The organism is Kitasatospora cheerisanensis KCTC 2395 (assembly GCF_000696185.1).
Lineage (GTDB): Bacteria > Actinomycetota > Actinomycetes > Streptomycetales > Streptomycetaceae > Kitasatospora > Kitasatospora cheerisanensis.
On record NZ_KK853997.1, the window covers coordinates 7,964,264 to 8,015,280 of the forward strand.

44 protein-coding genes, 1 tRNA gene and 1 pseudogene are annotated in these 51,017 nt (G+C 72.5%); 31 read left to right on the forward strand and 15 right to left on the reverse strand.

The features are described from left to right. Together KCH_RS35740 and KCH_RS35745 are read right to left on the reverse strand one after the other, a co-directional pair. Positions 1-1,458 (reverse strand): M48 family metalloprotease (locus tag KCH_RS35740; protein ID WP_157032341.1); only part of this gene is annotated, 1,458 nt, incomplete at its 3' end. A gap of 92 nt (positions 1,459-1,550) precedes the next feature. After that, entirely contained in the window at positions 1,551-2,114 is a 564-nt protein-coding gene (locus tag KCH_RS35745) for a hypothetical protein (protein ID WP_035870259.1), read from the reverse strand. Between the two features lie 270 nt (positions 2,115-2,384). Between KCH_RS35745 and KCH_RS42005 the strand changes: the two genes are divergently transcribed. Beyond that, positions 2,385-2,461 (forward strand) — tRNA-Pro (locus KCH_RS42005). After that, positions 2,461-4,719, forward strand: coding sequence for a hypothetical protein (locus KCH_RS35750; RefSeq protein ID WP_035870261.1), 2,259 nt, complete (start codon positions 2,461-2,463; stop codon positions 4,717-4,719). Before KCH_RS42005 ends, KCH_RS35750 begins: the two co-directional genes overlap by 1 nt. A 186-nt stretch (positions 4,720-4,905) precedes the next feature. Here KCH_RS35750 and KCH_RS38385 read toward each other — a convergent pair whose 3' ends face one another. Continuing rightward, positions 4,906-5,622, reverse strand: coding sequence for a DUF6193 family natural product biosynthesis protein (locus KCH_RS38385; RefSeq protein WP_051653826.1), 717 nt, complete (start codon positions 5,620-5,622; stop codon positions 4,906-4,908). A 610-nt stretch (positions 5,623-6,232) separates the two neighbouring features. Here KCH_RS38385 and KCH_RS46335 point away from each other — a divergent pair. Both KCH_RS46335 and KCH_RS35760 read left to right on the forward strand, forming a co-directional pair. Beyond that, positions 6,233-6,367 carry a hypothetical protein gene (locus tag KCH_RS46335; protein ID WP_279635931.1) on the forward strand — a complete coding sequence of 45 codons (135 nt, stop codon included), beginning with the start codon at positions 6,233-6,235 and terminating at the stop codon, positions 6,365-6,367. Then, entirely contained in the window at positions 6,364-6,732 is a 369-nt protein-coding gene (locus tag KCH_RS35760; protein WP_157032342.1) for a hypothetical protein, read from the forward strand. Before KCH_RS46335 ends, KCH_RS35760 begins: the two co-directional genes overlap by 4 nt. A 573-nt stretch (positions 6,733-7,305) precedes the next feature. Here the strand turns inward: KCH_RS35760 and KCH_RS35765 are convergent. Next, positions 7,306-7,800 (reverse strand): nuclear transport factor 2 family protein, encoded by a 495-nt coding sequence (locus tag KCH_RS35765; protein WP_244305588.1) that lies wholly within the window; start codon positions 7,798-7,800, stop codon positions 7,306-7,308. 871 nt (positions 7,801-8,671) lie between these two features. On the opposite strand from KCH_RS35765, the gene KCH_RS35775 reads away from it, so the two are divergent. The 4 genes from KCH_RS35775 to KCH_RS35790 all read left to right on the forward strand — a co-directional run bounded on the left by KCH_RS35775 (position 8,672) and on the right by KCH_RS35790 (position 13,839). Continuing rightward, positions 8,672-8,914 (forward strand): hypothetical protein, encoded by a 243-nt coding sequence (locus tag KCH_RS35775; RefSeq protein ID WP_035870267.1) that lies wholly within the window; start codon positions 8,672-8,674, stop codon positions 8,912-8,914. A gap of 462 nt (positions 8,915-9,376) precedes the next feature. Next, the gene (locus KCH_RS35780; RefSeq protein ID WP_167574188.1) at positions 9,377-11,134 is read left to right on the forward strand and encodes a SpoIIE family protein phosphatase; all 1,758 of its coding nucleotides are present in this window, start codon (positions 9,377-9,379) and stop codon (positions 11,132-11,134) included. An 880-nt stretch (positions 11,135-12,014) separates the two neighbouring features. Beyond that, the gene (locus KCH_RS40600) at positions 12,015-13,121 is read left to right on the forward strand and encodes a molybdopterin-dependent oxidoreductase (RefSeq protein WP_425268876.1); all 1,107 of its coding nucleotides are present in this window, start codon (positions 12,015-12,017) and stop codon (positions 13,119-13,121) included. A 55-nt stretch (positions 13,122-13,176) separates the two neighbouring features. Continuing rightward, positions 13,177-13,839 (forward strand): fasciclin domain-containing protein, encoded by a 663-nt coding sequence (locus tag KCH_RS35790; protein WP_035870271.1) that lies wholly within the window; start codon positions 13,177-13,179, stop codon positions 13,837-13,839. Positions 13,840-15,044: 1,205 nt separating this feature from the next. Here KCH_RS35790 and KCH_RS35795 read toward each other — a convergent pair. Then, positions 15,045-15,662 carry a hypothetical protein gene (locus tag KCH_RS35795; RefSeq protein ID WP_051653828.1) on the reverse strand — a complete coding sequence of 206 codons (618 nt, stop codon included), beginning with the start codon at positions 15,660-15,662 and terminating at the stop codon, positions 15,045-15,047. Between the two features lie 130 nt (positions 15,663-15,792). Then, positions 15,793-16,854 carry a Gfo/Idh/MocA family oxidoreductase gene (locus KCH_RS38395; RefSeq protein WP_051653829.1) on the reverse strand — a complete coding sequence of 354 codons (1,062 nt, stop codon included), beginning with the start codon at positions 16,852-16,854 and terminating at the stop codon, positions 15,793-15,795. A 571-nt stretch (positions 16,855-17,425) separates the two neighbouring features. Here KCH_RS38395 and KCH_RS35805 point away from each other — a divergent pair. The 6 genes from KCH_RS35805 to KCH_RS35825 all read left to right on the forward strand — a co-directional run bounded on the left by KCH_RS35805 (position 17,426) and on the right by KCH_RS35825 (position 22,315). After that, complete coding sequence (locus KCH_RS35805; RefSeq protein WP_084224119.1) at positions 17,426-18,202, forward strand: transposase; 777 nt, start codon at positions 17,426-17,428, stop codon at positions 18,200-18,202. A 225-nt stretch (positions 18,203-18,427) separates the two neighbouring features. Beyond that, complete coding sequence (locus KCH_RS45660) at positions 18,428-18,928, forward strand: MmyB family transcriptional regulator (protein ID WP_244305589.1); 501 nt, start codon at positions 18,428-18,430, stop codon at positions 18,926-18,928. Positions 18,929-19,032: 104 nt separating this feature from the next. Continuing rightward, a complete protein-coding gene (locus KCH_RS46340) occupies positions 19,033-19,662 on the forward strand; it encodes a transglycosylase family protein (protein WP_035870274.1) in 630 nt (209 codons plus the stop codon). A gap of 747 nt (positions 19,663-20,409) precedes the next feature. After that, a complete protein-coding gene (locus KCH_RS35815; protein ID WP_035870276.1) occupies positions 20,410-20,997 on the forward strand; it encodes an RICIN domain-containing protein in 588 nt (195 codons plus the stop codon). A gap of 80 nt (positions 20,998-21,077) precedes the next feature. Continuing rightward, positions 21,078-21,587 (forward strand): signal peptidase II, encoded by a 510-nt coding sequence (locus tag KCH_RS35820; RefSeq protein WP_035870278.1) that lies wholly within the window; start codon positions 21,078-21,080, stop codon positions 21,585-21,587. 458 nt (positions 21,588-22,045) lie between these two features. After that, positions 22,046-22,315, forward strand: a complete 270-nt coding sequence (locus KCH_RS35825) for a hypothetical protein (protein WP_157032343.1) — start codon at positions 22,046-22,048, stop codon at positions 22,313-22,315. 75 nt (positions 22,316-22,390) lie between these two features. On the opposite strand, the gene KCH_RS35830 is transcribed toward KCH_RS35825, so the two are convergent. Beyond that, a complete protein-coding gene (locus KCH_RS35830; RefSeq protein WP_244305590.1) occupies positions 22,391-22,831 on the reverse strand; it encodes a class I SAM-dependent methyltransferase in 441 nt (146 codons plus the stop codon). A gap of 315 nt (positions 22,832-23,146) precedes the next feature. Beyond that, positions 23,147-23,380 carry a hypothetical protein gene (locus tag KCH_RS46930; RefSeq protein ID WP_341865464.1) on the reverse strand — a complete coding sequence of 78 codons (234 nt, stop codon included), beginning with the start codon at positions 23,378-23,380 and terminating at the stop codon, positions 23,147-23,149. Between the two features lie 307 nt (positions 23,381-23,687). Here KCH_RS46930 and KCH_RS47570 point away from each other — a divergent pair. The 6 genes and pseudogenes from KCH_RS47570 to KCH_RS35855 all read left to right on the forward strand — a co-directional run. Continuing rightward, positions 23,688-23,927: pseudogene (locus KCH_RS47570) on the forward strand (helix-turn-helix domain-containing protein); the annotation flags it as partial. 191 nt (positions 23,928-24,118) lie between these two features. Then, positions 24,119-24,286, forward strand: coding sequence for a hypothetical protein (locus KCH_RS45675; RefSeq protein ID WP_244305591.1), 168 nt, complete (start codon positions 24,119-24,121; stop codon positions 24,284-24,286). 130 nt (positions 24,287-24,416) lie between these two features. Beyond that, positions 24,417-24,926, forward strand: coding sequence for a hypothetical protein (locus KCH_RS38400; protein WP_051653831.1), 510 nt, complete (start codon positions 24,417-24,419; stop codon positions 24,924-24,926). Positions 24,927-25,071: 145 nt separating this feature from the next. Further along, complete coding sequence (locus KCH_RS35845) at positions 25,072-26,397, forward strand: cytochrome P450 (protein WP_279635956.1); 1,326 nt, start codon at positions 25,072-25,074, stop codon at positions 26,395-26,397. A gap of 52 nt (positions 26,398-26,449) precedes the next feature. After that, positions 26,450-27,427, forward strand: coding sequence for a terpene synthase family protein (locus KCH_RS35850; protein ID WP_157032344.1), 978 nt, complete (start codon positions 26,450-26,452; stop codon positions 27,425-27,427). 76 nt (positions 27,428-27,503) lie between these two features. Further along, positions 27,504-28,703: a cytochrome P450 gene (locus KCH_RS35855; protein ID WP_035870281.1), complete on the forward strand. Its 1,200-nt coding sequence runs from the start codon at positions 27,504-27,506 to the stop codon at positions 28,701-28,703. Between the two features lie 373 nt (positions 28,704-29,076). Here KCH_RS35855 and KCH_RS35860 read toward each other — a convergent pair whose 3' ends face one another. The 3 genes from KCH_RS35860 to pcaD form a co-directional block, all read right to left on the reverse strand. After that, positions 29,077-29,349 (reverse strand): hypothetical protein, encoded by a 273-nt coding sequence (locus tag KCH_RS35860; RefSeq protein WP_035870282.1) that lies wholly within the window; start codon positions 29,347-29,349, stop codon positions 29,077-29,079. Positions 29,350-30,165: 816 nt separating this feature from the next. Next, positions 30,166-31,251: a hypothetical protein gene (locus KCH_RS35870; protein ID WP_035870284.1), complete on the reverse strand. Its 1,086-nt coding sequence runs from the start codon at positions 31,249-31,251 to the stop codon at positions 30,166-30,168. Between the two features lie 588 nt (positions 31,252-31,839). Next, on the reverse strand, positions 31,840-32,646 hold the full coding sequence (gene pcaD, locus KCH_RS35875) for a 3-oxoadipate enol-lactonase (RefSeq protein WP_035870286.1): 807 nt from the start codon (positions 32,644-32,646) through the stop codon (positions 31,840-31,842). Positions 32,647-32,745: 99 nt separating this feature from the next. On the opposite strand from pcaD, the gene KCH_RS35880 reads away from it, so the two are divergent. Beyond that, entirely contained in the window at positions 32,746-33,696 is a 951-nt protein-coding gene (locus KCH_RS35880; protein WP_035870288.1) for a LysR family transcriptional regulator, read from the forward strand. A 124-nt stretch (positions 33,697-33,820) separates the two neighbouring features. After that, positions 33,821-34,312, forward strand: coding sequence for a hypothetical protein (locus tag KCH_RS35885; protein ID WP_035870290.1), 492 nt, complete (start codon positions 33,821-33,823; stop codon positions 34,310-34,312). A gap of 418 nt (positions 34,313-34,730) precedes the next feature. Here KCH_RS35885 and KCH_RS45680 read toward each other — a convergent pair whose 3' ends face one another. Beyond that, entirely contained in the window at positions 34,731-34,997 is a 267-nt protein-coding gene (locus KCH_RS45680) for a hypothetical protein (RefSeq protein WP_244305593.1), read from the reverse strand. 9 nt (positions 34,998-35,006) lie between these two features. Then, a complete protein-coding gene (locus tag KCH_RS35895; protein WP_035870292.1) occupies positions 35,007-35,960 on the reverse strand; it encodes an IS481 family transposase in 954 nt (317 codons plus the stop codon). A 514-nt stretch (positions 35,961-36,474) separates the two neighbouring features. On the opposite strand from KCH_RS35895, the gene KCH_RS43640 reads away from it, so the two are divergent. The 3 genes from KCH_RS43640 to KCH_RS35905 are packed head-to-tail and all read left to right on the forward strand — an operon-like array spanning position 36,475 to position 38,498. After that, positions 36,475-36,708 carry a tellurite resistance TerB family protein gene (locus KCH_RS43640; protein ID WP_051653834.1) on the forward strand — a complete coding sequence of 78 codons (234 nt, stop codon included), beginning with the start codon at positions 36,475-36,477 and terminating at the stop codon, positions 36,706-36,708. A gap of 27 nt (positions 36,709-36,735) precedes the next feature. Beyond that, the gene (locus KCH_RS43645; protein ID WP_208866026.1) at positions 36,736-37,149 is read left to right on the forward strand and encodes a tellurite resistance TerB family protein; all 414 of its coding nucleotides are present in this window, start codon (positions 36,736-36,738) and stop codon (positions 37,147-37,149) included. Further along, positions 37,146-38,498, forward strand: a complete 1,353-nt coding sequence (locus KCH_RS35905; RefSeq protein ID WP_035870294.1) for a histidine-type phosphatase — start codon at positions 37,146-37,148, stop codon at positions 38,496-38,498. The genes KCH_RS43645 and KCH_RS35905 overlap by 4 nt, the downstream gene beginning before the upstream one ends. A 256-nt stretch (positions 38,499-38,754) precedes the next feature. On the opposite strand, the gene KCH_RS46345 is transcribed toward KCH_RS35905, so the two are convergent. Together KCH_RS46345 and KCH_RS35915 are read right to left on the reverse strand one after the other, a co-directional pair. Next, the gene (locus KCH_RS46345) at positions 38,755-39,906 is read right to left on the reverse strand and encodes an FUSC family protein (RefSeq protein WP_051653836.1); all 1,152 of its coding nucleotides are present in this window, start codon (positions 39,904-39,906) and stop codon (positions 38,755-38,757) included. 427 nt (positions 39,907-40,333) lie between these two features. Then, positions 40,334-41,329, reverse strand: coding sequence for a hypothetical protein (locus tag KCH_RS35915; RefSeq protein WP_063750241.1), 996 nt, complete (start codon positions 41,327-41,329; stop codon positions 40,334-40,336). A 94-nt stretch (positions 41,330-41,423) separates the two neighbouring features. Here KCH_RS35915 and KCH_RS35920 point away from each other — a divergent pair, with 94 nt between their 5' ends. The 6 genes from KCH_RS35920 to KCH_RS43085 all read left to right on the forward strand — a co-directional run. Continuing rightward, positions 41,424-45,716: an AAA family ATPase gene (locus KCH_RS35920; protein WP_035870298.1), complete on the forward strand. Its 4,293-nt coding sequence runs from the start codon at positions 41,424-41,426 to the stop codon at positions 45,714-45,716. Between the two features lie 44 nt (positions 45,717-45,760). Beyond that, positions 45,761-47,155 (forward strand): lipase family alpha/beta hydrolase, encoded by a 1,395-nt coding sequence (locus KCH_RS38415; RefSeq protein WP_051653837.1) that lies wholly within the window; start codon positions 45,761-45,763, stop codon positions 47,153-47,155. Positions 47,156-47,887: 732 nt separating this feature from the next. Then, positions 47,888-48,076 (forward strand): hypothetical protein, encoded by a 189-nt coding sequence (locus KCH_RS45695; RefSeq protein WP_244305594.1) that lies wholly within the window; start codon positions 47,888-47,890, stop codon positions 48,074-48,076. A 38-nt stretch (positions 48,077-48,114) separates the two neighbouring features. Further along, on the forward strand, positions 48,115-48,489 hold the full coding sequence (locus KCH_RS45700) for a hypothetical protein (RefSeq protein ID WP_244305595.1): 375 nt from the start codon (positions 48,115-48,117) through the stop codon (positions 48,487-48,489). A 47-nt stretch (positions 48,490-48,536) separates the two neighbouring features. Next, positions 48,537-50,546, forward strand: coding sequence for a flotillin family protein (locus KCH_RS35935; protein WP_035870299.1), 2,010 nt, complete (start codon positions 48,537-48,539; stop codon positions 50,544-50,546). Positions 50,547-50,800: 254 nt separating this feature from the next. Continuing rightward, positions 50,801-51,017, forward strand: a 217-nt coding sequence (locus tag KCH_RS43085) for a DNA repair ATPase (RefSeq protein ID WP_035870301.1), incomplete at its 3' end; no start/stop codon positions are given.

Consider the following 51,017-nt stretch of genomic DNA (forward strand, 5'->3'; position numbering starts at 1 on the left):
AAGGACGCCGCGTACAGCGTCAGGCTCGGCAACCGCATCAGGAAGTCGAACGCGGGGGCCAGACCCGCGGCCGACACCGCCAGCACCACCGCCGCCACCAGCCGCGGCCGCCGGCCCGGCACAGCGGCCCACGAGCGTGCCACCGCAGCCAGCCACCCGGCCGTGGCCAGACCGCACAGGCCCACCAGCGCCGCGTACGGGACGAACAGGGTGATCCCCTTGCCGCCGAGCATCGCCGCACTGGCGGCCCCCGTCGGCGACAGCAGGTGCGCCGCGCCACCCCCAGCGCGAGGCCGAAGCCCGCCTGCCGGATCCGTACCCGGCCGGTTCCTCCGGCGGCCGCGCCGACTCCCGCCACAGCGCGGTGCCCGCCGCCCCGATCAGCAGCGCGGTCGCCAGCCCCGCCGCCAGTGCCTCGGTGCCCGCACCGGCCTGGCTGCCGCCGCCGATCGGCCCCAGTGCCACGAAGTCGTAGAGAAACGCCGCCGTGGCCCCCACCGCGCAGAAGTCCCAGAACCCGCCCCGGCCCAGCAGACGTTCGTCCACCAGCGCCCGCTCGCGCAGCGCCGCCGTCGGATGGACCCGCAGCAGCGCAGAGCGCCAACCGGAACGCGGCGCGGACGGCAGGCCGTAGGTGCGGAACAACCGCAGCAGCGAATCCGGCGACCCCTCCCAGCTCCGCACCCGCGCGTCCGCGTACAACTCCCGGCTGCGCAGCACCGAGTTCTTGAGGAAGGCGGCCAGCACCGCCAGCAGCCCCAGGCGCACGGCGTGGGTCAGGTTGGAGGCGGCGAGCTCCGGTCCGAGGAACAGGCTGCCCGGCACGGCGAGGGCGGCGGAGGCCAGCAGGAGCGGTCCGTTCATCCGCCACACGATGAGCGTCAGGAAGGCCACATCGAGGTCCCGGTTGCGGATGTGGGCGAGCTCGTGCAGCACCACCGTCCGGAACGCGTCCCGGTCCCGCGCGAACAGCGCCAGCAGTCCGCCGCTCAGCACCACCCGCCGCCGCCTCACGTGACCGAAGGCGAGGGCGTCGATCCCGGGTTGGAGGGGTTCGGCCAGGAACGTGACCCGCCGGTGCAGTCCGGCCGTCCTGGTCAACTCGTCCAGAGAGGCCGACAGTTCCGGCATGCCCGCCAGCTCCCGGTATCCGCGCCGGCGGCTCCGCCAGGCGGGCAGGCAGGCGTAGACGCAGCCGATGACCAGGAGCAGAAGGACGGTCGCTCCGGCGGTGACCGCCCACCCCGTGCCCGCCCGCGGGTCGTGGCAGTCGAAGACGAACGGCGGCACCTCGCCGCCCGGACGCGCGTTGCTCGCGCCGGCCGCGTCCTGTGTCGCACGGACCGCGCACTGGTAGTACGCCAGCATCTGCTGCGGCTCGACCGAGGTGAGGAGCATCGACGACACGCCATTGACCAGCGTTGCCGACGCCGTCGTCACCGCGGTGATCAGCAGCACGAAACGCGCGGTGGTGCCGGAGGGGAGGCCGAACGGACCGCGCCCGGGCCGCGCCGGGCCGCCGGCTAAGGCGCCGGCTGAGGCACCGGCGGTCACGGCGCGGAACCCTGCGGGCTGCCCGCTGCTCCGTCCGGGTCGGCGGGGTCGGCCGGGTGGGTCGGGTCGGCCGGGTAGGTTGGGTCGGCGGTGGCAACGGCCAGCTCCGCCACGATGGCGTCCGCGATCGCCCGGGCCTGCTCCTCCGGGACCCGCAGTTGCAGTGCCGTCTGCCTGGCGACCTGGCGCACCACGGCCAACTGCGCGGCGGACGGCGGCTCGACCGCGTCGACAGGTGGTGCCGCTGCGATCCGCCGCCGTCCGAACCTGAACCGGACCCATCGGCCCGCAGACTCCGCAGCCCGGTCGGAGGCCTGCTCGGCGAAGTGCTCCAGGACGCGGACCGCAGCCGCGAGCGCGGCGGTGCTGAGCAGCGTCGCCACCGTTTCCAGCCCGAGCCCCAGCGGTTCGTCACGGCCCTGCGGGACCGCCCACGGCGGCGGGGGAGAGCGGTGGAAGGCCTCCGCCGTCATCGCGAACTGCGGCAGCTCCTCCGGCGCGACGGCCTCCACCGCGCGCCGCGCCAGCCGCGTCGCCAGCGTCCGATCGTACGTGCGCATTCCGTCCGCCCCTCCCCCGACAGGTGGTCGACGACACTATCCCCCCTGCCGAGCCCCCGTACTCGGTTTCTGCACCATCGATCAGTGCGGCTGGCTCACCGCCACCATCGCCGACCTGGCGGGCCCGTGCGGGCTGACGGGCCCTCAGCGGACCGGCCGGGCGGGCGCCGCAGCGACGTTCAAGCCGTGGTGGACCCGGCGGGCGGGCACGGTGGGCGGCGGGAATTCCGGTTGCCCGACGTCCGTTGCGCCGCGTACTTTTCGGGCCAGCGGCACGTAGCTCGATCAGTGAGAGCACCAGGCTCGGGGCCTGGGGGGTGCGGGGGCAGGGCCCGCCGTGTCGGCCATGGACAGCAACGCTGAGCAGCAGCACTCGACGACGACCGCCTCCACCGACTACGCGCACGGGCAGCTGGCCCGGGCCTTCGCCACGGCGCTCTCCCATCCGGATCCGGCGACCCGTTCCCGCGCCGACGCGCGGGCGGGCCGCTGGCGCGCGGTGCTGGCGGGGATGCTGGACGGCAGCCTGCGGATCGGTTCCCGGACGCCGGTGGCGGGCCTGCCTGCCTGGGTGACGCCGGAGGTGGAGCGCGGCGGGTTCGCGACCGGACGGGCTTGCGCCGAGGGGCCGTTGAAGCCGTACGAGGTGGCGGCCTGCCGGGCGGCGGGGATCCCGGAGGGCCGGGCCGAGCTGTTCGCGTACTCGCTCACCGAGGCCGGGCTGGCCGGGCTGTGGGCGCTGCTGGACAGCGGGCGCTACCGGGTGACGGTGCCAGAGGAGGCGGCGCTGCTGACCGTGGCATGGCTGGTGCGGGCCGGCGAGCAGGCGGCGGCTCTCGAACTGGTCGAGGTGCTGGCGCCGTTCGCGGCGCGGCTGCGCTTCACGCCTCCGCCGGGCGACAGTGCCGGTGCTGCGCCGGACGCGGTCCACCGGCGGTCCGTCGGCGACGCCGTCGCCGCGCTGGCCTCCCGGAAGCCGAACCGGTCGGTGGAGACCCAGCGCGAGGCGCTGACGGTGTGGCTGCCGTTCTCCGACGAGCTGCTGGCGCACTGGCTGGAGGCAACGGAGGGCGGGCAGCCGCTCGACGCGGACCCGGGCCCCGAGTGGCGGCGGCGCGGCGCCGAACTGCTGCTGCGGTACCGGACGTTGGCCGTCGCGCACCCGCTGTCCGGCAAGCACCGCAGGCGCGGGACCAACCTCGCCGTGCTGCGGTCCGCGCTGGAGGCCGCGGTCGCCGGCGAGCCGCTCGACCCCCGGCTGCGTGGACTGCTCCTGCTCGCCGTGGACGGCATGGTGCGCAAGCGCGGACTGCCCGGGTCCGAGACCCACGCCGCGCTGCGGGCGACCCAGGCCGAGCAGGCCGCGCTGCCCTCCCACCACGCGATCGCGCAGGTGCTGGCGGGCCGTCTCGCGGTGCTCGGCCAGGACGACGGTCTGACCGATCCGGACGCCGTGCTGGCGCCGGTCACCGCCGCCGAGGCGGCCGCGTCCGGTGTCCCGGCCGGGGCGGCGGTGCCGGCAGCACTGTTCAAGCCGGTGCTGGCGGCGACCAGCGCGCCCGTCGAGACGCTGATCGAGCGCGGGCTGGTGCCGTCCGCCGAGGTGCTGGCGGAGCTGGCGCCACAACTGGCCGCGGCGGCGGAGGCCGCAGCACACGCCGATCCGGCGCTGCGCGGCCTGGTGTCGGCCGGTCACCGCGCGTTCGCCGGACGGCGGTCGTTGCTGCTGCTCGACTACGCGCACCAGATCCGGGCGGAGGAACTGCCCTGGGTCCGGGCGGTCCGCCCGTACCGGAACGGCGACCCGGCCGCCCGGCAGAGCGGGATGGCCGCGCTGCGCCGGCTCGGCGAGCTGGCCGTGGGCACCTTCCCCGGAACGATCCTGCCGAACCCGCTGGTCGGCGAGCTGGCCGGGTTGGCGCGGCGGGCCGAATCCGCGCTGCCGTTCACCGAGGAGCTGGCGGCGGACATCTTCATGGGCGGCTTCACTCCGAAGTTCGCAGCGGCCGCCGGGATCGCCGCGGGCCTGCTCGAGGGGACGCTGTACGAGCGGTACTTCGGCATCGACTACGCCGGGGTGTGGGTGCTCGCCCAGCGCGCCGAGAAGGACAGGGAGCGGTCGGTGGTGGCCCGGGAGTTCTCGGAGCTGTGCCGCCGCCGCGCCGGCAGCCCCGCACTCCGCGGGTCGGTGGCCGCCAACGGGACGGTGATCGAGCAGGCGCAGATCCTCACCACGCACAACCTGGCCGTCCTCGCCGGGCCGGTCGGCGTCGTGCCGGCGGGCGGCTGGCCGGCGGCGGCGCTCGGCGCGTTCACCACGGCGCGGCAACTGGTGGCGCTGGCCGAGCGGTTGCCGCGGCCGCTGCCGGTGGTGAAGAACGCCGCGTTCGCCTGGCGGCAGCTGGTCTTCCACCTGTCGCTCTGCTCGCCGCAGGAGCAGGCAGCCGTCCTCGCCGAGATCGAGCGCGACCATCCGCCGCGGCTCGCCCCGGCGGTGGCCGGTCTGCGGCTCGCGGCCGCCGGCGGCGAGGCCGAGCCGAACGGCGCCGACGGTCGGCGCCTCCTTGGCTGGACGGTGGGCCCGCACTGGCTGCTGCGACGATGACGCGTCAGCGGGGGCCTGGCCCGCGAGGCGCACGAGCCTCGGCGCTCAGCGGCTGAGCTCCCTTCCACAGAGGACGGGAGCGAGCTCAGCCGGTCGCGGAGGCCGCGTCCGATCCGCGTCCCGCCGAGTGGTGAACCGTTGACGGACAACGACCACAGTCGCTGTCCGCACCGCCCGGACGGTGCGTCAAGTCGCGGGCCCGATCCCTTCCGGCAGGCCGGCCACGACGAAGGTGACGGCTTCCTCCGGTGTCTCGAAGCGCGCGAGTACCTCGTGCCCGTCCAGTACCGCGTAGGACCTCTCGTAGTGCGGCCAGATCATGGGTCCGACCCCGTTGATCCGCCGGTTCGGCTTGATGCTGGTGGAGAACCAGAGGTTGAAGTGGCTTGTCACCGGCATCAGTTGGCGAAGCACCGGCTGGGCGTACGCCGCCGTCAACAGCGCGTGCACGCGCGGGAAACCGTTCATCGGCCACCTGTGGACGCGATCGAGCCTGCGGCACCACTCCAACTCGACCGCACCGAGCGGCTCCCGCTCGTGCGCGAGGGCCCAGGGGCGGTACCCGATGCACGGGGCCTGCTCCCTGACCTCCTCCAGCCCCGCTCCACCCAGCCATGCCGCCACCGCCCTGACCATCTCGGCCGGATCGGCGGTCAACCCGTCGGCCAGGAACAAGTGGCCGCTCCGCAGGTGCACCCAGTAGGTCCCACGCTCCGCATCGGCCGGAGTCACCGTCACCCGCCGGCCGAGCCCCGCGTCGACGTACTCGGCCTTGCTGCTCCACTTCTCCGGCTCCGGACAGGTGACGCCGAGGCGCTTCGCCGCGCTGCTCCACGTCTCCTGTTCGGGTAGGACGACCCCGAGGCCCTCCGCCGTACGAAGCAACGTCTCCCCGAACGTCATGCCGCCCCCGTCGTTCTCGCCCGACCCGCCCCGCAGTTCATCCTGCCAATATGCCGCAGAGCGCGTCGACCGTCTCGGTCGATCCGGGCACCGGCCGGGAGCGGGGCCTTCTGTGTAGGCGCGCCCGTCGCCGTCCCTGCCTTTCGCGGGCGCGGCCCGGCCGGCATCTACTGCCGGGCAGTCTCAGGCTGCTTCGCATGGGCTCGGTGTCGCGGCCCGCCTCGCTCGATCAGGGCCAGCACCAGATCGACCGCGCCGGCCGTCGCGAACACTGCCAGCATCAGCCGCTGCCACAGGGGCGCGTCTCCCAGCAACACCCAAGCCGCGGCTGCCACCACTACAACAGCACGCCACCGCAACGCGCGCCTCCACCAGCCGAACACCGCGCCTCCGAGCCCGCACGAATTCTGACGACCGCGCACTCTACGCCGCCCCGCGAGCCCTTCGACAGGCGTATGCACACGGCAACAGGTCGCTCCTGAACGACCGCAGCGCCCGGCCCTGATCTTGACTGCTGGCGGCGTGTGCGGTGCCGGGCTGGCGGGTGCGCCGGCCGCCGCTGGATCCAAGGGCGCCGTTCCGGGCTGGAGTGGTTGGCTACGCTCGCGCCATGGAGGAGGACGAGGCCCTGGAACTGCTGCGCCGGGTGCTGCTGGAGCGCGACCCGCGCGGTTGTCCGGGGGGACGGTCTGCGCGGCGGTGGAGGCCGCCCGAGCGGCGCTGGCCGGTGGGGTGGACACCGTGAGCCTGTGGGAGCTCGGTGTGCTGTCCGAGTCGGACGCTGCGGAAGCGCGACGGCTGCTGTTCCCGCTAAAACAGGAACTCTGGCCGGTGCTGCGGCTGCCGGCCACCGTCGAGGGCCGCGACCGGGCGCTGGCCCGGAACTGTCTGCGGGATCTCCTGGACGGTCGGCTCGACCCGTTGGCGGCGGCCGGGCGGATCGGCTTTGAGCTGTGCCCCGCCGACGACCCCGGCTCGCCGCTGTGGCCGGTCCGTGGATGGCTGTATCGCGCGGAGGACCAGCAGGAGCACTGCGGCGGGCTGACGAAGGAACTGGTGGCCGAACTGCACGACGTGGCCGCTCGGCTGCTGGCTGGTCCGCTGTCCTGACGGCCGGGGCACGACAGTGCTTCCCGCTCCGGCGCACCCGGAAGGTCTGATCCCGGTGGAGCTGGTCGGGAAGACCTGGCGGGCGCCAGCGGAACTGGAACGCAGTGAGCGATGGCATGGGGCCGCCCCGCCGACACGGCGGCCCGGGTCGGGCAGGTAGGCGAGGTGCCCCGGCCGGTGGGTTCAGCGGTCTCGGTGGCGAGGAGGAGCAGTCGTCCGGCTTCGGTTTCGGGTCGGAGGCGGACGACGTGGGTGAACGGGCCGATGATCAGCAGGGGGCGGTGGTTGCGGACGCGGCGGTGCCAGTGCCGGTCGGCGGCTGTCTCGCCGTCGAACGAACCAGGCGGTTCCGCCGGGTCGGTGCAGGGCCAGCCGGTAGGTGTCGAGGACCGCCGATTGGTCGGGGTGCGGGTCGGCGGTGTCGTGGTCGGCCAAGCCGTCCGCGGCGAGCACCGGACGGCCCGTCAGGCTCTGACTCGCGTCGCCGGCAAACGCTTCTGAGGGTGGGGATTTGAGGCAGCCCGAAGACAGGCCGGGATCGACCGGCCCGTCTCCGAGGGGAACGTCCGGTTACTACGGGCGCAGGGCTTCGGCGACCGCGATGGTGTCCCAGTAGAACGGGTGTATCTCGGTGATGAGCCCGTCTTTGACGGTGATCAGTTGCATGACCGAGGTGTCCAGGACCCGGCCGGTGGCGCGGGCCCGGAGCCGGCCCCGGTTCATCACCACGACGACATCTCCGTCAAGCACGAACCTCTGCTCCAGGAAGTCCAATGACTGCCATGCCTCGCTCATCGCGGCCATGAACTCTTCGATGCCGCGCGGCCCGCGCCAGGTGCCGCCGTAGGGGAGCCCAGGTGCCTGGTACATCACCACCTCCGGGGCGAGGCAAGCGGCGAGTCCGTCGAAGCTGGCCTTCCCCAGGCCACCAGCGGCGATGTAGGCGGCCTCGGCAGCGTAGAACTTCTGCAGCACCGCCAAGGCGTCGCCATGCGCGGGCACGTCGGTGCACGGCACAGCCGCTCGTTCCGTGATCAGGTTCGGATTCATCGTGTTCTCTACGGTCATCAGGTCATGCTGACGATCCGACGGGAAGAAGGCTGGCAGCAAACGGACGTGGCGTCCTGAGCGTCCTGGCCACGGTCGGCGGGAGGGAGCCCGCTGTGCCCCGCAACGGTGCGTGGCCAGGATCGGATGTTGCGCGGTCGAACTTCGGTGAGACGGGTCAGCCGCAGCCGGTGCCCGGGGCCCGAGTCGTTCCCGACGGGCTCTCGGGGCTGTCCCGGCCGGTATTTAATGTCAGATTGACGATAATGGTTTCCGGGGGCTACCGTGCCGGGCATGACAGTGAAAGTGGTGCTGACGCGCGACAGCGTGTGCATGGGGGACGACTGCCATGCACCGCACCAGCAGGACGTCACCTTCGACGGTGCCACTGCCCTGAGCGAGTTCGTGGCCCAAGTGGCCGGCTATCCCCTCCGCATGCGCGGGGCCCGCTGGGTGATGTTCCTCGGCTGGAACGGTGCCGAGGGCGCCCCGATCGCAGAGTTCTCGCCGGAGTGGGAGAACCCGCGCCTCATGGCCGGGACGGACCCTCTGACCCCGTTGGAGTCCCTGGCCCCCACCGACGGCGAGCTGAACTTCTTCTTCCAGTACCGGGCCGGCAGCGTCCCTCTGGCGGGGCCGGCCGACCCGCCTTCCGGCGGCCTCGATCGGCTCGCAAGCCGGCTCGCCCTGTGGCTCGCCGAGCGCCGCCTGGTCCTCCCCGGTCCTGTCCCCATGATCGCCGTGGTATCGACGTGGCCCCGCAGTTCCCGGATCGGCCCCGGAGCCCGGGGATGCGATGCGGCTCCGGGTCTCACCGCGACGGGGTTGCCCAGCAGTCGCCCGGCGCGCCGCCCTCACCCAGCACCCCCGCTCGCTCCGGGGACGACCAGGAGTGCACCCGGGTCCGCCGCCGGGCGGCCGGGACGACCCTGACCAGACGATCCAACTGGCTCTGGAACAGGACCGGTTCGACGAACGTTGCGCCTACCGGCACGCCGACGTCGGCCACGAGAACACCTCCACCGCCGCGGCCGCCGCCCTGACCGAGCGTCAGCGCCTGCACGACCACACCGCCACCACCCAGCGCTACGGCCCCGACCACGACACCGCCCACCAGGCCCGCCCGCAGCACTGACACGGCCCACCGCCGCCTCGCCGGCCCCACTGCCCAACCCCGGTGGGCCAGGCGGCGGAACTCCGGGCCGGCGTGGCCGGACACGGAGCGGCCAGTCGGACCGGGTGGTACCTCACCCACCGGCTCGACGGCCGCCCCGCACGCCGGCTCCACCAGCCGGGCCGTGGTCGCCGCGTCCTCGACCAGAAGCGTCAGCGCTGTGCCCTGGCACGGGAGACAGGCGGCGAAGGCGGCGCCGGTGACCTCCTCTCCCGGCACCTGGTGGCGGTGGTGTGCCCGATCGCGGGCGGCCGACGGGGGAGTGGGGCGCGACGCTGTCGGCGGCGGCAGCGCCGGCCGACGGGCTGGACCGGCGGGTTCCCGGTCCGTCCGTTGGGCGGGGCGGCCAGGTAGAGTCTGTCAACTGTGTTGACGCTGTCGTGATCCGGCGGTGTGCCCGGCTTGAGATCAGTGCGAGGACTCGTGGACCGTTTCGCCCGCCTGGCGGCCAGTGTGCTGGCCGCGCCCGCGGCGGTTGTCGCGGTGCTGGCCGGTCCCGCGGGCGCCGAAGTGCTCGAGTGCTGGCCGCCGGAGCGTCCACCGGCCGAGCCCTGGCATGCGGCGCTGCGGCGGCACGTGGTGCGCACGGGTGAGCTGTTGATGGTGGACGACCTCGTCCGGTGGGCGTCCGACGGTGGTGCGGCCGCGCTGAGCGGCGCGGAAGGGGCCTTCGCCGCCGCCCCCCTGTACGGCCTGCGGGGCGAGTGCCTGGGGATCCTGGCCGTCCACGACCCCCGCCCGCGAAACTGGAGCGCACACAACCGTCAGGACCTCGAGGACCTGGCGGGCGTGTGCGCGGCGGAGCTGCGGCAGCGGGCCGGCACGCGGCGCGCCGACGACGAGCACCGTGGCGGGGCCCGCGGCGAGGCGCAGGCGGCCACCGGGGCGGGCGTCGCGGGCGAGCGGCGGATACGGATCCAGCAGGAGCGCTCCGAACTGCTGCTCCGGGCGGCCGAGATGCTCGGCGACACCTCGGGCCTGGAACAAGTACGCGCCACGGTCAGCGACCTGGTCAGCGGAGACCTGAAACCGGCGTACGTGGGGCTGGTCCTGCTCGGGGACGACGACAAGCTGCGGCGCGCGGTCGACGCCACCAACGGGCCGGTGCCCCTGGAGGAGCAGGTCCCGCTGTACGCCCTGACCGACAGGTGGCCCACCGCGCAGGCCGCACGCGACAACCGGCTGGTCAGTGTCCCCGACCGCCAGACGCTCGTCGACCACTACGACCCGCACACCGTGGTCGTCTTCGACCAGATGGGCCTGCGCTCGGCCGTGTGCGTCCCCCTGCCCGGCACTCGCCGCCCCACCCTGGGCACGCTGGTGGCCGCCTGGGACCAACCCCACGAGACCGACGTCCACGAACGCGCCGTCCTGACGGTCATCGCCGGATACACCGCCCTGGCAGTCGAACGGGCCCTGCACCTGGACGAGCGCACCAGCGTCGCCCGCCAGCTCCAGCAGGCCATGCTCACCGACCTCCCCCGCACACCGGGCCTCGAACTCGCCGCCCTCTACCGCCCCGCCGCCCACCACGACATGGTCGGCGGGGACTGGTACGACGCCTACCCCGTCCTTCCCCACCGGACCGAGGCCGACGGGCGCACGCCGCTGGCCGTCACCGTCGGAGACATCACCGGACACAACACGCACGCAGCCACCCTGATGGGCCAGGCCCGCAGCATGCTGCGCCAGGCGGACGTCGACTGCGGGCGAAGCCCCGCCGACGCCCTCGCCTCCTTCGAACGCGCCAACGAGCAGCTGCACACTCGCATCAGCGGCACCCTCGTCCACGCCCACCTGCACCCCCGCCCCCACGGCGCGTGGCTGCTGCGCTGGTCCAACGCCGGCCACCCCTCCCCGCTCCTCGCCCACCCGGACCGTGACACCGAAAGCCTCACGGAGCACGGCCTGCTGCTCCACCCCGGTCTGGCCCCGCCCGAAGGGCGCCTGGTCCACGAACGCCTACTGGAGCCCGGATCCGTCCTGCTCCTCTACACCGACGGTCTGGTCGAACACCGCGGCCGCGACCTGGAACAGGGCATCGACCGCGCCGCCGCTCTCCTGGCCCGGGCCGTCGCCGACCGCACCCCGCTGCCGCAGGCCCTCGACCTGCTGGCCGACACCCTGGCCGGCCCCGACCACGACGACGACGTCGTCCTGCTCGCCCTGCGCGTCGGCTGAACCGCTGCCCGCCGCAGGCCCCTGACCCGGGACGTCGTCGTGGCTGCGGGTGGCGGTGTCGGTGCCTCGGCGTTCGGCGGCCGCCGGTGCGCGGTGAACTCGCGTTCTCGGCGGCCGTCCAGCGCCGTATCCGCAGCTCGTTGTGCATGTCCTGAGCAACTGTCAGATCGTGGCAGGAAGCGGCCCGGGGCGACGCGCGCGGAGGTGTCGTGCCGCCAGGCGTCACCCGATCGGGTGGGTCGGGAGGTCCGGCCAATCCGGCCCGTGCCGGGCCCCGAACAGGGGATGTGAGCAACCAGCCGATTACCTCCTCCTCCGCCCGTTCGGGCCGGCTTCCGGCAGCCCTGCTGCGGGCCGCGTGCGCGGCCGTGACCGGCGTCGCGTCGGCGGTGGCGGCGCTCGGTGCGGGCGAGTCGGTCGCGTACGGCACCGGGGCGGGCACCGCGCCGGTGCTCGTGGTGGGAGCGGCGGCGATCGACCTGACGCCGGCGCCGCTGAAGGAGTATGCCGTCCGCACCTTCGGTACCCACGACAAGGCGGTGCTGCTGGGCGGGATCTACCTGACCATGGCGCTGCTCGCCGCGCTGGCCGGGCTGCTTGCGGTGCGGCGCCCGCTCGCCGGGGCCGCGGTGTTCGCGGTGGCCGGCGGACTCGGGCCCGGGCCGCGCTGTCACGCCCCGGCGCGGCGGCGGCGGACTGCGCCCCGTCGCTGGCCGCCGCGCTGGTCGGCTCGGCCGCCGTCCTCCTGCTGGCACACCTGTGGCGCCGCACCCCGGTCCCGGCACCCGGGCCCCGCTCGGGCGCCGAGGCCACGGGCCCGAACCCGCCCGAAAGCCCCGGTCCGCCGCAGACCCCGGGGGCTCCGGCGTCCGCGAACGCCATGGAAGACCAACCCCCGCCGCGCAAGGCGCTGTTGACAAGCCGTCGGACGGTGCTGGCCGCCACCGCCGGCACCTTCACAGCGGGCGCCCTGGCCGGGATCGGCGGACGTGCCCTGACCGCCCGCCGGTTCGACGTCACGACCGCCCGCGACGCCGTCCGCCTCCCGCCGCCGCCCGACCCGTCGCCACCGCTGCCCGCCACCGTGCACCCGAACGTCCCGGGCCTGGTGCCGTTCAACACGCCCAGCAGCGACTTCTACCGGGTCGACACCGCGCTGACCATCCCCCGGATCGACCCCCGGGACTGGGCGCTGCGCATCCACGGCCTGGTCGACCGCCCGCAGCTGATCACCTTCGACGAACTGCTCCGCGAACCGCTGGAGGAGCTCGACCACACGCTGTCCTGCGTCTCCAACGAGGTCGGCGGCCCCTACGTCGGCACCACCCGCTGGCTCGGCGCCTCGCTGCCCGCGCTGCTGCGCCGCGCCGGGGTCCGCACCGGGGCGGACCAGTTGGTGGGGCGTTCCAAGGACGGCATGACGATCGGGACGCCGCTGGAGTCCGTCCTGGACGGCCGCCGCGCCGTGCTCGCGGTGGCGATGAACGGTGAGGCGCTTCCGCTCGCCCACGGCTTTCCGTGCCGCAGCGTGGTGCCCGGCTTCTACGGCTACACCTCCGCCACCAAGTGGCTGGTCGACCTGGAGGTCACCACCTTCGCCGCCCTGGACCCGTACTGGGTGCGCCGCGGCTGGGACCGCACCGGCGCCGTCCGCACCGCCTCCCGGATCGAGGTCCCGGCCCCGTTCGCCCGGGTCGCGGCCGGGGACATCGACGTCGCCGGCACCGCGTGGGCCACCCACCGCGGGATCGCGGCCGTCGAGGTCCGCATCGACGGCGGCCCCTGGCGGCAGGCCGAGTTGGCCGCCGACGCCGGACCCGACCTGTGGCGGCAGTGGTCCCACCGCTGGGCCGGCGCACCCCCGGGCACCCACCGCATCGAGGTCCGCGCCACCGACACCACCGGCTCCGTGCAGCCCGAGCTGCGCGCAGGGCCCTTCCCCGCCGGGGCGACGGGCTGGCACAGCACCGTCGTCACCGTCACCTGACTTTCCTGAACTCGCACCTTCCGTACGCATCACCCCTACCGAGGAGAGATCCGCCATGTCCGTTGCCATCCGCAACCGCCGTACGTTCACCGTCCTGCTCGCCGCCGGCGCCCTGGCCGCCACGCTGAGCGCGTGTAGCACCGCCAGCGACACCGGTTCCTCGTCCGCCGCCGCCCCGATGTCCGGCGGTAGCGCTTCCTCCGCGGCGATGTCCGGCGGCACCGCTTCCTCCGCGGCGACGGCCGAGCAGCCGTTCGGCAGCGCCTGCGCCGCCGTGCCGAAGGACGGCGCCGGCTCGTTCACCGGCATGGCGAAGGACCCGGTCGCCACCGCTGCCTCGAACAACCCGCTGCTGTCCACGCTGGTCGCGGCAGTCAAGCAGGCCGGGCTGGTCGACACCCTCAACTCCGCGCAGAACATCACGGTCTTCGCGCCCACCAACGACGCCTTCGCCAAGATTCCGAAGGCCGACCTGGACGCGCTGCTCGCCGACAAGGGCAAGCTCACCAAGGTCCTCACCTACCACGTCGCCCCTGAGCGCCTGGCCCCGAACTCGCTGGCCGGCACCCACAAGACCCTTGAGGGCGGCGACCTCACCACCAGCGGCACCCGGGCTAGCCTCACCGTCAACGGCAACTCCAAGGTCCTGTGCGGCAACGTCCAGACCGCCAACGCCACCGTCTACATCGTCGACACCGTCCTGATGCCCACCTCCTGACCCGCGGTCGCCCGGGCGAAGGCCGCCCGCCGAAGCCCCCGGTCGACCGGGCTGACCGAGGAAGCCGGTACCTCCCGCCCACGCGGAGGTACCGGCCTCCGTCCCTTACGGCTCCAGCGTGAGGAAGACCGGATCCGCCTCGCTGACCGGCCCCGCGAGGGCGCGATCATCCGAACGATCGCCGCCGGGATGGGCCGCAGCCAGTCCATGGCCGACTGCAACCCGGCGTACACGGCAACCGGCGCGATTCGCCCGTCGACGATGCGAACCCGAACCGGCCCGGGGCGTGGCCGTCGCAGACGATGCACCGGCCACGCGGCGTCCATCCGGTCGCGGCCTCACACGTTCACACACGAGTGGTCATGCCCCCGGTCTGCTTTCGATGCCAAGGGTTTCATTTCCTCAGGGGAAAGACATGTCTGGCCGGATACCCGCGCATGCTGCCGGGTCGTAGGGGAATATCGAAATCACCGTGTTGCGAGAATTTCGACGTCGGTGTGTGGGCAGAGTATTTGGCCGACCGGCCGGGGGTCGCGGTCAGGTCTCATGCGCCCAGCTCGTTCGGGTCCATGGCTCAGGTGCCGGACGTCCAACTGGGAAACCTTGGCACCAATTTGGTTGGGTCTGCTGGAACTTATCCGGCAGTTGGACGGGGGATTCTCCGGTGTTCGTCGAGGTTTTTCATTTGTGGCCGAGCAGCCGGGTTGGACCTTCACCCAGGCCCGCAGCCCGGCGGCGGGGGTGCGGCGTGCTCTGGCGCAGAGCGGGTGGCTGCCAGGTTCGACTCCGTGCCCGCGCTCCCGGGCGTCGGCGGGCGGGGCCGGAATGCCGGGCGGGTTTGCTTCCGGGTCGACTGCGGGGCGTCACCCGGCCGGTGTCGGCGGGGCGCCATGTGTGGGCGGCACGTGCCGGGGAAGGCCGCGGCGCGTCTGGCATCGAGACGCTTGTCGGCACCGCGCCGCGCTGGCCGAGCAGCTCGCAACGCGGGCGTTTCGAAGCGGGCCCTCTCTGCCGGGTCCGTTCGCGGGGCGCGCCACGCCGGATCGGCCCCTGCCGGCTTGGCAGGTGGCTCGTGTTTGCCCGACGTGCCCGGCCGGGAGGGCGGCGTCGCTTGCGTGGCGGGAACCCCCACGGAGGGGTTCTGGTGGCGGGGCAGCTTTCGGGTCGGTTCGTTTGCGGGCCGGTTTTTCGTGGGGCAACAGTTCTTACGGTGCGTGGTAGGACCACAGCCAGCCGCAGGCGCGTGGCGTCAGGTTGTTCTCGTCGAAGGGGGCGAGGGCTGTGACGGCGGCTTCTGCGAGGTGTGCGCTTTCTCCGTCGGCGAGCGCGCTGATCCGGTCCGCCATGGTGCGCAGGGCGAAGCCGGGCCCTTTGGCGAAGACGTCCGTCCATCCTGCGGCGCGCGGCTGTATCAGGGCGACGGCTGCGGCATAGAACGTTGCGAGAGCGCGGCGGCCCGCCTCGGGGTCGTCCTGCCACAGGCGGTTCAGGAGGGTGAAGCCTTCGACGGCACGGTCCCTTCTGCGCAGGACGGCGCTCTCGTCGGTGGCCTCGGCCAGACGGAAGTAGGCCTGCGGGTCTGCGAGGTTTTCGGGTGGGAAGGTGAAGACGACGTCGCCTTCTTCGTTGAGGCGGCCGTTCTCCATCAGGACGAGCAGTTCCAGCCGGTCGTCGGTGGTGATCAGGCGGTGCAGTGTGCCGGGGGTGAACTGGACGGGGCAGCCTGCGCGCAGTTCGATCTGCTGCGGTCCTGCGGGGGTGAGGAATTGTGCGGCGCCGCGTCCGGTCAGCGGCAGGTAGAGCTCGCCGGCGGCCAGGTGCACGTGGGGGGGTGCCGCCGCGCTGCCCGTCGGGGGCGGCACTGGGGTGCACGCGGACGTGGGAGAGGCCGATGCCGGCGGGCAGGCCGGTGGCCGCGGGGGCGGGGAGTGGGTGTCCACGGGGGATCCTTCCTCAGGAACGGGCGGTGGGGACGGGGCGGGTCGGGAGCCGGTGCATTCCCCGGCGGGCCCAGTCGTGCAGTAGGGAGCAGTCCGCGGGGGCCTGCTCGACCGGGCAGGGGTTGGGCGCGGTTCCGGCGAAGTGCGCGAGGACCCGGGCGAGGTGCGACGTCATCGTGTCGTCGGACACCAGGAGTGCGGGAGCGGCGGGCTCGCCTTCGCGCAGGACGCGGACGGCGCCCGTGCCGCGTTGCAGGGCGGGCAGCGGCTCGTAGAGGCCGATGACCCGGTGCGGGGTGCCGTCGGGGGTGGTGCCGTCGACGGCGGCGATGCGGTAGCGGGTCGGGTGCGGGCCCGGGCGGTGCTCCGGTCCGCCGGGGTGGGGTGCCGGTTCGCCGGGGTGGGCGGCGCGGTGGGGTGGGCGGCGCGGTGGGGTGGGCGGCGCGGTGGGGTGGCCGATGACACCGGCCAGCGAGGTGTACAGCTCGACGGTGCGGCCCTGTGCACTGCGGTAGCGCACGCAGGCGCTTCCTTGGCCTTGCAGGACGACGGGATCCGCGGGGCCGCCGGGCCGCAGGAGCAGGGCGTCCATCTCGACGGTTTCGAGGACTTCGGGCTTTCCGTCGCCCAGGTGCCTTGCCACCGCGAGCAGGTGCGGCCCCTCGTAGCCGAGAGCCCCGAGCGTGCGGTCGACGAATCGGCCCGACAGGAAGTCGTTCCTGCGGTCCTTGGTCATCTCCACCACCGTGCGGGTCGCCCGCAGTTCCAGGTCGCGCACCTGTGCGGCGACGGCCGACGAGCAGTAGTTCTCGTTGACGACGACGGGACCGCGGTGGCGTTCGAGTACGGTCCTCAGCCGGTCGGCATCGAGCATGTCGCACACCGGTTTCTCCACCACGACCGCGGCCGCGCGGTCGACCTGGTGGATGGACTCCAGTACGTGGACGTGGGAGGAGGTGGGCGTGCAGACGTCCCAGAACGCCGGGCCGAGCGCTGCCGCCTCACGGTAGGTGGTGACCGCCTTGAGCCCGCGGGACCGGATGTCCTCGCGGCGGGCGCCGTCGGGCTCCAGCACGCTCAGAGTCCGCACCCCCAGTGCGGTCAGGGCGTTCTCGTGGATCGGCGCGATGTTCCCCTAGCCGACCCGTACGCAGGTGTCTGGCACGTTCTCTCCACAGTTGACGAGCAGCCGGTGGCGCGGCGATTCACGCGCTGTCGCGCCCTGGACGGAATTCGCCCCGACGGAGCGTTCTCGGTGCTCGGGGTAGGGGCGCACCGTGGGGCCGCGCAGGTATGCGGGCGAGGATTCCTTGAGCCTCTTTCTACTGTACGTAAATCTGCCGGAAAGGAATTCCTGGCGCATCTGTTCGCAAGGCGCGCCGGTTCGGAGAGTGAGCACGGTGGCCGGCGATTTTCCCTAGCGTATTTATGCGAATTGTGCCAGTCGCATCGATTGTGTCGCGGTCCGAATTGTGATGGGCGATCGACAGAATGGTGTGCGCGGGTGCCGAGCATTTCGTGCGGCATTCGCTGTCGGGTGGACTGCTGCGCGGGATAGGAGGCCGGCACAGCTTCGGACCGCGCCCGTCGCCGGCTGCCTCAAGGCTGTCTCGTAACTCCGGGGGCCGAGTGGCGTTGGTCTGGGTGTGCAGGTGCTGTCGGCGGAGCGTCGTGAGCTCATCGAGGTGTTCACCGGGCTGCGCCCGGCCCAGTTCAGACGTCTGGTCAAGGCGGTGAAGTACCGCGGCGGCCAGGCCCTCGATCCGTCCAGGCCCGGCCGGCCGTGGGCGCTGTCCCTGGAGGACCGCGTGCTGCTGGTCGCGGTCTACTACCGGACGAACCTGACGATGCGCCAACTGGGCCCGCTGTTCGGCGTCTCGCCGGCGGCCACCCACCGGATCATCGACCGCCACAGCCCGTTTCTGGCCCTGGCGCGGTCCCGCCGCCATCCCACCGCCGACGACGTGGTCATCGTCGACGGCACCCTGGTCCCCACCCAGGACCGCAGCGTGGCCGCCCCGTCGAAGAACTACCAGCACTCCGCGAACCTGCAGATCCTCATCGACGCCCACACCCGCCTGGTCCTGGCCGTCGGCAGGCCCGTGCCCGGCAATCGCAACGACTGCCAGGCCTTCGCCGACTCGGGCGTCGATGCCGCCTGCGGCGACGCCGTCGTGCTGGCCGACGGCGCCTACCGCGGCACCGGCACGCTCATCCCGCACCGACGCCGACCGGGCCAGGACCTGCCCGACTGGCAGAAGGTCGACAACCGCTCCCACCGTCGAGTGCGGGCACGCGTCGAACATGCCATCTCCCGGATGAAGAACTGGAAGATCCTCCGCGCCTGCCGGCGCCGGGGCCTGGCCGTCTACTGGGCAGCCAGCGGCATCGCCCGCATGCACAACCTCGCCCTCACCGGCTGAGCGACAGAACCTCCCGGCCAGGCACATGTCCTCACGCTGGAAGCCGAGTTACGAGACAGCCTTTCGGCTCCGCAGGATTCCGCCGTCCCGGCCCACCGGGCCCGTCCGCGGTCCCGACTTCCGCCAGACGCCGCGCGATGGCCGGCACCGCCTGCCCGGCCCGGTGAGGCGCGACCTCTACTCGGATCGGGAGGACGCGGCCCGCACCTGCGCAGAGTCTCGCGGATGGCGGCCGGAACGAATCCGACCGAGCCGGCCCTCACCGCCGTCGTGGGTGAACTGGCCTTCTCCGACCAGCACTTCCGGGCTTGGCGGACCGAGCACCGCGTCGCACATCAGGACTTCGGCAGCAAACGCATCGCGCACCCCACCGTCGGCGAAATCACCCTCGACCGGGGTGCCTTCCGCTACGCCGGCGCGCCGGACCGGCAGCTTGTGCTCTGTCGGCCGCCCCGGCGTTCCAGACGCGGAACGGCTGGCCGCCCTGACCTGTGGCGCGGCCCAGGGCCTGCGACCCTTCCTGAGGACCGCTACAGCGGCGCGGTGTTCCTGCCGAGGCCGGCGGGCAGCGGTCCTCGTGGAGGTCGGGCCCGGCGCCGTCCGTCCGGGTGCTGCGGCTTTGGCGTTGTGCGGTGTCGAGTGGGCCCGTCCCGCCTGGTCCGGTTGTCGTTCGGTGGGGTGGGGCGAGGAGAGAGCCGATTGGTGGGGTGTTGCGCTGCTGTTTGAGGGGTTGGCGTCTTCGGAGAGTCGGGTGGTGTGGCGTCGTGGGAACGGATGGGGTTCCGGGTGCTTCGGTGTCCGGGTTTTTGTCTCCGAGTTGTGGAGTTTCCATGCCGCTGGTGGCTGTGTCGTTGCGCCGTCTTTCCGTTGTTGTTCTTCCTCTGCTTGTGGTTGCCGCGGTGTTCGGCGGGTTGTTGGCGCCGTCTGCGGTCGGAGTGCCGACGGGCGCGGTGGCGGGTGTGGACTGGGATGTGGTGGCGCATTGTGAGAGCGGTGGCCGCTGGGACGCCGATACCGGGAACGGCTACTACGGGGGTCTGCAGTTCGATGCGGCGACCTGGCGCGCCAATGGTGGGCTCGATTTTGCGCCGCGTGCGGACCGGGCGACCCGGGAGGAGCAGATCGAGGTGGCGGAGCGCCTCGCCGCGCGGCAGGGCCTGGCGCCGTGGCCGGTGTGCGGCGGCGGGGCGGCGCAGGAGCCCGAGGGTCCGGACGCTTTCCAAGCGTGGGCGGGAGCGCGTGACGGCGGCGTGGCGGGGGCCGATGCGCAGGACGCTGCCGTCCTGTCCGCGGGCCCGTCGCGTATGTGGACGGTGGAGGAGGGGGACACGCTCAGTGGCATCGCTGAAGAGCTCGGTTTCCCCGGCGGATGGCCTGCCCTCCACGCCCTCAACCGCGACACGGTCGGCGGCGACCCCGATCTGCTGCTGCCCGGCCAGGTGCTGGCACTCGGCCCCTGACCCGACAGCCCACCCACTGTCCGCGCGGGTCCGAGTGAGTCGGCTGCGTCCAGGTGACGGTCGTTGCCGGCTTCCCTCGGCACGTCGATGCCGGAATCCGCTGCGAACACTCGACCGGCCGGCGGGGCTGGGAGGGGAGGTGCGGTGATCGGGCCTGTGGCGGCGGGGCCCGCTGGGGGGTGTGCGCTGTCGGCCTGTCGGCGGGCGGTTCCGGTTGTCCTTAGCCTGGGTTCCCGTCCGGGTGATCTTCGACGGTGGGGCTGCATGGGTGACCGACCGAAGCGGGGCGCGTCGCACGTCCGCACACCCGGCTGTGGAGTTCCCGAAGCCCGGGGCGTGCACTGTCCCCCCGCGTGGTGGGCGTCCACCAGGAAGCCGTGAGGGATCGCCAGGTCGCCGAACGGGCTGTCCCGGTCTGGGATTTGACGCCAGATCGTGCTTGCCTGTCAGAGGCAATCGCGGCAGCCGCTTTGGGGCTCCTCGTGCCGTCGCCGGCGGTGGTGCGTGTTGCGGGCCATGGGTATGGGGCCGCGCAGCACCGCGCACCCGTTCTCCCTGCCGCAAGGGGGAGGCCTGCCTGGTGACGGCTGGTCGGACCGGGCCCGTGGCGTCCTCCGCCGCCCGTCCGGTGTGCCGCTGCGGGGCCGATTCTTCCCAAGCCGTGCCGGCGGCATGGTGGGGGCGAGTGCGGGTGTCGCGGCTTCCCGTCCGGCGGCCGGGCCTGCGGTGAGCGCACAGGACGCCTCCGTGTACGGCGGGGTGGTGCAGTCGGCCGGGCTCAACAGGTGCCGGGGCGGCCCTCACACCTACGACGACGGCTACGCCGGCCCCGGTCACCTTGCCCGGTTCCTGGAGGTCAACGGCTGGGCGGCTCGGGCGCGAAGGGTGGCGACCTGGGAGTACGTCGACCAGAACGGCCACGCCCAGGACAACGGGCGCTGGTGCCTGGAGCGCGCCGCCGGGGGCGGCTGGTACCTGCGTCCGGCCTACGCGTACCGGCAGAACGGTCGGCCCGACCTGTGCCTGGACGTGCTGAGCGGCCATGATGCAGCCGCATCCCGTCCACGGCAGGTCTGGAGCTGTAACGGCCGGCTGAACCAGCGGTTCGGTTTCAAAGCCGGGAACCGGACCGGCGGCCGCATCTACGCCATGGGCAGCCGCACCTACGTGTTGCGTGGCCACCACGACCGGGCCAGAGGGCCGAGCGTTCTGCAAGTGGGCGGTGGTCGAGCCGGTCGGCGGCGGTGGCGAGGTGCCGGGGCGCGGGTCGCGGGGAGCGCGGCGCGGCGCACCACGGGGACCGGCCGGGAGGTCACCGGGCAGGGGCGGCGCTGATCGGGGCGGGCCGTCGTCGGCCGGGCGGGGCCGGTAGTCTCTGGGATTCCCGGTTCGGACATCGCTGCACGGAGGCCAGGATGATGCGGTTGGCGCGGGGTTCGAGCCGCCTGTACGGCGTGATGCTGATACTGGCGGCGGTGGTCCTGCTCGCGGACCAGCTCACCAAGCTGTGGGCGGTTTCGGCGCTGTCCCACGGCGAGCGCCTGGCCGTGGTCCCGCCGCTGATCCACTTCCGGCTGCTGCACAACCCCGGCGCAGCCTTCTCCGTGGGTGTCGGGGCGACCTGGGTGTTCACCCTGGCGACGGCAGGAGCGGTGGTCGGCATTCTCTACGCCGCCCGCCGCTTGGCTTCGGGGGGCTGGGCGCTCGTGCTGGGTGCGCTGCTCGGCGGGGCAGTATCCCACCTGGGCGACCGACTCTTCCGCGAGCCCGGCCCGGGCCGGGGGCAGGTGGTGGACTTCATCGACTACGGCCCGTTCGTGGGCAACGTCGCCGACATCGCGCTCGTCTGCGGGTGCGCCGGGCTGGTGCTACTGAGCCTGCGATTCGGGCGACCCGCCACGGTGCCGAACGAGGAATCCGTCTGAGCGCTCTCCCCCCGACGCGCGACCCCTTTCCGCGGTGTCGGTCCCGAGCGCGGACAGCACCGCGGAAGGGCCGCGCGTCGGCCGGTCGAGTGGCAGCGGACGCCCGCCGTCGCCACCGCGTTCCACTTCCGGCACGGTCGCCTCGACCCCACCGATCGCGAGAAGCACGGCGAGCCGGTCTCCCCGCTCGCCTGGCTCGCCGGCCCTGACCGGTTGAAGGACCGTCTGGCACCGTGGCGGGAGCGGTCGCCGGGATCGTCGGCCTCGGCCGCTGGGTTGACGTTTCGGGCGGACAGCAGTCGAGCTGTCTGTGAGCCGGGTCGTCCACCGCAACGGGGCACGGATGCCCGTCCGGGCCCGGGCCGAAGCCGCTACCCCCGCCCGGTCCGCCGTCGCCTACAACGCGGGCAGCAGTCGAGCTGTCTGTGAGCCGGGTCGTCCACCGCAACGGGGCACGGATGCCCGTCCGGGCCCGGGCCGAAGCCGCTACCCCCGCCCGGTCCGCCGTCGCCTACAACGCGGGCAGCCTCTCGGTCGCCCGCGAACATGGCATCCCGCACGTCGAAGTGGCCGACGGCGCCGACTGCGGATGGACCAGCCACCCCGACCCCGACAAGGCCGCCCGACCCGTGCGCACCGTCGAGGACGCTGCCCAGTGGCCCCTCGCACACGCCCGCTGCGCCAGGACGTTCGGCCTGCGCCCGGACGGGGAGCAAGCGAGCGTTTGACCGTTGTCTCCATGACGGCCAGAGGCCGGGGTCGACGGACCGTAGCGACTCCGTCCGGACTTCGACGGGGGCTGCTCAGGATGGTCGGCGAGCGCGAAGGAGAGGGGTGTCGGCCGCCCGTGCGCCCGGGACGGCGGGCGGGAAGCGGTCGATGCTGATCCGGGTGAAGCCCGCCTCGTCCAGCAGCTTCGTCCAGACGGTTTCCTGGAGCACCCAGCGGCGCATCGTTGCGGCGTCGCCGGCTGGGGTTCGTGCCGGTGTCTCCGCGTGTTGGACGTCGACCCCGGCCGGCGCGCCGCCGGGGTAGTGCCCCGGCGCTGAGGCCGCCAGCAGTCCGCCCGGCCGGAGGGCGCGGACAGCAGCGGGGAGCAGCCAGCGGGGATCGGTGAAGTCCGGGCTCCCGAACGCCGAGTGGAAGACGTCGTAGGAGCCGGGGTGCTCGGCCAGGTGGTCAACCGCGTCGGCGTGCACCGGGCGGAGGCGCGGTTCGAGGTGGCCGTACGGGTCGCGCGCCATATAGTGCCGGCCGACAGAGGAAGTCGACCGCGTCGACCCGGGCACCCGGAGTGCGGTGGGCAGCGTGGCGGGCGGCACCGGAGCCGAGGTCGACGACGACGGGCCTGGTGACGGTGCCCAGGATCTCGGCTCCGGGGCCGCCGTCCTGGGCCCAGACCCAGGAGAAAGCCGGCGGCACGGAGCGATCGCTGTCGGCGCGGGCGCGGCCGGAGGAGTCGTCGCCCGGGTCATCCTCGCGCCCGCCGCCGACCGTCGGAGGGTTCTGGGAGAACTTCACTCTCTCCGGGCGGAGGGTGGAGGCCACCCGCCGGCCGGTCAGTGCGAGTCGTTGCCGGGGTGGCAGGGGCTGCACTTGGCGGCGTCCGCCCACAGCGGCCGGTCCACGTCCCAGCCTTCCGCGGCGATCAGTTGCGCGGTGCGCAGGACGGGGCCGTCCTGCTTGTACTCGGCGGCCGGCATGTGGTGCAGGAGCTGGCCCCCGTGGTGGCCGCGGCAAAGCTCCGTGTAGGCGACGGTGTCCAGGATGATCGTGTGGACGCCGATGTCCACGAGCGAGCCGGCCCAGGCCCAGGCGCTCGCCGGGGTGGGCCATCGCGGTCAGCAGGTATGGCGTAGCCCTGCCCGAGGGCGCGGGCGGCCATGACGGAGTCGTAGGGGTGGTCGCGCATCAGGAAGCCGATCTTCTTGGTCCACAGGTCGGCGGGGACGTGGTCGCGCACGTTTCGGAAGAGGCCGGTGATCGGGTCGGCGGGGGCGGTCGCCGTTGTCATGGTTCCTCCGACTTCGTGGTGCGGGATGGCCCCCGACGGTGTGAATACACACCATCGGCCGGATATCGCGAGCCGTGAACTTGCCTATGACGGAAGCGTTTTGCAGGTCCCGCAAGCCGCATCGGCGGACAGCCGGACCGTGTGTACGGTTGGTGAGCCCCGGTTGTGTCGCCTGGGAGGTTCTGTGCCGGACTTGGTCTTTGGCGGCACAGCACCGCCCTGGGGAACTGGTGCGCCTCGGTCGCCAGCATCGCGACTGGCCACTGGAGACGCTCGGCCGCCGCCTTGGGGTGTCACCCTCCACGGTCAGCCGTCTCGAACGCGCCAGCAGGATCGCGGACCTGACGCTTCTGCGGCAGGCCGCGGTCGAAGTCGGCATGCCGCAGCAGGTACTGGTGGCTTCCCTCGCGTTGATCCCGTCGCCCGGCCACCCCGTCGATAGAGTGGCCGGCAGTTCCCGCGAGGCCGGGGAGAGTCCTGTGCTCTGCTCCGCCGAAGGCTTGTCGCCGCTGCCACCGTGGCCGGACCGGCAGCCCTGCTCCTCGGGCTGGACGGCGCTCTCGCCGACGCGCCGGGGCCGAACCGCAACGCCGCGCAACTCGACCAGAGCCTGGTCCCCGCGCGCGACCTGTTCGACACCGGCGCGCACAAGCCGATGTTCATGCCGCCGCCGAGCCCGGCGTGATCTCGACCGGGCACGGCTGCCCACGGTTTACAGCCTCGCCATGCGCGGTCCTGACCAAGACCGGCCACGACGACCGGGCCCGGCTGATCGCTGATCACTGACCGCTGACCGCGCTCGCACGTGGGCCGACGTGTCCGGCTGGGTACTCGCCCAGGCCGCCGCCGCCCGGGAGATGGTCATTGTGCTGCGGCACCAGGACCAGGCCGCGGCCGCCCAGAGGCTGATGCTTTCCGCGGTCGGCCGCCTGGAGCACACCGGGCTCTCCACCCGGCCCCGGGCGGCGGCCTATGCCAACTGCTGTGCATCCTCGCCTGCACCGCGGCGGTCGCCGGCCAGCCAGCGCACGGAGGCCATCGCGATGAAAGCCGAAGCCCAGGACGCCGTCAGCCGCCTCCCCGCCGCACCCGGCACCGGGCGTCGCTCGCTGTTCGTCGACCTGGTGGTGTGCGACCCCGGTGTCGAGGTGCCGCTGGTCCTGGTGCCTGGTGCCTGGCGCCTGGTGGCCTGGGGCCGGCGGCGGGATGGGGATGGCTTTTCGTTCCAATTCGGGACAGGAGGCGTGAAACGCGTTGGAGGTGGGGGAATCCATGCCGTTCGGCTCGGAATCGCCCCGGGGGTTCAATTCAAGCCAGCCCCTTGACCTCTGCCGATCTGCCGGACGATGATCATTGTGCACCGCGAGCGAATGAACGTTCCCATGTGGGGTGGGTTTTCGATTCGAAACTTCAGGGAGGTGCAGGGCCGTGCATTCTGTGAGGTCCACCCGTGTTCCCGTGGCGGCGCCCGTGGCGCAGGGACGCTTTCCGCTGCTCGGCCACCTGCCGCAACTTGCGCTCAGAAGGGTGGAGTTCCTGCAGTCGATCCGGGCGCAGGGCGGCATCGTGAGGATATTCCTCGGTAATAGGCCGGTATTCGTCCTGAACTCGCCGGAGGCCGTCCACGAGGTTCTCCTGAAACAGGGCCGGAAGTTCGGCAAAGGTCTTCTGTTCGACGTTGCGCGGCCTTTCATCGGTAATGGCATCATCACCTCCGAACACGACGTCCACCTCCGTCAACGGCGTGCGCTCCAGCCTGCGTTCAGACGGGACGCCGTCGCCGGCAGCGTCGCCACGATGACCGGCATCGTCGAGGAACAGGTCTCCGCCTGGCGCCCCGGCGAGGTGATCGCCATGGATTTGGTGCTGCGGCGGACGGTCACGGCCGTGCTCGTGGCTACCATGTTCAGCGCCGAACGCCCGGACGGCGCCGCAGCCGTCGCCGAGTTGGGGGAGCGCGTCGCCGAGCACCTGAACACGGTGATGCGCGGTGTCTTTGTGGGCACCCTGCTGCCCGCTCCCCTCGCGTCCTCGCCCGCGTTGGGGCACCGCACGTACCTGGCCGCGGCCGCGGCGCTGCGCGCGCTCGCGGACTCCGCTGTCCGGCAGGCCCGCCAGGACCCGGCCGACCGCGGCGACCTGCTGTCGATCATGTTCGCCGCCACGCCCGGCAACCCGCAGGGGATGACCGACGTGGAGGCCCGCGACGAACTGCTGTCCCTGCTCATGGCCGGCGCCGAGACCACGGCCACCACTCTGGCCTGGGCGCTCCACGAGATCGGACGGCACCCCGAACACGCCGAGCGGATCAAGGCCGAGTGCGACGCCCTGCCTGCCGGCGCCCTGCCCGGCGCGGCCACGCTCCCGTTCACCGAGCGGTTCCTGCGCGAGGTGCTCCGACTGCACCAGCCCAGCTGGCTGCTGATGCGGCGTGCCCTGGAGCCGGTGCGGGTCTGCGGGATCGACCTCCCGCAGGGGGCCGAGCTGATCTACAGCGCGCTGACGATGCACCGGGACCCGGCCCACTACCCCGACCCGCTGCGCTTCCACCCGGACCGGTGGCTCGACCGGCCCGAGAAGGACCTGCCGCCGGGCGCCTACGTGCCGTTCGCCCTGGGCAACCGGAAGTGCATCGGCGACCACTTCGCGATGACCCAGATGCTGGTCGTCCTGCGCTCGATCGTCTCCCGGTGGCGGCCGCGACCGGTGGAAGGGCACCGGGTCCGGCCGGTCGCCCACGCGCTGATCCGGCCCAACGCGCTACCCATGCGCCTCGCACCCTGGCCGACCGACTGAACCGGCCCCGCCCCGCACGGCCCTGCCCCGTTCCCCGGAGGTGCACCTCACCATGACATCCACGGCAGAGATCCTCTCCCCGGCCCCGGAAGCTCCGGTACGCGACCCGCTCCCCTTCCCCCACAGGGCCAGCCCGGACTTCCCGGCCGCCCACGACCGCCACCTCGCCTGGCCCCGGTCCTTCGGCTTCCTGGCCACCGACACGGAACGGGACCACCACCTCAAGGGCCAGTTCCCGCTGATCGCGGCCATGTTCTACCCGAACGCGACCGGAAGCGAACTGGACATCGGCGTCGACCAGCAGAGCTGGTACTTCCTGTTCGACGACGCCCTCGACGAACAGTGGGGGAGCTCTCCCGAACGGGTCCGCCACCTCGTCGGACTCGTTCAGGAAGGCGTCACCGGCCAGGCATCACCGCTGCCCCTGGCCGCCGCCTTCGCCGACATGCGGCAGCGCAGCTGCCACGGCATGCCCGAGGACTGGATCCGGCGCTCGGCAGCCCACTGGTCCTCCTACCTGGCCCACCACGTCCACGAGGCCCGCAGCCGGCAGTCCGGTGCACCCATGCCGCTGAGCACCTACCTACAGGTCCGGCGCCACACCATCGGGGTGGCACCGGTCATCGACCTCGCCGAGCGGCTCTCCTCCTGCGTACTGCCCGACCACCTGTACGCGCTGCCGCACCTGTCCGTCATGCGAGAGATGACGAAAACCTTCGTCATCTGCGACAACGACATCGTCTCCCTGGACAAGGACGCGGCCCGAGGAGAGCAGAACAACCTGGTGCTCTGCCTGGAACGGGAACACGGGCTCTCCCGGCCGGAGGCGCTCGACCGGGCCCTGCGCCGCCGCCGCGAAGCCCTGGAACTGTTCACCAGCGCCCACCAGGCCCTCCTCGCCAGCACGGCGACGGACCACCTCTCGCCGGCCGAACGCGACCTGCTGCAGCGCTACTGCACCGAGGCACTGCAGACCACCATCCGCGGCGCCCACGACTGGCACCACGCCTCCACCCGGTACCACGGGTAGGCCTAAGCCTCCCCTTCCCTGCCTCCCGCCCGCGGGAGAGCACACCCCCGACCGATCCGGACAAGGAGCCCTCACCATGCCCGAACACCGCTCGGCGTCCTTCGTCGCCTCCGAACGGGACCGGACCTGCCCCTTCGACCCGTCCCCGGACCTCCGCAGGATGCACGACGAGGACGACCTGCCGCGGCTGCGCGTGACCCACCCGCTGCGCGGCGAGATCGACGCCGTCGTCATCACCGGCTACAGCGACGTCCGGGCCGCCTTCGCCAACGAGCACCTGGTGACGGGAGACGGCATCGACCCGTCGCTACCGCGCACCCTGTTCAACCACCCGGGCTTCCTGCCCGCGTACAGCGGGCCGGAGCACACCCGCCTGCGCCGGATGCTCACCAGCAGCTTCACCGTCCGCCGGGTCGAACGGCTGCGGCCCGCGATCGAGACGATCGTCTCCGAGCACCTCGACGCCATGGCCGAGCAGGGACCGGTCGTCGACCTGGTCGAGGCCTTCGCCCTGCCCGTTCCCTCGCTGGTGATCTGCGAACTGCTCGATGTCCCCTACGGCATCAGGACGATGATCCAGCGCTGCTCCCAGGTGATCATGGACGGAACCGCCGACACCGGCCAACTGATCGCCGCCTCGGACGAGTTGAACGCGGCCATGGCGGACATCGTCGCCCGCAACCGTGCCGTCCCCGGGAACGGAGTGCTGGGCGAGGTCGTACGGCAGCACAGCGCGGAACTCACCGATGACGAACTCATCGGCTTCGGCACGACCCTCCTGGTCGGAGGACACGAGACCACCGCGACCCAGCTCGCCCTGAGCGTGCTGGCCCTGCTCCGCCACCCGGACCAGCTCGCCACCCTGCGCGACGACCCGGAGGCCGCCGGCACGGCGGTGGAGGAACTGCTGCGCCATCTCGCCATCCCCGCGCCGCTCCTGCGCACCGCCGTGGCCGACATCGACGTCAACGGCCACCGGATCGCCGAGGGCGAGCACGTCCTGCTCTCCCCCCTGACGGCGAACCGCGACCCCGAACTCGTCCCCGAGCGACCGGACGACCTCGACCTGCGCCGCCGACCGGTCGCCCAGCTGTCCTTCGGCTTCGGCGCCCACCAATGCCTCGGGCAGCAACTCGCCCGCCTGGAACTGAAGGTAGCCCTGCCGGCGCTGCTCCGGCGCTTCCCGACCCTGCAACTGGCCGTCCCCGAGGCGGATCTCCGCTTCCGCGAAGGATCGACGGTCTACGGGGTGGAGGCGCTCCCGGTCACCTGGTGACGGCCCCCTGAGCCCGGCCGCCGCCGGGCACGGCGGTGCGATCAAACGCGCGCCTTCGCCACGAAGCCCAGACACCGCCGGGCCAACAGACCTGAGCTCTCTGGGGGACCCCCGGCTGCTCCCGTTGCCCAACTACGGCTCCCCCCGCACGGCCGCTGCTCCTGCCCGGCGAGCGGGTGCCATATGGGCGCGGCGGGGCCGTGCGGCAGGTTGCTCCTCACCGGCTGCGCCGTCAGGTCTCGTCGGCCAGGTCGGCGCCTGGTGATCGCCCCGTAGCCGGCTTCCTTGGTGAAGCGCAGAGCTTCGAGCCGATGGTGCGGTTGGGCCGGACCGCAGGTGTCCATCGTCGTGTTCGAGGACCAGGGGTTCCATGTCAGGCCACCGGCCGGTCGGCGAGCGCGGCCACTACGGTGAAGTAGTCGCGGAACAACGGCTCGTCACCGCGGGGTACCCGGACCGCCTGGGTGGAGCGGTATCCGAACGAGGCCAGGTCGGTGCCGTAGAGGGGGATCCGGGGATCGTCCACGGCGCCGAAGATCAGTTCTCCGGGCCTGTCCGGCTTCCTGTAGTGAATCAGAACCCCGAGCCAGGGCAGCGGGATCCGGAGCGTGTTCTCGAGGTTGTGCGGCTGGAACAGTTCGAACACCCCCCCGGTCCACGCGCACATGCAGGTTCTCGTAGTCGAACGTGAGGGGATCCATGGGAGAAGAGTCCTCCGGTGCGTATCGGTCGTCGGGTGTCACAGCAGCGCCGCCCCGACAACGGCCGCAGCCGTTCCGAGGAGCAGTGCCACGGTGCCGCAAGTGAGGTCGAGCAGGCCGTCCGGGTGGAAGCGCCGCTCGCACTGTAGGTGTCGGTGTCCGTGACGACGGCGACGACGCGGCCCGGAACGGGGGCTGGGACGTCAGCGCGTCGATACGGCGGCGTACGGCGCGGGCGCTCCGGGCCAGGTGGAACAGGCCGGACCGGGTCCACGGAACGCCGAAGCCGATCAGGGCCCATGGCCAGTTCCAGTCGATCGTGGCGAAGACCACCAGTCCGGCGTGGATCAGGAAGAGCGCGAAGTTCGGCCGCCCGAGGCCGCATCGGCAGGCCGCGGGGTCGCCGGTGAAGAACTGGTAGGCATGCGGTCGTCCGCACGGGTAGCGGACCCCGATCTCTCGGTCCGTCCAGGCCGCGGTGATCCTCTCCCCGTGGTCGTCGTCGTTCGTCACGGTGAACTCCTCGCCGCTGGAGGGGTCTGGAAGGTGACGACCACGGGGATCCCATCGTGCTGTGAGCTTCCGTGCCGGGGCTCGCGGACCTGCTCGATCCGCCCCAGGACCCTCACCGCCCGCTGGGCCGCGGTCACTCCGGCCAGTGAGCGGGCGTAGCCGACCGGTGCGAAAGTGCCGAACATCGCGCACCACAGCGCCAGATACCCGTGCAGGGCCATACGGAGACGCACCCGGCGTGGCGTCCGTCAGCGCGCCGGGGTGCGCCGCACCACCTTTCCGTCCGCGTCCGCCTCCAGTGAGGCCGCACCGTCGGTGCCCGTCACACCGACCCTGATGGTGAGGGAGCCGGTGAGGCGTTCGACGGTGATCTGCCAGGTCTGCGGCGAACCGACGCCCAGGCTGGTCCTCGCCTCCTCGACGAGGGCGGGGAAGCCGTCGTAGGGCAGGGAACGCGGGTCGAACGTCGGGGCCTCGGAGCCGGTGGGCGCGTACACGACCGACAGCAGTTGGTCCTGTACGACGACGGTGAGCGCCGCGCGTGCGTCCGTGCCCTTGGTGAGCGAGGTGACGGCCCTGCGTAGCTCGCCCTGGTCGAGGAAGGACTGGTTCGGGCCGAGGGCGACGGTGGCGGAGGCTGACGAGACCACCGTGGTCGACGAAGACGAAGAGGCGGAGACCGACGGCTGGGCGGAGGTGTCCTGGTCGAACAGCTCGGTGCGAAAAAGCAGGACCACGCCGGCCGCGGCGAGCACCAGGGCGAGCAGCATGACGAGGCCGTCGGCGCAGCCCTTGGGGGGCTCGCTCACCAGGGCCGGCCCCGGTGCGGAGTCGAGGCGGGCGCCGGCCGTCCGCTCCTCCCACTGCGGAGTCGGCCGTTTCACGATCTTCACCCGCCACGGCCGGTCCGGCGGGTACTGGACCACGACGACGGTGCCCGTCCGGTAGTCGGGCAGGTCCGCGAGGTTGACGGTCTGTTTGAACGCGACGCGGTAGGCCGGTGCGTCGTCCGGGGCGACCGTCGCCACGAACCGCACCGCGATGTCGCTGGTCGCCGCTCCGCCGACGGCCTCCCGGCTCTCGACCACGGCGAGCGCCGTGCAGGGCGCGATCGCCGCCTCCCGGGCCCACCTGGGCATACTGGCGAGGAAGAAGAGCAGGCCGTAGACGGGGGGCAGTGCCAGTCCGGTGACGAACAGCTGCCACTTCTCGATGACGGCGCCGACGACGACCGCGGCCAGCGACGTCCCGATGACACCGCCTGTCAGGGCCCCTCGGGCGAGGCCGAGGGGTGTGTTGCGTGCGGGCAGCGCCGCGCCCGTGCTGATCGTCATGGGGCGATTGTGTCGGGGGCGGGCGACGGCCGGAAGACCTGCACGTGTCTGTCTCCTGGGCTGCAGGGAACGGCCTCGCGCGGTGGGCTGCCGGGCCCGGCACCGGCCCGTCCCGCTTCTGCCGGTCAGGTGATTTGCCACGCAGGGGTATTGGCACAGGTTGCGGAGTCGGGGATTCTCGCTGTCCTCAGCGGCCGAGTGAACCAGGACCTTTCGGTCGTCATGCCCATGACCTGCTCGGCCAGTGGGAACAACTCCACTTCCCGCGCGGCGGTCGGATCGGTGATGTCGATGAGGTCGTCGCACCAGGCGGTGTTCCAGTGTGCGTCGCCCGCTTTCAGCGGCGAGACGGGCCCCAGGGCTCGTCGTAGGCGACGAGGTCGCCGTCGACTGCGTCGTGCATGCGGTCGCCGCCGTTCACGCTCAGGTTGAGCCCAGAGCCCTGTGGTGCAGCCGGAGGACGTCGTTGCGGGACCCCATTATTCGTGATCACGGCCGGGGTCGGCGCGTTGTCGTTCGGCTTCTGCAGTTCGGCCAGGTCTTGCTTCCGGTCCTGGTCATCGCGGCCGTCGCCGGGGGGGGTGGCTGTCAAGGCTGTTCGCGGAGGAAGGTCACTACGGCGTCCAGGAATTCCGTGGGGCGTTCCACGTTCGCGAGGTGCACTGTGGGCAGGACGGTGAGACGGGCGCCGGGGATGGTGGCGGCGACCTCTTTTCCGTGGGCTGCAGAGGTGACGGTGTCGTGCTCGCCTGCGATGACGAGTGTCGGGCTGGTGATGAGCGCGGTCGTGCGGCGGAGGTCGGAGTCGCGTACCGCGGCCCAGCTTCCGGCCACGCCCTCGCGTCGGGTGGCGAGCAGTGTGCGGCGGAAGCCCTCGACGATCTCGTTGCGCTCTTCCAGCATGTCGGCCGGGAACCAGTTGCGGAGGAACATGTCCGTGGTGGCCTGCATGTCGGGGGCCTCCAGCAGTTCGGCGATAGGCCGGTCCCACTGGTTCGCCGGGCCGAGATGCGCGGCGGTGTTGGAGAGCACGAGGCGGTCGACCCGCTCCGGGACGTGGATCCCCAGCCACTGCGCCACGATTCCGCCGAGGGACAGGCCCAGCACGTGCACCCGTTGCAGACCCAGCGCGTCCAGCAGTTCCACCGCGTCGCGCCCCAGCCGGTCCAGTGAGTACGGGCCGCTCGGGACGTCCGAGGCTCCGTGGCCGCGCGCGTCGTAGCGCAGCAGCCGGAAGTGCTCGGTGAGGGCCGGCACCTGGCCGTCCCACATGTGGAGGTCGGTTCCGATGGAGTTCGAGAGCAGCAGCACCGGCTTGGTCTCGTCGCCGTCGAAGCGGTAGGCGATGCGCACTCCATCGCCGGTGGTGATGGCGGTACGGGTCTGGGAAGTCATGTCAGCTCCAGTGGTCCAGCGGCTATGTGCTCAGCCTAGGAACGCCACCTGCAGAGTTCTATTACAAAGATCGACAGAGGCCTGTAGGTTGTCCGGACAATGTCGAACTTCACGCTTCACGAGTTGCAGTGCTTCGACGCCGTCGTGAGCGAGGGCGGCTTCCAGGCCGCCGCCGAGCGGCTGCACCGCTCGCATCCGTCGGTCTTCGCGGCGGTGGCCAAGCTGGAGCGCCAGTTGGGCCTGAGCCTGCTGGATCGCTCGGGCTATCGGGTGCGGCTCACCGAGGCGGGGCAGGCCTTTCACCGCAAGGTGCGCCTCCTGCTGCACGAGAGTGAGGAACTCCGGCTCTACGCCGCGCAGTTGGCGATGGGCGAGGAGGCCGAACTGCGCGTGGTGCTCGGGGACCTGTGCCCGCTGCCGCCGGTGCTGGCGCTGCTCAGCCGCTTCTTCGCGCAGCACCCGCAGACGCGACTGCACCTGCAGTTCGAGACGGTGACCGGCCCCTGGGAGCGGCTGCTGGAGGACGAGGCCGATCTCATCGTGCACCGCGTCCCCAAGAGTGACGTGCGGATGGAGTGGGTCGACCTCGGCCGCGTCGCGTCGGTGCCCGTGGTGGCGCCCGGTTTCCTGCCCTTCCCCCCGGGTACCGACCTCACACCGCAGCGGATGCAGGCCCTCACCCAGTGCGTGGTGCGGGATTCGGCGCGGCACCCGTCCGAGCAGGGCCACTTCCTGGTCGAGGGCGCGCCCCGGTGTTCCGTGCCGGACCACCTCATGAAGAAGGAGCTGATCCTGCACGGCATGGCCTGGGGACACCTGCCGCGATTCATGATCGAGTCGGAGTTGCGCGACGGAAGCCTGCTCTCCATCGCCGGACGGCACTTCCCCGGTGCGGTCGAAGAACTCTCGGCGGCCCGCCGGCGCGACCGGCCGCACGGCCCGGTCGCCGATCAGCTGTGGGACTTCCTGACCCGCCACGCACCGGTACTACCGCCGACGCTGGGCCGCATGCCCAGGACGAAGCCGGCACCGGCACGCTACTCGGGTTGAACCCGCGATGCCGGTGGTCAAGGCCGTACGCCGTACCGCCGGGGTCAGGCCATATTCGCAGGTCAGACCCGGTTGGCTTGGGGGGGTCGACGCCGACTTACCTCCTGGAGCCCCCTGCCCTGGCGTGGTGGCGCTGTGCTGTGCTGTTCTTCTCTGCGGCCGGGCGGGCGGGCCGGTGCTGATCGGCGCGGGCGAGGTGGAGGTGGTGCAGAGGATCGCTGTCGTCGTCGTCGGCGGCGATGTCGCGCGCCTGGTCGGGCTGTGCGGCGCGGTGGCGGCCGGGGCCGGCGGACAGAAGGACGGCGATCTGACCGACCTGCTGGACGACTTGGCTGACGATGAGTGCGTGCTCTGGTGGGCGGGGAAGGGCACCAGCGCCCGTACGGTGGCGGCCTGGGCGGCCGCCGCGTTGGCCCCGCTGCTGCTCGGCACCTCGACCCCGGAAGCGGCCTCCGACCATGCGCTGCTGCTCCACCCGGTGCGCGGCGCGGCCGGCGGGGAGCGGATCGAACTGACGGCCGAACGGGAGAGGGCGTACAGCCGGCGCATGCTGGCGCTGATCCGGACGATATCCACCAGCCTCGCCCCGACCGCCCATGCGACGGGGCTGCCGTGAGCCTGGTGTCGATGCGTTCGACGAACAGTTGGCGCAGACAGTCCAGAGACAACGGGCACGCCCCGCCACCGGCCGGTAGCTCCACCAGCCCGGCGACCCCGCCAGGCCGTCCCTCCCCGGCATGGCTCCAGCGGGCCCATGTACTCGCCGTCCGACGCTACAACCGGGGCAACCGGTCATCGGGCGTGGGGGACTTCCGCTCTTCCAACCAGTAGAGGTAGATCCGCAGGTCAGTTGCGAGGCCGCCGGCGATGTAGTGCTCGAAGTCGCGGACGGCAGCGGCTATGCCCTGGTCTGCCCAGGCATCGCTCTCCTCCCACCTGCTCCGTTGATCGGACAGGTACTGCACGACCTGACTGCGGCTGCGCCACCACTCCCGGACCGTTTCCGGGCTCCACCGCGAGTCGCCATCACAGCCCTACCCGAGGAGTGGGTCGTTGTCCGCCGCCTCGACCAGCAGGGCCGTGTCCGCAGGCGTCCTGGGCTGGCGATAGACGTACTCGCTGAGGTACTCGTCTCCATAGAGGACGTGGCCGGGTGCCGAAAGCCGCCCCGTCCAGCAGGTGTCGGTCTCCCCTCCGTAGAAGGGCCCGGGGACGTTGAGCCACAGTCGGTCTTCCCAACGGCCCCGAAAGGCATCGCGGTCGTTGCCGAGGATGGCCACCGGGTCGAAGTACAGCGTCATCCGCTGAGACTAGGTGTTCTGTCCTGTGAGGTTGGGGACGCGGCTGGCGGGTGGTTGTCCTGCGAGTGCGGTGTGTCCGCGGTGGTGATTGTAGGTGTGGAGCCAGGCGGGGTAGGCGTCGCGTCGTTCCTGCTCGGTGCGGTAGGGCTTGGCATAGGCCCACTCGTCGAGCAGGGTGCGGTTGAAGCGTTCGACCTTGCCGTTGGTCTGCGGCCGGTAGGGCCGGGTGCGTTTGTGGGCGACCCCGGTTTGGGCCAGCGCGTCGCGCCAGGGGTGGGACTTGTAGCAGGCGCCGTTGTCGGTCATGACCCGCCGGACTGTGATCCCGGCCCGGGTGAAGAAGTCGTTTGCCCGGGTCCAGAACGCGGCGGCGGTCTCCTTGCGCTCGTCGGTCAGGATCTCGCTGTAGGCCAGGCGGGAGTGGTCGTCGACGGCGTTGTGCAGGTAGCTGTAGCCGACGCCGGAACGGGTCCTGCGTCCGGCTTGGCGGCCCAGGGTCTTGTGGCCGCCGCCGTCGGGGATGTTGCCGAGCTTCTTGATGTCGACGTGTACCAACTCGCCCGGGGCGGCGTGCTCGTAGCGGCGTATCGGCCGTCCGGTGGCGCGGTCCAGGTGCGTGAGCCGTGCGAGGCGGTAGCGGGTCAGGACCCGGTGGACGGTGGCGGGGTTGAGCTTGAGCAGGTAGGCGATGCGGGCCGGTCCCCAGCGTCGCAGGACCCGGACTTTGATGATCCGCCGCTCGATACGGGCCGGGGTGCGGCGCGGGCTGTGGTGGGGCCGACTCGAACGGTCGCTCATGCCGGCCTCGCCGAGTGCGCGGTAGCGGTCGGCCCAGCGCTTGGCGGTGGTCGGTGAGACCTGGAAACGTTCGGAGGCCCGGCGCAGCGGCCAGCCGTCGTCCACCACGCAGCGGGCCAGACGCAGACGGCCGGTCTCGGTCAGCGGTGCGTTACGGTGTGGCATGAGGGCCTTTCTGGGAGCCGGTGCAGATGTCGCAATCCACACCGAGCCAGAAGGCCCTCACTCATTTCAAGATCACCACACCGTGAACCCCGTCACCAACCTCCGTGATCAGTACAACTAGGGCATCCGTTCGGGCTGAACGACGGGCTCCGACGGGAGAGAGACTGCCCGGGGCACACGCACTCGCCGTTTGACTCTTCGACTCAGGCGGTTCCGGCCCGTGGTCTGCTCGGGCCGGGGGTCCGCCGTAGCCTCGAAGCGGTCGAGTCTCTGCTGTTCGTGCCCGTGTGTCTGGCCTGCGGGCTTCGGCTTGGTCTCGGTGGACTGCCGGCGTTCCGGCCGCGGCCACTCGTTCGGGTGGCGGTGGTGTCGTGTCGCCGACGGGACGGCCGGGTTCCCCGGCACTCGGTGTGTGGTATCCGCAACGGGCTTTCCCAGCGCGGCCGTTGACGGGGTGCAACGTCCGCGATTGTCCGCCCCGGTCGGCCGCTCTTCCAGTAAAGGGGGAACGACGATGGCCGAAGCAGATGCGTGCGCGGGCCCCGGGACCGGCATGTGGCTGTTCCGGCAGGACTGGACGTTCACCGCCGTCCCGGACTTCGGCGGCATTCGGATCTACGCGAAGGCCCTGCTGGTCGCTGTCAAGGGCGACGGCGTCCTCGCCCCGGGGGAGCGGGACCGGGTTCTGGGGTACATGGCCACCCTTATCGGCGGTAACCGGGAATTCCTTCGGGAACTCGTCGCGTAGCCGGCCGACGAGGACGTGGTCGCCCTGATGGAGAGCTCGGAGGTGCTCGCCCGGGTCGCCCGCGTCCCGCTGGTCTTCGACGCGCTGCGGGCCTGCGACGCGGACGGCGTCCTCGCCCCCGGCGAGCTGGAGCAGATCAAGCGGCCGGCCGGCGCGCTGGGCGTCACCGAGGAGACCGTGGACCGCCTCCGGGAGGCCCACCGGCAGGAGGAGCAGGCCCACGCGGTCCCGATTGCCGCGGTCTTCCCGGAGGGAACCCCCCTTCTAGCCCCTGCCTGCGGAGCAGCCGGCGGCGGGAGTGCAGCGGTGGGAGGGTCTGCGTTCACCCGGGGGACACCGGCTGCTCCGCCTCCGGACGGCGGAGGTTGGGGAGGGGCTGGGAAGGTGCGGCGGTCGACCGGGGACCTACCGGTCAGCCAGCTCCGAAAGGCTCCCACGTGAACCGTTCCGCCGCTCTCGCCACCGCCCTCGCGGCCGCGCTCGCCGGCACCGTCGGCCTGGCCGGCACCGCCGACGCCGCCGGCCACGCGCAGCGCGACGTCTACGGCACCAAGACCCCTTACGCCCCGCAGCAGGACGTCCGGCACTACCAGCAGGTCCCCAAGGGCTACACCGCCGTCTTCACCGAGAACGTCGCCCGGCACGGCTCCCGCGCGATGAGCAGCAGCGAGGACGGCGACGCCGTGCTCGCCCTCCTCGACCGGGCGCAGCAGCAGGGGGCGCTCACCGACCTCGGCGCCGAACTCGCCCCGCAGGTCCGTACCCTGCTCGCCGCCGCCTCCGGCATCGGCTACGGCAACCTCTCCGCGCGCGGCGCCGACGAGCAGCGGCAGACCGCGCTGCGGATGGAGCAGCGCCTGCCCGGCCTGTTCGACACCATCGCCGCCCAGGGCGAGCCCATCGTCGTCGAGACCTCCGGCGTGGCCCGCGCCACTGCCAGCGCCAGCGCCTTCACCGCCGGCCTGGCCGCCGGCGAGCCGGCCGTGGCCGGTCTGATCAAGGCCCCGACGACCGACAAGAACCTGCTCTACTTCCACAAGCAGCCGCAGAACGCCGACTACCAGGCCTACCTCGCCCACGACCCCGACCTGGCCGCCGTGCTGGCCCGGATCGACGCCGACCCGCGCACCGCCGAGGCCGCCCGCCACACCGCGCAGCGCCTGTTCACCCGCGGCTTCCTGGACACCCTCGACGCCCCGCAGCAGATCGCCTTCGCCCGCTCGCTGTACGCCCTGTTCAGCGCCGCCCCCGACCTCGCCGTCGAGGCCCCCGGCGTCTCGCTCGACCGCTTCCTCACCCCGCGCGACGCCCAGTGGTTCGCCTACCTCGACGACGCCGAGGAGTTCTACCAGAAGGGCCCCGGCTTCAGCGGACGCACCATCACCTACAAGATGGCCGGCGTCCTGCTCGACGACCTGTTCGCGCAGGCGGAGGCCAAGGCCGCCGGCACCAGCGGCAACGGCGCGGTGCTGCGCTTCACCCACGCCGAGGAGATCGAGCCGCTGGCCGCCCTGCTGGGCCTGCCCGGCAGCTCCCGGCAGGCCGCCGCCGACCAGCCCTACAGCTACCTGAACAACCCGTGGCGCGGCGCCGAGGTCTCCCCGATGGCCGCGAACCTCCAATGGGACCTGTACCGCGCCGCCGACGACGGCAAGGACCGGCCGTCCTACCTGGTCCGGATGTTCTACAACGAGAGGGAGACCGCCTTCAAGGACGGCTGCCACCCGATCGCCAAGAGCTCCTACTTCTACGACCTGAAGGAACTCGAGCGCTGCTTCGGCCGCGGCTGACGACACTCCTTTGCCCCCGGCCGTAGCCGGATTCCGGCGAGCGGCAGTCGGCGGGACCGTTCTCCTCGACGACAGAGCGCGGGTTCGGCCCGCCCCGCGGCGGGTGCGGTCCTCGCCGGTCCGGCCATCCCGTCGGCCCCGGCGCTCCAGGGCGTGCCCGTGGAGGAGTCGGAGCGGATCGCGGTCCCGGCCGAGGAGATCGCGGCCCGGGACGACCCCGTGCTGCGGAACCTGCGGATCGCCCCGGCCTGGCCTGTCACGAGCCGGCCGTGGCGACGGGCCGGGTCCTGGGCCGGGAGAACGTGGAGCTGGTGCGGGTTCGGCGCCCGGGCGTTGCACACTGCCGGGCGGTCGGTCCGCGGGGAGAGCGCCCCGGCGGCGGTCCGGGCCGCCGTCGGGGGTCGACGGCCGTCGCGGCGGTGTCCGCGGCGACCCCGATCGCCACCAGCAGGTCGTGCACCGCCAGGCGCCCGGCCTCGGTCGGCGGGTCCTGGTGGGGCGGTGCCTGGGCCGCCGCGGCGAGCGCGGCCCGCACGCAGTCCTCCCGGGCGTCCCGTCCCGGCTCCGCCGCCGCGTACGCGGACAGGGTCCGGGTCAGGGCGTCCATCACGGGCAGCAGGGCCCGCCGGTCCGGCCCCTCGGCGTCGGCCGTGAACCGGGCCGGCGTCAGGCGACTGTTGGCGAGCGCGCCCAGCCGCAGGGCCGTCCCGCTCGACGCCGGGACCGAGTGCCGCTGCCGCCGCCGGCGGGGCGTGCACCGGGCTACCTCGGCCGTGTCGGTCCTGGCCCGGTCCACGTCCGTCAGCAGGCGGTACAGGGCGTGCGACTCCGGCGGCAGCAGCAGGTCCGGGTCGCCCGCGTCGGCCCGCGCGCCGAGCCGCAGCAGGCGCGCCGGCCCGCGGAAGGTCTCCGCCCCGGCGGCCCGCGGCAGCTTCAACGGGTGGGCGGGGAAGAGCAGTTGACTGAAGGCCAGGGCGACACCGGCCCCTGCCGGCACGTCCAGGACCCGGTCGATGCCGGCCTCCCGTCCGGAGGCCGGCGCGATCACCGAGCTGGCCGCGGCCTGAGCCGTCGTCACCCGCTCGCCGTCCGGCGCCGGCGCCGGCGCCACCAGCAGGGAGGGCAGCATCGCGCAGCCCACCGCGAGGGCCCCGTAGCGGTGGCCGAACAGCGTGTACGCGCCCTGGCCGACCAGGACGCCCCACGCCACGCCGGGCACCACCCGGACCGCGTGGGTGCCCAGGCCGCCCACCGGGGTGTTCAGCGCCACCACGGCGGCCATCGGGGCGAGCAGCGGGAGGTGGTGGTCGAACAGCTTCCTCGCCGCCCACCGGGCCAGGGCGCATGCCACCGCCTGCTGGGGCACCGGCCACAGCTGCCCGCGCATCCGCTTGCGCACCCCGCCCACGCCACTTCTCCAGAGCCACCGCCTCCGGCCCGGCGCGCGGAGCAGGAGCGGAGGCGGGGATCCCGGCGACCTGATGCTGCGCGCCGGCGGCGTGAGGGGCTGCCCGCCGTGTGGTGGTCCGGCGGTTCCGCCACGGCGGGGCCACGGGTCGAGGAGGAAGCGGGCGGGGCGGGCGCGCCGGTAGTGGACGTCAGGCAGGGCGGCCCGACGGCGATGTGGGGGCAGGCCGGCCGGCGGTCTCCGGTGCCTTCGGCCGGGGTGCAGGCCGGCCGGCGGTGCCTCCGGCCGGAGTGCGGGCCGGCGGCGGGCCTCGGTGGGCGAAGCCGGCCGGGAGGTCCTGGTTCTCCCGGCGCCGCTTGCGTGCGGGTCTCCAGGGTGCTCGGTTCCGGCGAAGCGCCTCATGCAGGTCGTGCAGGTCGGTCGGTTCTCAGTCGCCCTGGGTGTGGCGATCGATGGCCTTCTCCACGGCGAGCCGACCCTTTCCCGCGTTGCCGAGCCGCTGTGTCATGAGACGGACCAGGGCGTGCTGGAACAGGGCCGGGCCGCAGGCTGTCCAGTGGCCGCGGGTCTCGGGACTGAGCATGAACGCGATCACCTCGTCGGCCTCGGCCGGGACGAAGCGGAACTCGCTGTGCTCCCATCTGTCGTCGATGCCCCTGCTCCACCGGCCGCGCAGCCGCTCCTCGCCGAGATCGGGGAGTACGGCGAGGAAGAACGCTGCCCACTGGTGCCGCTCGGTGTCCATCGCGAAGGAGAGCAGTTCCAGCTCGCAGGCATCGCCCTCGTGGACGGCCAGTTCCTCGCGCAGGGCTCGACGGGCGGCGCCGAAGAGGTCGGGCACCCCGTCTTTCAGGTCGTGCTCCCCGGACAGCCCCTCGTTCGCGGAGGAGTTCCAGTTTCCGGCGTTTCCGCCGACGGTCGCGCTGCGCCGGGAGAACAGCATCTTCTGGTCACGGCCGGTCACGACGGCGACGTTGGCGCCGAAGCTGGCGGAGAGGAAGCCGTTGACGAGGACGGGGTTCCTGCCGTCGAGGTAGTGCTCGCGGAGGGTCTTTCCTGCCCCTTCGCCCTCCTCCAGGCGACGGTCCAGCTGCTGGGCTGCGAGGAAGGTGAAGTAGTCGGTCGGCGAGAACCGGATCTCCACGATCGGGTCCTCGCGGTCGTCGCTGCGGGTGACCGCCACCGTCTCCACCGCGAACCGGGGATGGTTCCAGCGGCGGTCGCGGCCTGCCACCGCGCGGGTGTGCTGCTCGTCCTCGATCTCCTGACGCCAGCGCCGCACCTCCTCCGGCACGTACACGGGATCGGCGGCCTCGAAGTAGATCCTGAGGTTGCGTTCGCTGATCGGCCGCGTGCCGTCTCCTTCGTAGACGTAGCACGTGGTGTGCAGTGACCCGATACGGAAGAGTTCCTGGTCGTGCAAGATACCCCCACTCCCCAATTCGATTGTGTGTCAAGACAGTTGCACACCGATGCGACGAGCGGCAACATGATCCCCCACGGACGGGGGAGGTTACGTGGGCACGGGCGGCGACCACGGCGAGGCCCTGGTGGTGTGCCTGGACACCTACGACCACCACCCGCACTTCAACCTGCGGGACGCCCCCGAGCACGTCGAGGAGTTCCGGTCCCTGGCCCGCCGGCTGGGTTTCACGGCCGACGCGCCGACCGTCACCGGAACCCGGCGCGAGGTCATGCAGGGGCTGCGCCGCGCGATGGCCACGCCCGCCGGACGGAAGATCCTCTACTGGATCGGTCACGGGATCAGGAAGGGGCGGGACACCGCGGTCCTGCCCTGCCGGGACCTCGATCCGGACCAGTTCGACGGCAACATCACCGGCAGCGACCTGGTCGAGCTGCTCAGGCAGGCCACCGGCGACATCCTGGTCATCCTCGACACCTGCCACGCCTCGCACGTCGCACGCGAGGTGCACACGGGGCTCTTCAACCGCGAGGACGACTACTACGGCCCCCGGCCGGTGTCCAAGGGCTCGCCCTACTTCCGCGGCGTGGGCGTCCTCGGCACGGTGCACGGCGACGAGCCGGCGCAGCTCGGCGTCTGGCTGCACGCGTTCCGTCGCGTCTGCGACGATCCGCGTTTCGAGTTCCGCGAGCGGCTGCTCTGGACGCCGTACGCCCAGGCCCTGCACGCGTCCGAGGTGCTGGAGGCCGTGAGCGGCGAGCTCGCCGACGAGTTCGTGCATCCGCAGATCCACGGGGGCAGCAGGCTCGTCGGCCTGTTCCTGAATCCGTACTACGACGCGCTGGCCCGGCCGCTGTCCACGGCCACCCGGTCGCGCAGGCAGGAACTGCTCGACGCGCACGTGCAGACGATGCTCCGCAGCCGCTTCACCGGGCTGCTCGTGGAGGACGAGGCCGGCTCCTTCACCGGACGGCGCAACTACCTCGACCGCCTCGCCGACTGGATCGGCTCGCCCGGCCGCAACGGCGCGCTGATCGTCACCGGCGGCCCGGGCAGTGGCAAATCGGCGCTGCTCGCCCAGCTGGCGCTGATGACGATCGCGAACACCCCGCAGTTCAAGGGCCTTTCGCCGGTCCGCCGGAGCGCGCTGCTCAGCGCCATCGACGCCGGCATCCAGTGCCGGGGCCGCGGGGCCGTCGAATGCGCGCGCGAGCTCGCCGAGGGCCTGCAGCTCGCGGAACCGGTCGAGGGCTGGCCGGACCTGCGGGCCGTGATGGACGCCCTGCTGAGCAGGTGCCGCGACGCCGCGTCGACGACGTTCCTGGTCGACGGACTCGACGAGGCGGACCAGGCGCAGCTCGACTCGCTCGTCGCCGACGTCCTGGTCCCGCTCTCCCACGAGCCGAACGTCCGCGTCCTGATCGGCACCCGGCCGCTGCCCGGGAGCAGCGCCCTCGCCCTCCTGGACCGCGCCCTCACCTTCGACCTGGACAAGGCGCCGGACCGGGACGCCGACGTCGCCGGCTACGTACGCGCCCGACTCGGCGGCCCGGGAAGCCCGTACCACGGCGTCGAGGAGACGCTCGACGCGGTCTGCCGGGCCCTGGTGCGGCAGAGCGACGGCGTCTTCCTGGTGGCCAAGCTGCACTGCTCCGCCCTGCTGCGGCTGAACCGGGCGGTCGGGCCCGGGGACGAGGAGTTCCGGCAGGTGCTCGCCTCGGGACTGGGCGAGGCCCTGGACCACGAGATCCGCGCCCTGGACGCCGCCGCGCCGGGCGGGACGTCCACCGGCGGCTGGGCGCTCGGGCTCCTGCTCCCGCTGGCGCTCTCCTTCGGCGCGGGCCTGCCCGAGAACGACGGGATCTGGCTGGAGGCGGCGCGGGCCCTGGCCGAGGTCCGCGGGGACCGGCGCGGCTACGGGGCCCGCGACATCCTCGCGATGCGCGAAGCCGGCGGCGCCCACGTGGTGGCGCACGGTGAGGCGGGCCAGCCGGTCTTCCGGCTGAACCACGAGACGCTCGTCGGGCACCTGCTGCGCGCCTGCGGTCTGCCGGAGCCCCGGGCCCACGCCACGATGCTGGCGGTCCTCCGCCGGGTCCACGACACGCTGCACCGGGGACGCGCCGCCACCAACCCCTACATCGCGCGCTACACGGCCGCGCACGCCGCCCGGGCCGGCGAGCTGGCGGCCCTCCTGGAGGACGCCGAACTGCTCGTCCGGCTGGATCCCGGGCGGCTGGTGACCCAGCTCGATCAGCCCGCTGCGACCGCATCGGCCAAGGCGCAGCTGTACCGGCCCGTCGCCGAGGACCTGGCGCGCAGAGCACCCGACGAACGCGCCGCCCTGTTGCAGGCGGAGGCCCTGCGCCAGCAGCCGGAGCTCATGCCGTGGGCGCGTTCGGCGGCGCCGCTGCACTGGACCGACGAGTGGACGACGGCCGAGCGTTTCGCCCCCGGCCGCAGCCTGGGGCTGCCGTTCGGAGACGTTCTCGTGGTGTCGTCGAGCCCGGACGGCGGTCTCTACGCCGCGGGTGAGCGCCTGTGGCACTGGAGCAGCACCGGCGGGCGGCCCGAGCTCGTGCGGGGCTACGTGCCCGCCGCGTCCGACGGAGCGGCGCACCGGCTGACGTCGCTGGCCGCGCCCGCGCGGGAGGGCGGCATCGCGGCGGTGGCGGCGGATCCGGAACGTGTCCTGATCTGGCCGCGGGACAGCACGGGACTCGTGCGGGTGTTCGGCTGGGCGGCTCCCGTCAGAGCGGTCGCGGTGGGGACCGTCGCCGGCCGGGAGGCCGTCGCGGCCGCTTTCGGCGCCCACGTGGCGGTGTGGGAGTGGCGCGACGGCCGGCCCCGGCACCGCGGGTTCTGGCGAAGCCGGGTGGGCGAGGTGTTCGCCACCGCCGTCACCACCGTCGGGAACTCGCCCTGCCTGCTGGTCGGCGGCGAACAGGGCGTGGCCGTCCTGGACCCGTGGACCGGCGCGTTCCGCGGCGGGTTCGGCTCCGGGACGGGCCGCGTCGAGTGCCTCGACGTCACCACGGCGGGTGAACGCCCCTGGGCCGCCGCGATCACCACCAGGAGTCCGCAGGTACGCGTGTGGCGGCTCGACGGCGGCGAGCAGTTCCAGGCGGAGTGTGTCTTCACCGCCCGTCTGCGGCATCCGTCGGGGGCGACCGTCGCCCTGAGCGACTCCGCGAATCCGCTGGTCCTGGCCGTGGACGGCGGCCGGGTCCGCCGATGGTCGCTGGAGACCCGCCACGAGCTGGCCCCGCTGACGGGCCACCGGTCACGGCCGACGTCGGTCACCGTCCTGCGCGGGGAGCACGGCCGGGTGGCCGTCGCCGACGGAAGCCTGGTCCGGATCTGGGAGCGCGGACCGGAAGCGGACGCCGCGTCCTCCACCCGCCGCGCGGCGCTGCCCGCGCCGGGCATGGAGCATGCCGGGGCCCTGGTGTGCACCGCTCCCGGCGAGGGCGCCGTGGCCCTCTCCGCCCGGGACGCCGCGCGGGTGTGGGACCTGCGAGGACGCGTCCTCCACGAGGAGTCGGAGCTCGCCCTGTACAAGGCCGTGGACCTGTGCACCGACACCTCGGGCGCATCGTGGCTGGCGGCCGGCGGGCGGAGTACCGCGTACGGGCCCACCGTCGTCGTTCGCCGGATCGGCGGCGGCGCGGCGACCGTGCTGCCCGTCGCGCCCGGTGAGGACGGCGCCGTAGGGGCCGTGGCACTGGGCGTCGGTCAGACCGTGCAGGTCTTCGCGGCCGACAACCGGCACGTCCGGCGCTGGGACGCAGAGTCCGCCGCCGCCCTGCCGCCGCTGCACGTGCCCAACGACATGGTCCGCCACCTCGCCTTCGTCGCATCACCGACGGGCCGCCCCTTCCTGCTCGCCGGCGCGGGCGACACCGTGTGGCTGTGGGACGCGCAGGAGCCGGGCGCCCCGGTACCGCTGAGGTCGCCGGAGAGAGCGCCCGTTCGTGCCCTGGCCGGCACGCACGACGACGACGGGCGCCGGCACGTCGCCGTGGCCACCGGCAAGGGCGTCTTCGTCGCGCGGCCAGCAGCTCGGGAGGCGGCGGGCGCCGTTGAACTGCGCCCGCTGAGCAGGACCGTCGTGGCAGTTCGGTCCCTGGCCTGCCGGAGCCTGCCGGGCAACCGCGTGCTGGTCCTGGCCGCCGACGCCTCGCACGTGCTGCACCTGTGGGACGTGCACGAGGACCTGCGCACCTCGGGCATCCCCGATCGCGGTTTCGCCGTCCACCAGGTGATGGCACAACGCGAGCCGGAGGGCACCGGGCTCGTGGTGGCGTCCGTCGGCCTGGAACGCATGGACGTCCTGACGGTGTCCCCGCCCGGCGGCACCGCCTCGCGACGGACCCTTCCCGACTGAAGCCTCCCGGCCCGACGTCCGACGAAGTGAAGGAGAGTCAGCAAGTGACACACGACCTGGTGGTGTTCGTGCCGGGAGTCATGGGAAGCGTCCTGTGCGACGGTGACGGCCGCGACGTGTGGAACCTGTCGCTCGGCGTCGGCGGCAGGCTGGCCACGGGCATCGAAGGCTTCTTCGATCGGCTGGCGCTGCCCCCCGGCCTGGGCGACGCGGCCCCCGACGGGCCCTACGCCCTGACACCGGCCCGCCTTCTGCGGGAACCGCGCATCTACCCGGGGCTGCTGCCCCACGTCGCCTACCGGGAACTCACCCGGCACCTGGGAGAGTTGGCCGAGGGCAGAGTCGCCGTCTTCCCGTACGACTGGCGGCTGTCCAACCGGCACTCCGCCGCCCTGTTGAAGGAGTTCGTGGGCCGTGAACTCCAGCGGTGGCGCGAGCAGCGGCGGGCGGCGGGCGACGAGGAGGAACCCCGCGTGGTCCTCGTCTGCCACTCCATGGGCGGTCTGGTCGCCCGCTACTACCTGGAGGTGCTGGGCGGACGGGAGACCGCCCGGACCCTGGTGACCATCGGCACGCCGTACGCGGGAGCGGTGAAGGCGGTGCGGATCCTCACCGGGACCCTCTCCGGCAGGAAGCTCCTCGGCATCGGCACCAGGCTGCGCGAAGCCCTCGTGACCGCTGCCCGCACCATGCCGTCCGTCCACCAACTGCTGCCCACCTACCAGTGCGTGACAGGACACCCCGCCGGCACGCGACTGGACGCGGTGCCCGTTCCCGACCTCGACACCGCCATGGTCGACGACGCCTTCGCCCTGCGCCGCGAGCTGGACGAGGCGGTGCGCCGGAACACCGCGGAGGACCTGCTGGCGGGCCGACCCGCCCCCTACCGGGTGTTCGCCTCCGGCGGGAAGGGGGAGCCGACCGACATCGCGCTCAGCCTGCCGGCCGGAGTCATCACCTACGCGGACCGCTTCGAGGACCGGGACCGGTGGCAGGGCGACGGCACCGTGCCGTGCCTGTCCGCCACGCCGCCCGAGTGGGAGGACGGCGCCCGCGTCGACTGGTTCCGCCTTGGCCACACCGCACTGCCCAACGACGCCCTGCTCCACCGCCAGCTGTACGACCGCTACGAGGCGCTCGACCACCGCCCCTACCAGATGCTGGGCACGGGATTCGGCATCGACGTCCCCGAGGCGGCCGCCGCTGGAACCCCGCTCCCGGTGACCGCTGTCTCCGAGGAGCCCGGCCTGCTCCTGCAAGCCCGTCTCGTCTCGCCGGACAGCGGGAAGACCATCGAACGACGACGGCTCGTCCCCGACGGCGACGGCGGCTACAGCGCCACGTTCTCGCCCCCGCCGGGTGTATGGATGGTGGAGGCGACGACCGCGCACGCCACCGCAGCACCCGTGCAGCGGGAAGCGGTGCTGGTCCTGGACTGAACGCCGTGTCCACTCGCTGCCGGATCGCCCTGAGCGCCGACCAAAGGCCCACCTGGACACCCCGGATCGCCCGGTCGGCATCGCACTGACCCGACCGCTCCGGCCATCGACTGCTGCCGTCGTCGCCATCGAGTCGACGGCAGCACGGAGCCGGTGCGGTGCGGTGGGGTGGGGCGGGGTGGGGTGGGGTGCGGTGCGACAGCGGCGCAGGCCTGCGCCGGGCAGTCGGCCGAGACTGCTACCCGGGTCGCAGCCGGCTGCGACGAGTCGGTGAGTTTCGCAGTCGCGGGCCGGTGGCTTCGGTGCGACACCGGTGAGTTTCCGGCCGTCGGAACTCCCCTGCGCGGAGACACCCTGCCGGTGCCGGCCCGCGTGTGCCCGCTCCGAGTGTGGCCGGCCCGCGTGTGTCTGCGCCCGCGTGTGCCCGCTCCGCGTGTGCCCGCGCCGAGCGTGGCCGGCCCGCGTGTGCCTGCGCCTCCCGGCGCCGTCCCGCGGGTGCCGGCCTGCGTGTGCCCGTGCTTCGTGGTGCCCGTGCCTCCGGGTGCCCGGCCCGCGTGTGTCCGGCCCCGGACCCGTTCCGGGCGTGCGCTCGTTGTCCCACAGTTTCGGGTGTAAACAAGGCGTAAAGATTGCCGGATCCTGGCAATGTGGGAGCCGCTCCCCGAATGCCATGACCGATCCGCGCACCCGAGTGCGGGAGCGATCAGCGTGAGGTAAAGGGGGAGAGACCGGATGCACAGGTTCTTCGAAGCCGCGCTGGGCTACCCGACGGCGCTGTTCAGCTTCGCGTTGCTGGTCGTCGCCGGGTACTGGGGGCTGGTGCTGCTCGGCGGCCTGGGCGTCGACCTCCTCGACGGGGGCACGACATCGACGCCCACGGGGGCGTCCTCGACGGCCTGCGACTGGGCGGGGCACCGGTGACGGTGGCCGGGTCACTGCTGATCGCCATTGCCTGGTCCGTGAGCCTGTCGGGATCGGCGCTGACCACCGGCCTGCCGGCCCGCACCGCCGTCCTGGCCGCGGCACTGGTCTCGGCCTGGACGGGAACGAAGGCGCTGCTGCGCCCGCTGGCGAAGCTGCTGCGGCAGGAACGCGCCACCCGGCGGCACGACTTCGTGGGACGGCTCTGCGTGGTGCGCACCGGCCGGGTGACCGGCGACTTCGGGCAGGCCGAAGTCGCCGCCGAGGACGGGTCGACCGCCGTCGTGCAGATCCGCACCCGCACCCAGGAGACGGGGCTGACCACCGGCCGCACCGCCCTGATCTTCGACTACGACTCCGAGGGCGAGTACTTCCTCGTCGCCCCGTTCGATCCCGCGCTGCCCGGCAGCTGACCGCACCGCCGCGCCACCGGCGACTTCTCTTCACTCAAAGGACCGTGATGAACACCATCGCTGTGGGCTTCGGCGTGCTCGTCGCCGTCGCGCTGCTCATCGTGCTCGCGCTGCTGCTGCTCACCAGCCGCCTGTACCGGAAGGTCGAGCAGGGCAAGGCGCTGATCATCTCCAAGACGAAGAAGGTCGACGTCACCTTCACCGGCGCGATCGTCCTGCCGGTACTGCACAAGGCCGAACTGATGGACATCTCGGTGAAGACCATCGAGATCTCCCGGACCGGCCGCGACGGCCTGATCTGCCGGGACAACATCCGTGCCGACCTCCGGATCTCGTTCTTCGTGCGGGTGAACAAGACCGTCGAGGACGTCATCAAGGTGGCCCAGGCGATCGGCACCGCCCGGGCCAGCGACCAGGGAGCGGTGCAGGACTTCTTCTCCGCCAAGTTCTCCGAGGCGCTGAAGACCGTCGGCAAGCAGCTGGACTTCACCGACCTCTACACCCACCGGCACGAGTTCCGCGACCAGATCATCGCGGTCATCGGCACCGACCTCAACGGCTACAGCCTGGAGGACGCGGCGATCGACCACCTGGAGCAGACCCCGATCACCTCGCTGGACGCCGACAACATCCTCGACGCCCAGGGCATCCGCAAGATCACCGAGCTGACGGCGATCGAGCACGTCCGCACCAACGAGTACCGGCGCACCGAGGAGAAGGAGATCACCCGGCAGAACGTCGACGCCCGCGAGGCCGTCCTCGAACTGGAACGCCGTCAGGCGGACGCGGAGATCCGCCAGCGCCGCGAGATCGAGACGCTGCGCGCCAAGGAGGAAGCGGCGATCGCCCGCGTCCAGGAGGAGGAGCGGCTCAGCGCCCAGGGCGCGTTCCTGAAGACCGAGGAACAGCTCGGCATCCAGCGCGAGAACCAGGCCCGCGAGGTGGCCGTCGCGCAGAAGAACCGCGAGCGGGTCATCGCCGTGGAGAGCGAGCGGATCGAGAAGGACCGGCTGCTGGAGGTGATCGGCCGCGACCGGGAAACCGAGCTCGCCCGGATCGCCAAGGACAAGGAGGTCGAGACCCAGAAGCGGGAGATCGCCGACGTCGTCCGCGAGCGCGTCGCGGTGGACCGAACCGTCGCCGAGCAGGAGGAGTCCATCAAGACCCTGCGCGCCGTCGAGGAGGCCGAGCGGCTGCGCAAGTCGACGGTCATCCAGGCCGAGGCCGAGGCGCAGGAGAAACTGGTCAAGGACATCAAGGCCGCCGAGGCCGCCGAGCAGGCGTCCGCACACAAGGCCCGCGAGTCCCTGGTCCTCGCCGAGGCGCGCCGCCAGGCGGCGGACCTCGACTCGGCCGCGAAGATCCGCCTCGCCGAGGGCATCCAGGCCGAGGCCGCCGCCCAAGGCCTCGCGAAGGTCCAGGTGCGCGAACAGGAAGCGGCGGCGATCGAGAAGGTCGGCCGGGCGGAGGCCGTCGTCCTCACCGAGAAGGCGCAGGCCACCGCACTGGAGATCGGCGCGAAGCTCAAGGCCGAGGCCGAGGGCCTGACCGAGAAAGCCGCCGCGATGGCCGCCCTCGACGAGGCCGGCCGAGCGCACGAGGAGTACCGGCTGCGCCTGGCCGCCGAGAAGGACATCCGGCTGGCGGGCCTGGACGCGCAGCGGCAGATCGCCGAGGCGCAGGCCGCCCTGGTCGCCGCCGGGCTGGAGAAGGCGAACATCGACATCGTCGGCGGTGACAGCGTCTTCTTCGACCGCCTGGTGCAGTCCGTGACCGCGGGCAAGGCCGTGGACGCCTTCGTCGCCCACTCCGACACCGCCCGCACCCTGGCCGGCCCCTGGCTGAACGGCGACGCCAGCTTCACCGAGGACCTCACCCGGGTGCTGTCCTCCGTCTCCACCGCGGACGTGCAGAACCTCACCGTCTCCGCACTGCTGACGAAGCTCATCGGCCAGGGCGGCGACCCGAGCAGCCAGCTCACCCAACTGCTCGCCTCCGCACAGAAGCTGGGCATCGCCGAGACCCCGCTCGCGGCCTCCAACGGCACGACGAAGTAGCTCGCGGCCCGCAGCGGCACGGCGAAGCAGCACGCGGCTCGCGACGGTACGACGGAGTAGCGCGCGGCCCGCAACAGCAGGAAGAAGCAGCACGCGGCTCGCGACGGTACGACGGAGTAGCGCGCGGCCCGCAACAGCAGGAAGAAGCAGCTCGTGGCTCGCGACGGCACGGTGAAGCAGCTCGTGGCCCGCGACGGCACGGCGAAGCAGCGCGCGGCCCGCAACAGCAGGAAGAACCGGAAGGAGCAGCCACCGTGACCGAGGACGTCGTCGACACGGGCACGTACGAGGTGCTGCGCGCGCGGCTGGCCGGAGCCGCGGCCGACCTGACCGAGCGGGCCACCGCCCTCAACGCCCGCCGGGTGGCGGAGTTCGGCGCGGGCGAGCTCCAACTGGCACGCACCGCCCGACTGGCCACGGCCGGTGCATGCACACTGCGGGACGCGGTCGGCCTCGACGGCCTGCTGCTGG

Excerpts from the sequence above, each read along its gene's own strand:
- KCH_RS35745 (WP_035870259.1), bottom strand. The coding sequence starts at position 2,114 with ATGCGCACGTACGATCGGACGCTGGCGACGCGGCTGGCGCGGCGCGCG.
- KCH_RS35750 (WP_035870261.1), top strand. The coding sequence starts at position 2,461 with ATGGACAGCAACGCTGAGCAGCAGCACTCGACGACGACCGCCTCCACC.
- KCH_RS38385 (WP_051653826.1), bottom strand. The coding sequence starts at position 5,622 with ATGACGTTCGGGGAGACGTTGCTTCGTACGGCGGAGGGCCTCGGGGTC.
- KCH_RS46335 (WP_279635931.1), top strand. The coding sequence starts at position 6,233 with ATGGAGGAGGACGAGGCCCTGGAACTGCTGCGCCGGGTGCTGCTGGAG.
- KCH_RS35765 (WP_244305588.1), bottom strand. The coding sequence starts at position 7,800 with ATGACCGTAGAGAACACGATGAATCCGAACCTGATCACGGAACGAGCG.
- KCH_RS40600 (WP_425268876.1), top strand. The coding sequence starts at position 12,015 with ATGGAAGACCAACCCCCGCCGCGCAAGGCGCTGTTGACAAGCCGTCGG.
- KCH_RS35790 (WP_035870271.1), top strand. The coding sequence starts at position 13,177 with ATGTCCGTTGCCATCCGCAACCGCCGTACGTTCACCGTCCTGCTCGCC.
- KCH_RS45660 (WP_244305589.1), top strand. The coding sequence starts at position 18,428 with ATGGCGGCCGGAACGAATCCGACCGAGCCGGCCCTCACCGCCGTCGTG.
- KCH_RS46340 (WP_035870274.1), top strand. The coding sequence starts at position 19,033 with ATGCCGCTGGTGGCTGTGTCGTTGCGCCGTCTTTCCGTTGTTGTTCTT.
- KCH_RS35820 (WP_035870278.1), top strand. The coding sequence starts at position 21,078 with ATGATGCGGTTGGCGCGGGGTTCGAGCCGCCTGTACGGCGTGATGCTG.
- KCH_RS35825 (WP_157032343.1), top strand. The coding sequence starts at position 22,046 with ATGCCCGTCCGGGCCCGGGCCGAAGCCGCTACCCCCGCCCGGTCCGCC.
- KCH_RS35830 (WP_244305590.1), bottom strand. The coding sequence starts at position 22,831 with ATGGCGCGCGACCCGTACGGCCACCTCGAACCGCGCCTCCGCCCGGTG.
- KCH_RS35850 (WP_157032344.1), top strand. The coding sequence starts at position 26,450 with ATGACATCCACGGCAGAGATCCTCTCCCCGGCCCCGGAAGCTCCGGTA.
- KCH_RS35855 (WP_035870281.1), top strand. The coding sequence starts at position 27,504 with ATGCCCGAACACCGCTCGGCGTCCTTCGTCGCCTCCGAACGGGACCGG.
- KCH_RS35870 (WP_035870284.1), bottom strand. The coding sequence starts at position 31,251 with ATGACGATCAGCACGGGCGCGGCGCTGCCCGCACGCAACACACCCCTC.
- pcaD (WP_035870286.1), bottom strand. The coding sequence starts at position 32,646 with ATGACTTCCCAGACCCGTACCGCCATCACCACCGGCGATGGAGTGCGC.
- KCH_RS35880 (WP_035870288.1), top strand. The coding sequence starts at position 32,746 with ATGTCGAACTTCACGCTTCACGAGTTGCAGTGCTTCGACGCCGTCGTG.
- KCH_RS45680 (WP_244305593.1), bottom strand. The coding sequence starts at position 34,997 with ATGACGCTGTACTTCGACCCGGTGGCCATCCTCGGCAACGACCGCGAT.
- KCH_RS35895 (WP_035870292.1), bottom strand. The coding sequence starts at position 35,960 with ATGCCACACCGTAACGCACCGCTGACCGAGACCGGCCGTCTGCGTCTG.
- KCH_RS43640 (WP_051653834.1), top strand. The coding sequence starts at position 36,475 with ATGGCCGAAGCAGATGCGTGCGCGGGCCCCGGGACCGGCATGTGGCTG.
- KCH_RS43645 (WP_208866026.1), top strand. The coding sequence starts at position 36,736 with ATGGAGAGCTCGGAGGTGCTCGCCCGGGTCGCCCGCGTCCCGCTGGTC.
- KCH_RS45695 (WP_244305594.1), top strand. The coding sequence starts at position 47,888 with ATGCACAGGTTCTTCGAAGCCGCGCTGGGCTACCCGACGGCGCTGTTC.
- KCH_RS35935 (WP_035870299.1), top strand. The coding sequence starts at position 48,537 with ATGAACACCATCGCTGTGGGCTTCGGCGTGCTCGTCGCCGTCGCGCTG.